Raw genomic sequence first — 57,671 nt, 5'->3', positions numbered from 1 at the left:
ATGCCTCTTCGCCGAAAGCTGATCCTTCATTCAGCTCAGCCAACATTACAGAAGGCTGGCTAACATCAACCACTCTACTCACCATAGCGGAGCCTCTTTGAATCAGGTAATAGTAGTCGCCAACTCCGCCCTGCTGAATAATCACCTGCCCTGCGGTAACGGAAATGCTCGTCATGCGTTTAAACATTTCTTCAACATTAGCCACTGGTAAGCGACTAAATACACCACTTTGCAGATTGAATGCACTGAAAATATCAGTGTCTTGCATCCAGTCAGCAGTGTTGCGGGCGGGCTTTTCAGCAGCGCTTACTTGTGTGTTTTTGGGCAGATTTGCAGAATGTGATAGCTGATCCCATGTCATCATAATATCGAGCAAATCCATATCTATTCTAAGAATCTCGATATCAGTCAGGGCTATCGTCTCTATAATTTTAGAGTCTGCACTGATTGGGTGTCTGGAAGACTGAGTTCCACTGTGTAATATGGCTTTTTTATTACCTTTATAGCGTAGCTCTAAATCACCTTTAACTAAATAAATTGCTTGCGCTGCCTTAGCCACATTCATTCGCATAGGGTCTGTTCCCTTATTTACTTTCTCAATAAAACATAATGCAGAAAGTTCTTTTTTGCGGCCCGTTGATAATTTGGCGATGGGTTCTAAATAATCTAATAGTGATTGGTCAGTTATTGCCATCATTAAAACCTAAACTTTGCATAATTAAGAAATTGTAAACTCAAAATTTTCAACTTATCACTTTATAAAACAAAGAGTTGCTGTTGATTCAGCGCTTGTATTGAATGCGCTAAATTACTGACTGCAATTTCATGCATGATGCTTTCACCCTCGCCGGGTTTTAGGTGGGTAATATAAATCTCAATAGGCTTTTGAATGTTATCCAGCATTAGTTTACCCAATTCATCAACCAGCATAGATGGGCAAAGATGCTTGGATAACTTGGCAAGTTTAAGCTCAGCGTTGCTGAATGCCGTTTCAATAATGAGATATTTAAGATTTTGTATTTTATTCACTTCAACCCAAAGCGCATCACACACCGTGGTATCACCGGTAAAAACTAAACTAGCATCTCCACTATCCAAATGGTAGCCCACGGCTGACACCACGTGATTCGCAGGTAGTGGGGTAAATTTTCTGCCATTAAAATCTATAGTTTCACCCAGCTTCACTTCGTTGTAACGTAAAAATGGGGCATGCGCATTTGGAATCGCGTTAAAATCTGGCCACACTTTCCAATTGAATATATGGTGACACAAGGTATCCAGCGTTTCTTGATTTGCATGTACGGTAATCGGTTCAGCGCGAATCCCCATCACGGTATCAAGTAAAAGCGGGATAAACGCAATGTGATCTAAATGGGAATGGGTAACGAAAATGTGGTCTATCGCCAACAGCTCATCCATGGATAAATCACCCACGCCAGTGCCTGCGTCAATTAAAATATCATTATCCACAAGCATTGATGTAGTGCGCTGTTTACCACCTATTCCGCCACTGCACCCTAGTATTTTTATTTGCATCATTGAGGCTTCTTATTCTACTGACATGTTTTTTATTGTTAATTTTAATATAATGCTATGATTTCATTACTTTTTAATAGCATATCGCATATCTAATTTATTTAATAGCGATGATGCGCTCACAGCAACACACTTTACATTTTTTACATTTTAACGATTGCATTCATGAACTACCAACCACCCTTAGAGTTAGTTAGCGACAACTCAAATAATAATAACACCATTAATGCCAGCATCATCTGGCTGCATGGATTAGGCGCAGATGGATATGATTTTGAGCCAATTGTGCAAAAGCTCAACTTACCCAATATACGCTTTATTTTGCCGCATGCCCCAGACATGGCCGTTAGCCGGAATAGCGGTTACATTATGCCTGCCTGGTATGATTTATATGGGGCACCAAATAGCAAAACTGGCCATAGTAAAGAAGATGAAGATGGTATAACAAACAGTCAGAATTACGTTAATTCACTTATTCAAAATGAGTTAAATCGAGGTATTTCAGCAGGGCGCATTGTCATTGCCGGTTTTTCACAAGGTGGCGCTATCGCTCTGCATACAGCCTTGCGTTACCCGCAAAAGTTGGGCGGCATATTGGCCTTGTCAACGTATTTGCCAGTTAAAACCAAACTCGCCAGCGAAATGAATCCTGCAAATGCCAGCATTCCAATCTTTATGGCACATGGTGTTTTTGATGATGTGATTAGCTTGGATATGTGTAAGATTTCACTGCAAATATTACAGAGCAATCATTATTCTGTCAGTTGGCATGAATATAATATGGCGCATTCTGTATGCGTTGAAGAGATTGGCGATATTCGTGAGTTTTTAAAACAAGTTTTGCCATAAGATTTGGTAGAATAGCAACTTAACGCCATTTAAATTATGCTATGACAACAACTAAAACCAAGTCAGCTACAAAATCATTAGCAGAACATCCTGAAAATTTCGAGCATGCTTTTACAGAGCTTGAAAGTATCGTCGCGCAAATGGAATCGGGCCAAATGACATTAGAAGCATCACTTGCTGCGTATCAACGCGGCAATTCGCTACTGCAGTTCTGTCAAAAATCACTTGCTGATGTAGAACAGCAAGTACAAATTCTGAACGAGAAAAATCAGCTGGTGCAATTTAAACCTAATGATGAGTAATCTACACGTGGCTAATTTAGAATTAGCTGGAGCGGCCGCGCTAGATTTTTCAGCTTGGGCTCTTGCAAAACAGGCGCGTATCGAACAAGTGCTTGGGCTAGTGCTACCACCAGAAAATTCAGCTCCGCACAAATTACACAGCGCGATGCGTTACAGCGCATTAGGCGGCGGCAAACGTGTACGTGCCCTACTTTGCTATGCTGCCTCTGAGTTATGTGAAACTGAAATGTCTGTTGCTGACGCAATAGCCGGCGCAGTTGAACTGATTCATGCTTATTCTCTGGTGCATGATGACATGCCCTGTATGGATGATGATGACTTACGCCGCGGCAAACCAAGCTGCCATAAACAATATGACGATGCTACTGCACTATTGGTAGGTGATGCATTGCAAAGCCTCGCTTTTGAGATGCTGGCTCAGCCTGATTTATGCGCTGAAGCAGCACATCAAATCAGCATGTTAAATATGCTGGCTAAAGCCTCCGGCTCGACTGGCATGGCAGGCGGGCAAGCCATTGATTTAGATTCGGTTGGCAAAATGCTCACACAAACGGAACTGGAAACCATGCACCATTTAAAAACTGGCGCGCTGATAAAAGCGGCGGTGTTGTTGGGCGCCGTAGCCAGTTCGGCTGAAAAAATAACGGCACTGCGCATCTATGCAAGTAATATCGGGTTGGCATTTCAGGTAATCGATGACATTCTGGATGTTGAAGCCGACACGAGCATATTGGGTAAAACTGCAGGTAAAGATGCAGACAGCAATAAACCGACTTTCGTCTCACTATTGGGTTTACAGCCAGCCAAGCAATATGCACAGCAACTATATGAAAACGCGATTAGCGCACTGGCTCCGTTTGGAGATAGCGCTTTGCGCTTGCGTGAGTTAGCAGGATTCATTACGCAGCGCAATTTTTGAACGCAATTTTAGATTGCACACTAATATCACGTTTTAATATTTTATAACTTTTAATCATTTCAATTTGCGACATTCTTACTCGTGACTTCATTACTCAATAGCATAGATTCACCACTGCAGCTGCGTCAGCTTGAGCGTAAACAGCTCGTCCAGCTTGCTCAAGAATTGCGGACGTTTTTAATCGACAGTGTCGCAAAAACAGGCGGTCATTTAGCTTCAAATTTAGGCGTGGTTGAACTCACAATTGCGCTGCATTATGTGTTCAACACCCCTGATGACAGATTGGTTTGGGACGTAGGCCACCAAACCTATCCACATAAAATCCTCACAGGTCGCCGCAATCAAATGCAATCACTGCGCACACCTCTTGGAATTGCAGGCTTTCCACGTCGATCTGAAAGCGAATACGATACTTTTGGCACAGGACATTCCAGCACCTCTATCTCTGCAGCCCTTGGTATGGCTGTTGCCGCACAAAAAGCAGGGCTGGAGAGACGCGCGGTAGCGATTATCGGTGATGGTGCGATGACTGCCGGCATGGCGTTTGAGGCATTAAACAACGCTGGCGATATGGATGCGAACTTGTTGGTGATACTTAACGACAATGACATGAGCATCTCAAACAATGTCGGCGCTTTGAATAACTACCTCACCAAACTATTATCTAGCCGCTTTTACAATAAAGTCCGATCATCTGGCAAAAAAGTACTGTCAGCCATGCCACCTATGATGGAGTTTGCCAAGCGCGCTGAAGAGCATGTAAAAGGCATGGTAATGCCGGGTACATTGTTTGAAGAATTTGGCTTTAACTATATAGGCCCGATTGATGGGCATGATATGGATGCGCTCATTGATACCTTGCAGAATATTAAACAACTTAATGGCCCACAGTTTTTACATATTGTGACGCAAAAAGGTAAGGGATTCGAACCAGCAGAAGATAACCCTAATAAATTCCATGGCGTAGGGAAGTTTGACCCTTACAATGGTGACGCCATTTCAAATAGCAGTAAAAAAACCTACACCCAAGTGTTTGGCGACTGGTTAGTGGATATGGCCGCGCTTGATAACCGCCTGATTGGCATCACTCCCGCCATGTGTGATGGCTCAGGTTTAAATGCCTTTGCTGAACAATATCCTGACCGCTATTTTGATGTAGGCATTGCGGAACAACATGCGCTTACCTTTGCAGCTGGCATGGCTTGTGATGGCTTAAAACCTGTTGTTGCCATCTACAGTACTTTTTTACAGCGCGCCTACGACCAACTAATACACGATATTGCCTTGCAAAATTTGCCTGTATTGTTAGCGATAGATCGTGCAGGCTTAGTCGGCGCGGATGGGCCTACCCACGCTGGGGCTTTTGATTTAAGCTATTTAAGATGCATTCCTAATATCGTGATTATGGCACCCAGCAACGAAAATGAATGTAGACAAATGCTTTACACAGGCTTTCAATACAATGGCGTTTCTGCAGTGCGTTACCCGCGTGGAGGTGGCGCAGGGGCGGTTATTGAGCAAAAAATGCAGGCCATTCCTATTGGCACGGCGGAAGTCAAGCGTAATGCAGCCACAACTAAAGCTAAACAAAAAATCGCCATTTTGAGCTTTGGCAGTATGCTAAATGCCAGTTTAGAAGCTGGCGAAAAACTAGATGCCACCGTCGTCAACATGCGTTTTGTAAAACCAATTGACCACTCTCTTATTGAAAAACTAACCAATGACCACACGCTAATCGTAACAGTTGAAGAAAACAGTGTAATGGGCGGTGCCGGTTCTGCAGTGATGGAAGCATTGCAAGTGATGCAGCATCCGAATAAACCGCCGATCAAAACATTATGTTTAGGCCTGCCTGATCGATTCATTGAACACGGTGTGCATGAAACTATGCTGGCAGAATGCGGTCTAGATGCTGAAGGAATTATAGCCGCAATTGCGAAGCAAATAACCTAGTGATATACTCAACTATAGACAACTGAGCGATAAACCGAGTAATTGCCTAACTGGAAATAAAATGAATCAACCAATAACTAGCAGCACTCCAAGCCCTATTGAAGACGTACAAAACACGGTAGATACACGTCATATCGCCATTGATAAAGTTGGCATCAAAGCTATTCGGCATCCGGTAATAGTCAAAGACAAGTCTGGCGGCGAGCAGCACACTGTTGCTATGTTCAATATGTATGTGCATTTACCACAGCAATTTAAAGGTACACACATGTCACGTTTTGTTGAGATACTCAACATGAATGAGCATGCTATTTCTGTGGAATCATTTGAAACAATTTTGCATGAAATGATTAAGCGTTTAGAAGCGGAGTCTGGTCATGTTGAAATGACTTTCCCTTACTTTGTGAACAAAGCAGCACCCGTTTCAGGCGTTAAAAGTTTGCTTGATTATGAAGTGACTTTTATTGGTGCAATTAGCCACGGTAAAATCGACATCACTGTGAAAGTATTAGTGCCGGTGACTAGCTTGTGTCCTTGCAGTAAAAAAATCTCTGATTATGGTGCTCACAACCAGCGCAGTCATGTGACTGTTACCGCGCTCATTAATGATTTTATCTGGATTGAAGATATTATCGACCTGGTTGAAAAACAAGCGTCGTGCGAGCTTTACGGTTTATTAAAACGCCCCGATGAAAAATTTGTTACCGAGCGCGCTTACGATAATCCAAAATTTGTTGAAGACATGGTACGCGACGTAGCAGCTCAACTTAGCGCTGAAAAACGCATTGTGGCCTACACTGTAGAAAGTGAGAATTTTGAATCTATTCACAATCATTCAGCTTATGCCTTGATTGAGTACGACAAACGGTGAAATAAGTCCGCATTTAAATAAAATAAAGGGGCCAAGCTTTAGAGTCAGTTCAATACGGCCCTTTTTATTTTGCGCATTCGATACACTAATATTTTTTAATCAGCGTAAGGGCAATGTCTTGCCGTTTCATCTCCAATCTATTTAGCGCACTCATACCTAATAACACAATGGGAGGTGAACCGCCTTCCAGCACACTAGCTTCTACTTGGCTAAGTGTAATGCCACCAATCTTAAGATTAGCAATCGTCACACGGTAGGCTGTGACTATGCCGTTAGCAGTGCTGATTTGTATAGGTTCACCACGCTTGTAATCAATATTTGCAAACTTTGCATCGCCACTGTTAAGCGCAACGGTCGTGGCGCCAGTGTCGACTAAAAACTTAAGCGAGGCTCCGTTAATTTGGCAATCAGAAATAAAATGGCCTTGCACATTTGCATACAAGGTTGTGCTTGAAACTGCGTTAGATGAGCTACCAACAACCGAGGCGGCTTGTCCCATCCCTAATTGCCTGGTTTTACCCTCAATTCGCAAGGTTGCAATTTTACTGTCTGCGGCAAGTAATTTAACACCTTCAATGGTCTGGCCAACACTTAAGGTTTTTGGTTTGCCGCCATTGATGATGACCACTGCCTTGTTGCTAAAAAGCCCAACGATATTCACTTGGGTATCGGCCATACAAACGTTTGAAACCAACAAAGTAATGACTATCAGTGTAAATTTTCTTACTCTAGCAATTACTTTCAATTTGTATGCGAAGGAAGACAAGGCGCCAGTCCGCAGACAGAACAAACAGTACGGCAAGAACAGACAACGCAGTATTTGTTTGCATACAAATTGAAAGGATTTCATCTAAACATTCCTTGTGAATTTTGTTGAGTATTACTTAACTTCAAACCTAATCCTATCACCAACAACCCTAACAGCGGGAAAATTGCCGCAAGCATGAATGTCTGCTGCCCTCCCAAATACTGCAATGCATAACCACCCGCCACCCCGCCTACGGTACCGCCTATGCCATAAGCAACACTGTTGTAAATTGCTTGGCCTTTTGCTTGATGACGCCCATTAAAAAATTGCGTAATCACTTCAACAGAAGCTGCGTGAAAACTACCAAAGGTAGCTGCATGTAAAGTTTGGGCAATGATTAACAGCACGATGTTATCAACAGCAATGCCTATCATGCCAAATCGGAGCACAGCAAGCGCCAAACTTATCTGTAGAATAACCTTTAAGCTAAAGCGTGCCATAATTTTTGGCATCCACATGAAAATACCTATTTCGCAGATAACGCCTACCGACCACAACAAGCCTATCATGCCTTTACTATAGCCATGGTCACTTAAATAAATTGAATAAAAATTGTACAGCACACCATGCGCTGTCACCATGAGCGCGCAGCCTATTAACAAAGCAAGTACATTGGGTTGCTTAATCACTTGCCAGATAGAAAAATGGTCATGCGGATGTGCCTTTACTTTTGCGTCTGGCAATGTGTACGTTAGCGCAAACAATGTTATCTGCACAAAAAGCAAAAACCACAACAAACTATTTATACCTGCAAAATCAATTAAAAAGCCTAATGTCACAGCCGCCACAATAAAACCAAGCGAACCCCACATGCGGATACGGCTGTAATGCCCGTTAGTGGTGGCGAGGTGTGCTAGTGTGAGTGACTCTGCCAGCGGCAAAGTTGAGCTGGTAAACAGACTTAAAGCGGCCATCACAAAAAATAGCCAAAAAAAGCCATGCGCCCAAAATACTGCAGTAAACCCACACAGACCCAAAAAGGCAGTAAGCTTAATCCACTGTGCACGCTTGCCAGTGTGGTCGGCCAACCATCCCCAAAAATTAGGCGCAAAAATTCTGCTGATTTGGAATAAAGACATCAAAATTCCAATATCAGCCGGGCTAAATTGTTCAGACTTTAAATACAACCCCCAGTAAGGCACAAACGCCCCGACAAAGAAATAATAAATGAAATAAAAACGGGAAAGTTTAAAGTGAAGATTTGAATGCATGCTAAATTATATAGAATGAGGAGATAAAAAAAGTCGGCATATGCCGACTTTTTTATCAGAAAACCACTAAGCGATTAGCATTGAATAAAGCTGATCTTTTAGCTGAACACGTTCTTTTTTCTGGTTTTCCAGCACTTCATCTGACACAGGAACACCTTCCCCCTCCAAACGCTCCACATCTTTTGTAACCACATGATATGCGTCAAAAAGCTTGGCAAAATGCGCATTGCTCATTTTTAAAGCGTGAATTTTTTCGCGATGCTCCGGAAATTCATGAACTAAATCGTGATGCTCAATACCCATACATAATTCCTTAAATTAAATAAACAAAATAAACAAAATAAACAAAATAAACCAAATATCCCTAAAGCATCCAGATCAACAAGTTACGTTTTCATTATCAAACTGCTTGGCTAAATTCGCCATGATATACATCAATCATAGTTGGTAAAGTTAAATAATTCTTGGGGTTGCAGAAACTACATCTGCATTTTGCGCGCGATGACGCAACGCATGATCCATCAATACTAAGGCCAACATTGCCTCTGCAATCGGCGTAGCGCGCACACCTACGCACGGGTCATGACGGCCTGTTGTTTGCATAGTCACTGCTTTACCATCTTTATCAATAGAACGACGCTCTTGCGGGATGCTGGAAGTCGGCTTCAAAGCTACATTCACACGAACCGCCTGGCCTGTAGATATGCCCCCCAAAATGCCCCCTGCATGATTAGTGACAAAACCTTGTGGCGTCATTTCATCACTATGCACACTGCCGCGCTGGGCAATTGAATTAAATCCTGCACCAATTTCCACACCTTTTACCGCGTTAATGCTCATCATGGCATAGGCAATTTCAGCATCCAGTCTATCGAATACAGGCTCACCCCAACCGACAGGCACACCTTCTGCCACCACAGTGATGCGCGCACCAACCGAATCGCGCTCAGCGCGGACTTTATCCAGATACTCTTCTAATTGAGGTAGCACCTTTATATTCGGTGAAAAAAACGGGTTGTTATTCACGTAATCCCAAGATTCAAACGGAATTTCAATTTCGCCCATTTGGCTCATATAACCACGCACAGTCACACCAAAACGCTCCTTTAACCACTTTTTAGCAATTGCACCTGCCGCCACGCGCACAGCCGTTTCACGCGCGCTAGAACGGCCACCGCCACGGTAGTCACGTACTCCGTATTTTTGCGTGTAAGTGTAATCTGCATGGCCTGGACGGAAGGTATCCATGATTTTGCTGTAGTCGTGGCTACGCTGGTCGGTATTGCGAATCAGTAAACCAATGGGTGCTCCTGTAGTTTTACCTTCAAACACGCCAGAAAGAATCTCAACGCTATCCGCTTCTTGGCGTTGCGTTACATGACGCGACGTGCCGGGCTTGCGTCTATCCAAATCAATCTGCAAATCCTCTGCACACAACGCCAAACCGGGCGGGCAGCCATCAACCACACCGCCTATTGCTGCGCCATGCGACTCCCCAAATGAGGTAAACGTGAATAAAGTACCGATAGTGTTACCCGACATAATGCTGTTCTCTTGTAAGTTTTAATAATTTTAACATATTGATAACCTATCTATGCACCAGCCCTTTAATCCATTGCCCATACACCTGTTTTGCTACTTTATTGAGAAAGAAACAATGTAATAGCAAGTTTTGCTGCATGTCTTCAGCCTGTTGCACTGCTGGACTCATGGCTAATTGTGTGAGCTCCTCTACTCCAAGCTCACACCAGCTTTTCACCATCTCTGCAGTCACTTCAATATGGCTTTGAAGCGCCAAATGCTTGCCTATAGAATAAGCCTGATTTTTACAATGCGTACTTGCTAATAGATGCGTCGCGCCTTGCGGCAAGCTAAACGTCTCGCCGTGCCAATGAAAACTATTGAAACTTTCAATTTCACCGAACCAATATTCAGCCACTTCATTTTGACTTACATTGACTTCACCCCAACCTATTTCTTTCACGGGATTTTCTACTACTTCCCCACCTAATGCCTTGCTAATAAGTTGACCACCTAAGCAGTGCCCCAGTAATGGAATGTCTGCATTTTTTGCCTCACGAATTAAATCTAGCAAAGGTGCAATCCAAGGCAAATCATCATTCACACTCATTGGACCACCCATAATCACAACACCGCTATAGCCGAGTATTGATGGGGGTAGCGAATTAATTTCGCCAGTATTAACGGTTTGCCAGAGTATATTTTGCTGCGTTAAAAAATCACCCAAATAACCGGGGCCTTCATGGGCAACATTTTTAAAAACAATCACAGGCTTCATACTTGCAATGTTCATAGCTTAACCACCTTGTGCTGGCCAATTTCAATGCCATCAATCGTATACTGCCCAATGGCATAGCGAATTAACCTTAACGTAGGAAAACCTATTTTAGCGGTCATGCGTCTTACCTGACGATTCTTACCCTCACTGATTTTAATTTCCAGCCAACTAGTAGGTATCGCTCTACGCTCACGTATAGGCGGGTTTCTTGTCCATAATTCGTCTGGCTCTGCTATCAAGCGCACCTGGGCGGGTTTTGCTACAAAATCAGTTAAATCTACTCCCTGCCTTAATGGCTCTAAATCCTCATAAGTAGGCAAGCCCTCCACCTGCACCCAATAAGTTTTAATTTCTTTGTGTTTAGGATCACTTAAACGGTGTTGCAACATGCCATCATCAGTTAAAATAAGCAATCCTTCACTATCAGTATCAAGCCGTCCTGCGGCGTATACATCTGGCGTTTGGATAAAGTCTTTTAACGTAGCGTGCCCGATTTTTCCATTAGGAAGCTCATGTGCACTGAACTGGCATACCACGTTAAAGGGTTTATTGAATAAAATAATCATTAGATAAGCTTACATTATTAGAAACGTAACATTGGGAAATACTTTAGGGGCATAAACATGACGGAAAAAAATAATATTTCAGGGAAGATTGTAATTCCAGCTACTGGCAAAAAAATTACCGTAAACGCGGACAACACGCTTAATGTACCTAACCACCCCATTATCCCATTTATTGAGGGTGATGGCATAGGTGCAGATATTACGCCACCAATGATTAAAGTAGTGGATGCAGCGGTAAATAAGGCCTACGGTGGGGCACGAAAAATTTCATGGATGGAAGTTTACGCAGGCGAGAAAGCCACCAAAGTATACGGTGCCAACGATTGGTTGCCAGCCGAAACGATGCATGCAGTCCGTGACTACGTCGTGTCCATTAAAGGTCCGCTCACCACACCAGTCGGCGGCGGCATTCGCTCACTGAATGTATCATTACGCCAAGAACTAGATTTATATGTATGTTTACGCCCAGTGCAATACTTTACCGGCGTGCCTAGCCCTGTTAAACATCCAGAAAAAACCGATATGGTCATCTTCCGCGAAAACACTGAAGATATTTATGCGGGAATTGAATGGGCAGCAGGCACAGATGAAGTTGAAAAAGTCATCCAGTTTTTAAGTGATATGGGCATGCGTAAAAAAATTCGCTTCCCGGAATCTTCAGCAATCGGCATCAAGCCCGTGTCAAAAGAAGGTAGCCAACGCCTAGTACGCAAAGCCATTCAATATGCGATTGATAATAATCGCAAATCGGTCACTATTGCCCATAAAGGCAATATTATGAAATTTACTGAAGGCGGCTTTAGAGATTGGGGTTATGAAGTAGCCAAGCAAGAATTTGGTGCAGTTGAAATAGACGGGGGCCCATGGTGCAAATTGCCAAACGGCATGATTATTAAAGACTGTATTGCGGATGCTTTTTTACAAGAGATTTTATTACATCCGCAAGATTATGACGTAGTTGCTACACTAAACCTAAACGGCGATTACATGAGCGATGCGCTCGCCGCGCAAGTAGGCGGCATTGGTATTGCGCCAGGCGCTAATTTAAGCGACACGGTAGCCATGTTTGAGGCTACTCATGGTACAGCGCCTAAAATTGCAGGCAAAGACCTAGCCAATCCAAGCTCCATCATTCTTTCAGCTGAAATGATGCTACGTCATTTAGGCTGGGTTGAAGCGGCTGACTTAGTCATTCAAGGAGTTGCAAAAGCGATTCTTGCCAAACGTGTGACTGGCGACTTTTCAAGTGAAATGGAAGGCGCTACACAAGTAGGCACCGCTCAGTTTGGTGAAGAGATTATCGCCAATATGTAGTTCTGAGATTTTAACCATAAAAAAACGGCTCGTAATTGTTACGAGCCGCCAGAGACTGTAATACTAAAAGGCTTGTACAATTAAGTACTTAGTCAATAAAAGAGTTAAGCCTTTTGAATATTTGAAGCTTGTTTGCCTTTTGGACCATCGGTCACTTCAAAACTTACGCGTTGACCTTCTTTAAGACTTTTATAGCCAGCTTCTACAATCGCAGAGAAGTGCGCGAATAAATCGTCACCACCATCATCCGGTGTAATAAAGCCGAAACCTTTTGAATCGTTAAACCATTTTACGGTACCTGTTGCCATTTCTACATCCTTACATAATACAATGGGGGGCGCCCCAAAAAGTTTATCTCAAGAACATTGAGTCGCCTTAAAGAACTGTGATTCAAAATTAAAGCAGGCTACACAAAACTCGAACTCAAACACCTGGCCATATTTATAATTTGGAAGACGTGAAATGTCAAGATATTTTAGGCTGGGTTAAATCACAAGGCAAATTAGTGCGACCGCAAATGCATAAAATGTAAATTCTGTAGCATTTTTATACCCAAATATACGTAAAGTCTTTACAAAAAAAAGTCTTAAGGGCATTATTGGCTTGATAAAAATAATTGGGAAAGCTCTCACGCTAGTTAAATTTAATATTTATGGCCAACGCAACTCCATCAATCAAACTGAGCGGTCTCGCGCGCACCTTAATCCAGGAGAAATTACTTTCCGAAGATGAGGCTAACGCAATACAAGCACAAGCAAACACGGTTAAAAGCCCGTTTATTACACAACTTATTCTAAGCAAAAAGCTGAATGCGCAAGTGATTGCAGAAACCTCGGCAAAAGCATTCGGATTCCCCTACTTTAATCTGGATGCTTTTAACCCCGATTATTTACCAAGCAAAAAAATTGACGAAAAATTGATGCAATCCAACCGAGTGTTGGCATTGCAAGTGCGCAACAACATCCTTTATGTTGCGATTTCCGACCCTACTAATTTACATGCACTTGATAGCGTTCAGTTTCAAATGGGTATGGCTTTGTCACCAGTGGTCGTGGAAGACGACAAACTTAGCCGCTGGATAGATAAAATTGTAGAGGCTAGTGACACAAACATGAGGTCATTGAATTTAGATGATGACTATGACTTAGGTGGCGAAGAAGGCCAGCCACAGGAAGAAGTGCAAACACAGGAAGTGGATGACGCTCCTGTCGTGAAATTTCTAAATAAAATGCTATTAGATGCCATTAATATGGGCGCATCAGACTTACATTTTGAGCCTTATGAAAAATTCTACCGTGTTCGTTATCGTGTAGATGGCATATTGCGTGAGATCACTCAGCCGCCCCTGGCAATCAAAGAAAAATTAGCCTCACGTATTAAAGTAATCTCCAGCATGGACATCTCTGAGAAGCGTATTCCGCAAGATGGCCGTATGAAGCTGGTGTTATCTAAAACACGGACCATTGATTTTCGCGTAAGTACTTTACCGCTCATTAATGGCGAAAAAATTGTAATGCGAATTTTAGACCCTTCGAGCGCAACTCTTGGAATTGAGGCTTTAGGTTACGAACCCGTTCAGAAAGAACTTTTACTCAGTGCGGTAAGCCGTCCTTATGGATTGGTACTTGTTACGGGACCAACCGGGTCCGGAAAAACGGTGTCTCTTTATACCTGTCTTAACATATTAAATAAACCTGATGTCAACATTTCCACTGCAGAAGACCCATGCGAGATTCCCCTAGCAGGGATTAATCAAGTAAACGTAAATGATAAGCAGGGGCTGACATTTGCTGCGGCTTTAAAGTCATTTTTACGGCAGGATCCAGACGTCATTATGATTGGTGAGATTCGCGACTTAGAAACTGCTGATATGGCAATCAAGGCAGCGTCTACTGGTCACATGGTGTTATCTACCTTACACACCAATGATGCCCCTTCCACGCTGACACGCTTACTCAACATGGGCGTGGCACCCTTCAATATTGCCTCTGCTGTTTCACTCATTACCGCCCAGCGTTTAGCAAGACGTTTATGCAAAAACTGTAAGGTGCCTTTGGATGTTCCAAAAGAGGCGCTACTTGGCGTAGGTTTCACTGAAGAAGATTTAGATGGCAGTTGGCAACTTTACGGCCCTAAAGAAGGTGGATGTGAAATGTGCAACAATGGCTATAAAGGTCGAGTGGGCATTTATCAAGTCATGCCGATTACAGACGAAATTAGCCGCATTATCATGAAAAGTGGCAATGCTCATGATATTGCCGACCAGGCAAAAATAGAAGGTGTTAAAGACTTACGTCAATCTGGCTTATTAAAAGTAATGCAAGGCTTAACTTCTATTGAAGAAGTTGAAGCTTGTACCAATGAATAATATAGGGAATCATCATGGCAGCAAATGTTAAGGCCACAAAAGAGGTTACATATTCTTGGGAAGGTAAAGATAAAAAAGGCAAATCCGTCAAAGGAGAAATACGTGCTTCTGGCGAATCGTTTGTCAACGCTACCTTAAGACGTCAGGGCATTACTGTTACTAAAGTAAAAAAACAGAGCAGCTTTGCTAGTAAGGGTAGTGTTTCAGACAAAGACATTACCTTATTTACACGCCAGTTAGCCACCATGATGAAAGCAGGTGTACCTCTACTGCAATCATTTGACATCGTGGGTAAAGGTCACAGCAATCCAGCGGTAGCAAAACTATTACTGGATATTAAATCCGATGTGGAAACAGGCAGTAGCATGAGTGCGGCATTTCGCAAATATCCACTTTACTTTGACGCACTCTTTTGCAACTTGATAGGCGCTGGCGAACAAGCGGGTATTTTAGATACTTTGCTCGACCGCCTAGCCACCTATAAAGAAAAAATTCAAGCTATTAAATCTAAGATTAAATCTGCGTTATTTTACCCAATCTCAATTATTGTCGTTGCTTTTGTCATTGTTGCCGTCATCATGATTTTTGTAATTCCTGCTTTTAAAGAGTTATTTGATGGTTTTGGCGCAGAACTACCTGCGCCTACGCTCATTGTTATGGCCATCTCTGAAGTGTTCGTAGAATGGTGGTGGGCCATATTTGGCTCTATTGGATTTGGCATATGGTTTTTCTTTTACACATGGAAGCGTTCTTTGAGTATGCAAGCCACCATGGATAGATTAATCCTAAAAGTCCCTGTTTTTGGCCCGCTTATTCGAAAAGCAACTATTGCCCGATGGGCGCGTACTTTAGCCACCATGTTCTCTGCTGGCGTACCGCTGGTAGAGGCTTTAGATTCCGTTGCAGGTGCTGCTGGAAACCGCGTGTATTATGATGCAACAAAAAAAGTACAGAGTGAAATTAGTACGGGTACCAGCCTGACTGTTGCCATGCAAAATACCAATGTATTTCCTAACATGGTTTTACAAATGACCGCCATTGGTGAAGAGTCTGGTGCATTAGATTCGATGCTAAGTAAAGTCGCAGATTTTTTTGAGGCTGAAGTTGATGATGCGGTTGATGCGTTAGCTAGTTTAATGGAGCCAGTCATCATGGTAGTATTAGGCACCTTAATTGGCGGCCTAGTAATTGCAATGTACCTACCTATCTTTAAAATGGGATCTGTTGTTTAGCTATAATGTAAGTAAATTTACTTAATCAGCCCACTTTAAACACATCTAGTATAAAACTAAAAAGCGACCAATTTGATCGCTTTTTAGTTTTAATTGCCCATTCTCAAATAAGCTGAGATGAACCTACTTTTTGGCAGCCGCAGCCAAAGCTCGTTCTATCTCTTTGTAAGGTTGCGCTCCCAACATACGTTTGCCATCAGAAAAAATCAATGTAGGCGTACTAGTTACACCAATTTTTCTTGCTAACTGACCTACTTTTTCTAATGGCACGTCGCAATTTCCAGTGGTTTTGGGTAATTGATTATTAAAAATCCAATCCTCCCAAGCTTTTACGCGGTTGCTTGCACACCAAATGGATTTAGATTTATTAGCGGCATCAGGATGCAACTGCTCAATAGGATATAAAAACGTGTAAACAGTTACATCGGTAATATTACTAAGTTCGTTCTGTTCTAAGCGCTTGCAATAAGGGCAATCTACGTCAGAGAAAACTACCAACTTACGGCTACCATTACCTTTAACCACTTTAATCGCCTGATCTAGCGGCAGGCTTGAAAAATCAATTTTAGTCAATTCTTCCAACCTTTCACCGGTAATGTCTTTTTTAGTTTTTGGATCAACCAGACGGCCTTCTGCTATTAAGAAAGTTAGCTTTTCATCGGTGTAGACGATTTGCCCACCCATAAATACTTCATACAAGCCTGCGTATGGCGTTTTGGTGACGCTTTCCACCTTAAACTTCGGGTAAGCCGCTTCTACGGCTTTTTTGACACTTGCTTCATCAGCGATGGCAAACGTTGCAACTGCACTTAATACAGCGCCTAATACAGTAAAGCTCACTATTTTTTTTAACATGCAATTTCCTTGTTTGGATTCATTTTATTTACAACATCTAGATTTAATTTCAATTGCCTACAACGCAATCGCATTTTCAACCAACAATTTACTTATGACATGATGCTTAGTCGCGGACAGCCCCCAATTCCTTACAATTCTCACCGCTGTATTCTGACTTTTAAACAACTGGTAAAGTCCATCTGTCAGTAATATCATCTTTAAAATATCCGCTTTTCTGATACGTGAATATTGTTTCAGCAAAGTACTGTCATTCAAAGCTTGGTATTGACTTTTATTTTTCAAAATTTCAACTAAATCAATCACATCTCTAAAACCTAAATTCACGCCTTGGCCCGCCATCGGGTGAACCTGATGTGCCGCATCGCCTACTAGCACCACACAATTTTGGACTAGCGTATTCGTTTTTTGCAGCGTTAATGGAAATGCTACAGGAGAACTAATTAACTTCAGTTCACCCAACATTTCACATCCTGCCGCCTTAACTTGCTGAGTGAATTCATCTCTGTTTAACCTTAACAATGAATCTGCAAACTTGGTTGACACCGACCAGACAATAGAAATTGTATTGTCTGGCAGTGGCAACCACGCCAAAATACTATTACTACCGTCTGCATCTTGCGAAAACCATTGTCTGGCAATGTTACCATGCGACTTTTCAACTTTAAAATTAGCAACTAATGCCGCCTGTTCATACGAGCTCTGCTTTATCGGCATATTTAGTTGTTGGCGCACCCAGGAGTGACTGCCATCTGCGGCCAATAACAGTTTACTTTCAATCATCAGGTGGTTGGGTAAACGTAATAATGCATTATTTGCCGAATTAATCACTGCCTCACATGGGCTATCAAATAAAGTAGTTATCCCCAAGGCCTTAACCTGTTTTAGCAATGCATGCATCAGGGCTTTAGACTCGACCACAAAGCCCAAATTATCTGCATTTACATCACTGGCCAATAAGTTCAGGGGCAGCTCTGTATCATCACCAAATATTTCCATAGACTGCATTTGACCAATACGCGCCTGGTTCAGTAATGGCCATACACCTAAATTATTAAGCCACTGAGCATTTTTGGGGCTAAGTGCGTAAATCCGCACATCCCAGGTTGCATCAAAAGTTGTATCTAAAAGATCGGCTTTTGTTGGGTCTTTACTATCAATGATTACCACTGAAAAACCTGCTTGATGCAACGCTACTGCCGCCGCAAGGCCGACTAAGCCCGCACCTACGATTGCAACATCTACACACACAGAACTTTCTGAATTACTCATTTTCCAAAACTCATTTTACGAACCAAATGCTGTTTAACCGGTTTAATCAAATCAAACAAACCTAGGCCGACACTTCTTAACCCGCTAACACCGGCAATATCATTAGAGAAAATATTCACCAAAAAATCCGTAAATAACAACCCGTTCTTGGTGTCCGATTGACGACTTGCGCGGTAATCAGCCAGCATTTGATTGCTGCCCAAAGTGTCTGACGTTGCACTCGCTATAAATTTTGCAAGGGACTCAGCATCACGCAAGCCTACATTAAACCCCTGCCCTGCGACTGGGTGCATGGTTTGTGCTGCGTTACCAATGACTGCCAAATGCGGCGTATCTGTAGTTTTTAATTGTGATAGTTTTAACGGAAACGCCATACGATTTTCTACACTTAAAAAACGCCCCACCCTATCACCAAATTCCGCATGAAATTGTGCTAAAAATTCAGCATCGCCCAATGTGAGTAATGCTGCGATATATTCTTTTTTACCTGTCCAAACTAAAGAGAAATCCCGCTCTCCGTTGGGCAGTAACGCCATCGGCCCATTAGCCGTAAATCGCTCATAAGCTATATTATTGTGCGGCAATTCTGCACTCACCTTAGAAATAAGCGCATCATGCCCGTATTCTTTAGTTTGTTTAGTTAAACCCGCGATTTCATCTAAGCTACGGCCACCATCTGCCAGCACAACTAATTGACAATTGAGGATGTCTGACTTGTTGTTATGTAAATAGGTAACGCTACTGTGAGTGCTTGTGTGTTCAATTGCTTCAGCACTTGCTTCAAATATAAAATTGACTACAGATTCTTTTGCCAGCGCATCATCTAACGCCGCACTTAATGCGCCGTAAGACAGAACATAACCCAGCGCCTCTTGTTTGTAATCGTTGGCCCTTAATAGAGACCGGCCTAGGCTACCTTTTTGCGACACATGAATAGTATTGATGGCCGTAGCATATTGCACCAAACCAGCCCAAACGCCCAGTTTCTCAAGTATTCGTTTACTGCCATAAGACAGCGCCAGCGCACGGCTTTCACTATATGCGGCGCCTTGTTTCCGCGCTTCAAGCACAGTCGTGGCAATACCCTGCTTCGCCAATAACAATGCCAGGGTTGCGCCTACTGGCCCACCGCCCACAATAATAACAGGTTCACTCATTTAGCTTTTAAGCTCATCGGTTTGCCATTATGGCTTCAATATCAGCCACGGTTTTAACTGCGTTTTTGGTCAAAATCTCGCAACCATTTTGCGTCACCAACACGTCATCTTCAATACGAATACCAATATTCCAAAACGCTTTCGGTACATTTTCTGCGGGGCGAATATAGCAACCCGGCTCTACGGTAAGTGTCATATAGGGCTCTAGCATGCGCCAGTTGTCTAGCTTGTCTTTAGATTTGGACTCTTTATATTCTCCTGCATCATGCACATCTAAACCCAGCCAATGCCCAGTGCGGTGCATGTAAAACTGCCGATAGTCGCCACTTTCCAGCACTGCGTCTTTGCTGCCTTTACATAATTTCATATCAATAAAACCTTGCACCAAAACATCCAGCGCTGCTTCATGGGGTGCATTCCAATGACTTTGCGGCTTAACTTGAGAAATTGCCGCAGCCTGGGCAGCCAAGACCAAATCATAAACATCTTTTTGCACAGGCGTAAATTTTCCATTGACTGGAAAAGTGCGTGTAATGTCAGAGGCGTAACCCTCCAACTCACAACCCGCATCAATCAATAACAAATCGCCATTGTTAAGCTTCGCGTTATTTGCGGTGTAGTGCAGAGTGCAAGCGTTGGCGCCACTTGCAACAATGCTGGTATAAGCAGGCGCTTGTGCACCTTTTCGATAAAATTCATGCAAAAACTCTGCTTCAATTTCATATTCCATCATATTTGGCCTAGTAAAGTTAGACCCAATATACTGCATCGCGCGGTTATGTGCGCTCGCAGCGATATTGGCTGACTGCCGCATCAAGTCAATCTCAAAAGGGGATTTAAACAAGCGCATTTCATCCATTAATTTACGAACGTCGCTTATATTATCAGGCGCACTTACACCACTTCTGGCCTGCGCGCGCAAGGTATTCATCCAGCCCATTACCCGTGCGTCCCAGCTGGTATTTTCGCCTAAGCTGCAATATAACTTTGGCTGATTCGCCAGCAGCTTCAAGACTATGGCATCAAGTTCATTGATTGAATAGGCCTCATCAAAACCAAAAGTTTCTCGTGCAGCATCTGCTCCAAAACGAAAACCATCCCAAATTTCGCGTTCAATATCTTTATCGCGACAAAAAAGAATACTTTTTGGATTGTCACCCGCAACCAATAACAATACTGATTCAGGTTCTTTAAATCCGGTTAAGTAATAAAAATAACTATCGAAACGGTACGGGTAATGGCTATCTCGGTTTCGAATAGCTTCCAGTGCGGTAGGAATAATGGCGATGCCCACGCTCACGCTGGCAAGCAATTGCTCTCTGCGTTGCTGAAATTCTTTTAGGTCAAACATCAGGCACTTTCAAAATGGATATTCCATTGACCGCAATTTTACACCCTACTGCCGTTTGATAGTGGCGTTTATATAGTGCAGTTTGGTGGTATGAAAAAAGCTCGCACGCATTACTGCAGTATGAGCTTTGGCGTTACTTCACGCTATTTATTTTTTCATTTCGCTGTTATAAAAAGCTGTTGCTTTTTTAATGATTGTTTTTGGTTGTTGCATATACATCTCTTTTGCTTCTTCATTACCGAAACAATACACTTTACCACCACGACTGACCTGAATTGAGCAATCTGTCGCAATCAATTTACCCATTGATAAACCTGTGGTGCAATGACCACCAAACTGTACTTTTGAGTAGAATTTTGTGGCTTTATCCACCACGCCTTGCGGGTCTTTCATATACATTTCTTTAGCTTCTTCGTTACCAAAGCAATAAGTTTTGCCGTCAAGCTCGGCATTGATAGAGCAATCTGTGGCAATGGTTTTACCCATCGACAAACCCGTGGTACAAAAATCACCCAACTCGCCCGCATAAGCGAAGTTGGCAGTAAGTGCAAAAGCTGAAGCAATAATTAATTGAGCTATTTTCATGGTAGTTACCTTTTCAAAATGGATGAATAAACTGTGCTGCTACAAAATGCATTTAGCACAGATGGTGCCAGTATCATGACAAATTGAATGTTACTCAGTGATAAATATCACAAAGGAAATAGAATGTTTTTATGATAAGCCTTTTGAATTGAAGGCTAACTGCGCATCTAACATACTCAGGCGCTCTGGCGTACCAACATCATGCCACACCCCTTGATAATGCTCGGCAGTGGCTTTGTTTTGTGCAATCGCCAGCCTGAGTAACGGAGCGAGTTTTGCAGGCTCACCACGCGCGATACTGGCGAACAACTCTGGGTGATATACGCCAACGCCTGAAAACGTGAGCTTTTGTGTGCCTTCGTTTTTCAGCATGCCGTCTTGAATTGCAAAGTCGCCTTGTGGGTGTTGCGGCGGATTATCCACTAACACCAAATGTGCAAGGTTATTAGGATTTAATTTAAGTTGCGCAAAATCCATTTCAGTAAAAGTATCTCCGTTCACTACTAAAAAAGGTTCGTCTCCCAATAATGGCAAGGCGTTAGCGATACCGCCTGCAGTTTCCAGCGCAATCTTTTCGGGACTATATTGAATAGTTAAACCCCATTGACTGCCATTCCCTAAAGCAGCTTCAATCAGCCCACCTAAATGCGCGTGATTAATAACAATTTCTTTAAATCCAGCTTTTGCTAAACGCTCTAAATGCCAAACAATGAGTGGCTTTCCACCTACTTTCAACAAAGGTTTGGGCGTATGGTCTGTTAGTGGGCGCATACGCTCCCCACGCCCTGCGGCTAGAATCATGGCTTTCATCGTTATAATTTCAGCAACATTTTGTAATTAGCATCGGGGTGTTTATCTTGCCCACTTAATGCATCTAATAATCGCAACATCGGCCGCAATTCCACATACCGCTCACACACTTTTCGTAAATAACCCATCACTAACGGCATGTCTTTTAGGTAACCGTTTTTACCATCGCGATGACTTAAGCGCGCAAAAATACCCAGTATTTTAATATGCCGTTGCGCACCCATCCATTCGAAGTCACGATAAAACTCACTGAAATCATCTGGCACAGGCAAGCCTGCTTTTTTGGCAGGTTGCCAATAACGTACGGCCCAATCAATGATTTGCTCTTCTTCCCAACTAATATAGGCATCTTTTAACAATGACACTAAATCATAGCTAATTGCGCCATATACGGCATCCTGAAAATCCAAAACCCCTGGGTTGTTTTCTTGAGTAATCATGAGGTTACGCGAATGAAAATCTCGATGCACGTAAACCTGACCTTGTGCGAGAATATTTTTATTCAAAATTTCAAAAGTGTTTTTCAAGACTATTTGCTGTTCGTTATTCAGGTTAACATTCAAGTGTTTAGCCACGTACCAGTCTGGGAACAGCTGCATCTCACGTGTAAGCATGGCCGCATCATAAGCAGGCAACTTATCAGGTTTACCGGCAAGCTGCAGCTTAATGAGTGTATTAGTGGCGTCTTGATATAGCTTAGGTGCGCTTTGTGTATTTAATTGTGTTAAATAAGTATCGTCTCCCAAATCACTTAAAAGCAAAAAGCCATGCGTTAAGTCTTGGGCGAGTACTTGTGGCACATTAAGTCCGGCATCCAGAAAAAGCTTAGCGATGTTAACAAATGGCGCGCAGTCCTCTTGTGGCGGCGGCGCATCCATGGCAATCAGTGTTTGATGACCCAAATACGAGTTAGCCAAATGTACTCTAAAATAACGCCTGAAGCTGGCATCAGCTGAAGCTGTTGTCAGCGTAAAACTCGCTTGTTGCAAAATGGTGTTCAACCAAATGACTAGTTGTTGTTGTCTATCATCCACGACTATCTATCCAATGTTATATAATGTTGTATTGTGCCGTTTTCAGCCTGAAATACACGACGTGTAAAGCGGTGAATACGATTTATTGATTGCCAAAAAACCCAATTTATGAGATTTTATCACTGATAAAATAAAACAGCCTGTCTATATACCCGTGCCTTCTATTTCTCAACTCTTCAATGTGTTAATTTCATGCTAAAAAGCCGTTTTTTTAGCGTCATTACCATGGTTTTATTACTTTGCAGCTTGCGCACGCAAGCGGAAGGTGAGATTACGCCACTTGGCACTGCATCACCTGAAACCCAATCAATTAGCCTTTCAACTGCCGAAGTAGCAGATGACGCTCTTGTGATTGATGGTGATAAACTTGAATTGCAGCTTGACAGAAAAATGCGGGCGACTGGCAATGCCTCCATTAGCCGCGGTAAACAAAGCATAACGGGCGATGTGATTGACTACGATGTGCAAAATGATGAGTTGAATGTTAAAGGCAATGCAACCATTAACATGGGAAATGCCAAGCTCACGGGCCCTGAGCTGCACATGCGCTTATCTGAAAACATAGGTGAAATTAAAGATGCTTCAATCAGCATGGTTGAAGCGGCTGAAACTAAAAAAAATCAGCCCGTTACTGGTAGCTCGGAGCAATTTTCTAAAAGTTTAGGTAACCTGCAAAGCCCGCAAATTGGCGGAATGAGCAGTTACTCTATCGCCTCGGATATTAATCAGGCTAAAGGCTCTTTAGGTGCTGAATCTGACCTGAAATCACAACTTCCAAGGTCGAGTTCGCGCGGCGATGCCGACGCTATTATTTTTGAAGGTCAGGATAAAAAGCGCCTGAAAAATGCGCGCTATACCACTTGCGAAGTGGGTGTGGATGATTGGTATATTAAAGCCAAAGAATTAGAACTTAATGATTACACCGAATCAGGGGTTGCTAAAAATGCCTACATCGAATTTAAAGGCGTGCCGCTCATTTACACGCCATGGATAAGCTTCTCATTTAACAATCAGCGTAAAAGCGGCTTACTTGCGCCTACCTATGGCACTACGTCCAAAAGTGGCTTTGAGCTATCTGTACCATTTTACTGGAATATATCACCCAATATGGACGCCACCCTTGCAACACGTGTTTTAAGTAAGCGCGGCGTTCAATTGCAAGGCGAGTTTAGATATTTAGAGGACACATTTTCTGGTATTGATAACCTTGAATACCTGCCAAGCGATAACCAAAATGGTCTAAATCGTTATTATGCAAACTTAAAACATCAGCACAATCTGGGCAACGGCTGGTCTGCTGGCTATAGCTTAGAAAAGGTATCGGATGACCAATATTTTTCTGACTTATCAACGCGAATAGTCACCACCAGCCGAGTGAATTTACCGCAACAATTTAATTTGAATTACGGAGATGATACATGGAGCTTTAATGCGCTTGCTCAAAAATTTCAAACCTTGGATAACGTGTCGTATCCTTACGAACGTTTGCCGCAAATGACATTGAACGGCAACAAATATTTTGGCGATGTGAATGCAAATTTATACACGCAGCTTGTCGCGTTCGATACGAATAAGAATGCGCCAACTACAGTAACTGGGACAAGATTTAGCTTTTATCCAAGCATTAGCTTGCCGATGAATAAATCCTACGGCTACATTACCCCTAAATTAGGCATTCATCACACCAGTTACAGCCTTAGCAATGATCCCAACAACCAAAGTTCTGCTGAACGCACCCTGCCTATAGTGAGCGTAGATAGCGGCTTATTTTTTGATCGGGACTTCAAATTTAATGACCAAGGTTATTCGCAAACGATAGAGCCTAGAATGTATTATGTATATATTCCATATTCAAAACAGTCCAATATTCCAATTTTTGATACCAGCGAATATGACTTGAACTTTAGTAGCCTTTTCAGTGAAAACCAGTTTACCGGCAATGACCGTATCAATAACGCAAATCAGCTTAGTTTGGCGCTCACCACTCGACTCATTGAGTCTGATACTGGCGCTCAGCGTCTTTCAGCTTCGATTGGGCAGCGTTATTACTTTGCCGATCAAAAAGTAGGGCTGCCTGGCGCAACGTTACGCGAAAGCAATAGTTCGGATATTATTGCGGGCTTGAGTACCAATTTACAAAATCATTGGGATATTAATGCGATTTGGCAATACAACACTGACGATTCACGCTCAGTTCACACGACGCTGACAAGCCGTTATAATCCAGAACCAGGAAAAACACTTAATCTAAGCTATAGTTACAGACGTGACGGATCAGGCACCGCTTCAGCAGCAGGTCTTGACCAGTTTGACATATCGGCCCAATGGCCATTGGGTAAAGGCTGGTATGGCATAGGCCGCGCCAACTACTCATTACGTGAAAGCCAAATTATCGAAACACTTGCAGGCTTAGAGTATGATGCTGGTTGTTGGCAAACAAGAACGGTTATTCAGCGCGTCAGCACCGCCACTGCGAATGCCAACTATGCGCTGTTTTTTCAACTTGAACTCGGCGGCTTAGCTTCAATTGGCGCTAACCCATTATCAACAATCAAACGTAACATTCCAGGCTATGTGAACACAGGGCTTATCCCTGACACCTACCAACAACCTTATTACGAGTAACTATTTTGAGCGCTTTTATTAAACATACCCTTCACCTTCTGTTACTTTCCAGTGCGTTACTTATGGCTGGTCAATTTAACGCCCACGCTGCGGGCGTTGTTAAGTTAGACCGCATCGTGGCCGTTGTCGACCAAACCGTTATCACGGAGCAAGAACTGGAGAGCCGCATTGCCACTGTGACTGCACAACTGAAGAAACAAGGTACTGAATTACCTGAAGAAAGTATTTTACGTAAACAAATTTTAGAACGCTTAATTTCAGACACCCTGCAAATTCAATATGCGGCGCAAATCGGCCTTAAGGTGGATGACAATCAATTAGATAAAACCATTGAGCGCATTGCCGAGCAAAACCAATTAAGCCTGACTGAGTTTAGTGAAGCCCTTGCTAAAGACGGTATTAGCATGCGTAAATTTAGAGCTGACATCCGTAACGAAATCACCATTGCGCGTCTGAGAGAACGTGAAGTTGATGGCCGAGTCAACGTAAGCGAGTCGGAAATTGATAATTATTTAACTTCACAAGCCTCCAGAAATGAAAATCAGGACGAATTTGAAATATCTCATATTCTAATTCGTACGCCAGAAGAAGGCGCTACTGAAGATATTCAAAAAGCTAAAGCCAAAGTAGACAAGGCGGTTAATGAGCTTAAATCAGGCACAAGCTTTGCCAAAGTTTCTGTGAGCTTCTCAGATGCGCCCAATGCCCTGGAAGGCGGTAATTTGGGCTGGAAAAGCGGAGCACAAATGCCCGCCCTGTTTTTAGACGCCCTGAAAAATATGCAAAGTGGTGAAATTTCACCAGTACTACGAAGCCCAAATGGTTTTCACATATTGAAGCTTACCAACAAACGCGGCGGTAATTCGCCACTAGTGATTCAACAAACGCATGCGCGTCACATTCTCATCAAACTATCTGAAGTCATGTCTGACAATGAAGCCAAACAAAAAATGGATGTCATTAAAGAGCGTTTGGATAACAACGAAAAATTTGAAGCACTCGCGCGCCAATACTCTGAAGACAGCACAGCTTCAAACGGCGGCGACTTGGGCTGGGTGAATCCAGGCGATACAGTACCGCAATTTGAAAAAGCCATGAACGACCTTAAAGACAACCAAATCAGTCAGCCTGTTCGCAGTCAATTTGGCTGGCACATTATTCAGGTGATTGAGCGCCGCTCGCAAGATATGAGTAAAGAGTCTGCCCGAATGAAAGCACGCCAGGAAATTCGCGGCCGCAAGGCGGATGAAGCCTATCAAGACTGGATTCGCGAGTTGCGCGACCGTGCTTATGTCGAACTAAGACTTGAAGATAAGTTTTAACCGACTTAGTTCCAGACGCGCTATTTTCAAACACCCCGCATTCAGACACCTGTTAATCTCGTGAGCCGCTCATTACCCACTATTGCTATCACAGCAGGTGAGCCCGCTGGCATAGGGCCTGATTTGTGCGTAATGCTAGCGCACAAATCACTCAATGCCAGCGTCGTAGTAGTTGCTGACGCAGAAATGCTTAAGGCGCGCGCAGTACAGCTTAAGTTAAGCCTAAAAATCACTCCCTACACTCCAAATAATATCCAAAAACACGTTGGCGACGGGGCATTAACAGTATTACATGAGCCGATAAGCACCCCCGTAATTGCTGGCAGTTTAGATGCACGAAACAGTCAATATGTATTAGAAACGCTAAAAAGAGCAGCACTAGGGTGTTTGGAAAATGTATTTGATGCTATGGTCACCGCACCCGTTCACAAGGGCATTATTAACGATGCTGGCATTGCCTTTAGCGGTCACACCGAGTTTTTAGCAGAACTTACAAAAGAATCTCAAACCAATACTCCCCAAGTAGTCATGATGCTGGTCGGCAGTGGCTTGCGAGTTGCACTTGCCACAACGCACTTAGCGCTTAAAGATGTGCCCGCCGCCATTACGCAAAACAGTTTAGAAGCGACCATTCGTATTCTGCACCACGATTTAGTGCATAAATTTGGCTTAGACAACCCACGTATTTTAGTCGCAGGCTTAAACCCTCACGCAGGTGAAGATGGCTATTTAGGCCGTGAGGAAATCGAAGTGATTAACCCTGTGCTAGAAAAACTGCGCGCTGAAGGTATGCAACTCATAGGCGCGCTTCCAGCGGACACCTTATTTGCGAAGCATCATTTAAGTAAAGCCGATGCTGTACTCGCCATGTATCACGACCAAGGCTTGCCTGTGCTTAAGCATGCCAGTTTTGGTGAAGGCGTAAATGTCACGCTCGGCTTGCCCATCATCCGCACTTCAGTTGACCATGGCACCGCACTGGGCTTAGCTGGAAAAAACAGTGCCGGTACAGGCAATATCGAAATTGGCAGCATGCTGGCAGCTATTGAATTGGCCATTACACTAGCGAATAATAAATCTAAAAGCGCAATCAACTCATGAAACACATTGCAAAAAAACGCTTCGGGCAAAACTTTCTCACTGACCAAAGCGTGATTGCAAGCTTGGTAGAAGCTATTTCACCCAAAGCGGATGATTTAATGGTCGAGATTGGCCCAGGCTTAGGCGCGCTCACAAAGCCTTTATTAAAGAAGTTGAATCATCTGCATGTGGTCGAGGTTGATCGCGACATCATCGCATGGATGCAAAAAGAATACGCACCATCAAATAGCAAACTCGGCAACATCACAATCCACAATGCCGATGCGCTTAAGTTTGATTTTACTAGCTTGGGAAACAACCTTCGAGTAACGGGCAACCTACCCTATAACATTTCAACGCCAATTTTATTTCATCTGCTAGATAACGTGTCCAGCATTACCGACATGCATTTTATGCTGCAAAAAGAAGTGGTTGAGCGTATGGTCGCAGAGCCATCCACACCAGCATACGGGCGTTTAAGCGTCATGTTGCAATATCGCTTAAAGATGGATTACTTAATCACAGTGCCACCAGAAGCTTTCGTGCCTGCACCAAAAGTCGAATCAGCTTTTGTGCGCTGCGTGCCTCACGCTAATTTGCCGTTTGTTGCAAATGACGAAACTATGTTTGCCAAAGTGGTGCTAGCTGCATTCGGACAGCGACGTAAAACCTTGCGCAACACGCTAAAGGGCTTGCTTGAAGACGATGGATTTACCGCACTCAATATCAACTCACAACTTCGCGCAGAAAATTTGAGCGTGGCCGATTTTGTCGCCATCGCAAATTACTTACACAAACTCTAGTAGCGACGGGGCGTCGCTACTACATTAAATTTTGGCAGTCAACGAATCTTAGCCACATAAAGTGCTGTTATAATTTAAACAAATAAAATTTAAATAAACTAACTATTCATTGGGAGCAATTTTGCGAATCATCCTCTTAGGCGCACCGGGCGCAGGCAAAGGTACACAGGCCACTTACTTACGTGAAAAATTCAATATCCCACAAATTTCTACAGGCGATATGCTACGCGCTGCGGTTAAGGCAGGCACACCATTAGGCTTAGAAGCAAAAAGTTTTATGGACAGCGGTGGTTTAGTGCCAGATGCGGTGATAATCGGCCTGGTAAGCGAACGTATTAAAGAAGCAGATTGCGCCAACGGCTTTTTATTCGACGGCTTTCCACGCACCATTCCACAAGCTGAAGCCATGAAAAATGCAGGCGTAGGTATTGACTACGTAGTTGAAATCGACGTCCCAGACGAAGCAATTGTTGAACGTATGAGTGGTCGCCGTAGCCACCCTGCAAGCGGTCGTACTTACCACGTAAAATTCAACCCGCCAAAAGTAGCTGGCAAAGACGATGTAACAGGTGAGGACTTAGTTCAGCGCGAAGATGATAAAGAAGAAACCGTTAAAACGCGTCTAAATGTATATCACAGCCAGACTAAACCATTAGTTAAATACTATGCAGATTGGGCTAATAGCGGCTTAAATGGCGCACCTAAACATGTCTTTGTGAATGGTTTAGGTGAAATGAATGTAATTCGGGATAATATTTTTTCGGCATTAAAATAAACACGATAGGTGTGCAAAATAAATTAATTTGCACACCCTACGTTTGCTATATTGCCCCCCAATAGCGTGCAGCCTTAAATAAGCTACTGGCCGAAATGAGTAACCATTAAACTTACAAAGGGTTAATCCATGAGCAAAAGCGATAGTCTAGACACTGAATACCCTCTTAATGGTTGCCCAGAAATTCGCCGTGTTAATGCTGGTGCCGTCATCGACTGGCTTCATGCTGGCGTGACAGACACTCATCGAGGAGGCCGAGCCAGCCTCTTCTATGGCGTTGTTTTTACTGTCACTGGTCTGCTAATACATACTTTTTTCGCAGAAAACTATTGGCTCTTGGCGGGGCTAACCACAGGATTTCTCCTGCTCGGGCCTTTTCTTGCGATGGGGCTCTACGACCTGAGTCGCCGAATGGAACTAGGCGAACCACCGAAACTTATCCCGACCCTAACTGCCTGGCGCCCTAACCTTATCAACGTCAGTTTGTTCGCTGGGTTATTAGTGGTTGTTCTGCTAGTATGGACACGGGCATCTCTCGTTATTTTTGCTTACTTTTTTAATAATGATTTTCCAACTTTTACCGATGTTGTACTTAATGTAATCACGTTCAAACAGCCCAACTTTACACTCCTCTATTTTGCTGCAGGCGGGCTTTTTGCGACCTTCATCTTTGCTATTAGCGTTATTGCCGTACCACTGATGATGGATCGCAAGACCAGTGCGGCCACCGCGGTCATGGCCAGCCTGATTGCCTGCCGACGCAACCCTGTTCCAATGCTACTATGGGCATTTTGCATTGTAGTGCTTGTCGGCTTTGGTTTAGCAACGAGTTTTCTTGGTTTGATTGTGACTATGCCAGTGGTTGGGCACGCAAGTTGGCACGTCTATCGGAGCCTAGTCGAAACAAATAATCACAAAGACGACAACGCATAGCCAGCGTAAGGCGGGAAAGACGGTTTTAATTTCCCACCACTTCGGCAGGCTCAACGCAGGCATTGCATTGGTTCGTAAGCTTTGTCTACAAACTCCACAATATCGACCTCTGGAAATCGTTACTGATGAAACGCTTATACCAATATTTTTTTCGCGGTTTAATTACAGCATTGCCGCTTGGCCTAACGGTATATTTTCTCTACCTATTTTTGACCTGGGCAGAAAAGTTTGCCATGTGGTGGATTCGCCCTTTTATAGGCGAATTTTACTTACCAGGCTTAGGTCTTGTACTCGGTATTGCCAGTATTATTCTGCTCGGCTTCCTGATTTCTCACCGGCACGTAGGAAAACTACTTTCACTGGTGGAATTGCCTTTTACCAATCTACCCGTTGTCAAAAGCATTTATACTTCTCTTAAGAATTTTGCCGATTACTTTTCTCCACATAAAGACACGCCTCCGCAACAGGTGGTCACGCTAAAAATGCCTGGAAATGATTTGGAAATGGTGGGTTTGATTACCCGCCAAAACCTTGCCGACCTACCCAAGGGCTTCTTGCAAGGCGATCGCGTAGCGGTCTATTTGCCAATGGGTTATATGATTGGCGGCTATACGGTATTTGTGCCACGCGACTGGCTACAGCCTATTGATATGTCGGTAGAAGAAGCAATGCGATCATCGTTATTCGCGTGGATGGCTACTCACAATAACGTCAATAGCAAGTAGCGTATCCAAAATAGTTTCTTTCTCCCTCTATTGTAATGGCTCACCAACTTTGTTTGGATACCAAGCAGCACGCCTCTATCTTTGCAAACACATCTACTGACAATCCAACATAAAAAAACGCTTCACGGTATAATTTCGTGATTCATTTAATACTCAAGAATAGTTAAATTATGCAACAGCAGTACCCTTTCAAAGACATTGAACAATCCGCCCAAACCTACTGGGACGCTAATCAAACTTTTGCCGCATCTGAAACCTCAGATAAACCTAAGTATTACTGCTTATCCATGTTCCCCTACCCCAGCGGACGCCTGCACATGGGGCATGTGCGCAACTACACGATTGGTGACGTACTCAGCCGCTTTCACAAGATGAAGGGCTATAACGTCATGCAGCCGATGGGTTGGGATGCGTTTGGCCTGCCAGCTGAAAATGCGGCGATTAAAAATAATACCGCGCCTGCAAAATGGACCTATGAAAATATTGAACACATGAAAACCCAGCTTAAACAGTTGGGTTTAGGCGTGGATTGGAACCGTGAAATCGCCACTTGCAAACCTGAGTACTACAAATGGGAGCAATGGTTATTCACGGAGCTTTTCAAAAAAGGCTTAATCTACAAAAAAACTTCTACCGTCAATTGGGATCCTGTTGATGGCACCGTGCTTGCCAACGAGCAGGTAATTGATGGTCGCGGATGGCGTAGTGGCGCACTGGTTGAAAAGCGCGATATTCCGCAGTATTTTATGAAAATCACTGCTTATGCAGAAGAGTTACTGAACGATTTAGACAAGCTAGACGGCTGGCCTGAGCAGGTAAAAACCATGCAACGCAACTGGATAGGCAAAAGCTACGGTTGTGAGGTGGAGTTTCCCATCACATACCCTGAACTGGTTGGTGAGCTTGTCGAACCAGTCGAAGGGCAAGCAGACAACCTCAAAGTCTATACCACACGCCCGGATACTTTAATGGGTGCGACTTATGTGGCTGTTGCAGCAGAACATGCCTTGGCGACGCATGCAGCACAAAACAACCCGGCATTAGCTGACTTTATTGCTGAATGTAAGCGTGGTAGCGTGGCTGAGGCGGACGTAGCAACTGCTGAGAAAAAAGGCATGGCTACTGGTTTATTTGTGAAGCATCCACTTAATGGCGAACAATTGCCAGTGTGGGTTGCAAACTACGTGTTAGCGAGCTATGGTGAAGGCGCAGTGATGGCTGTGCCAGCGCATGATGAACGTGATTTTGAATTTGCAGGTAAATACAACTTGCCAATTAAAGCGGTTATTAAAAATACTGATGCTGATACATTGCCGATGACTGAACACGGTGTTTTGTTTGATTCTGGCGATTTTAACGGCTTAGATTTTGATGGTGCGAGCGCTACAATTGCAGCTGCATTATCAGCTAAAAATTTAGGTAAACGCCGCACTCAATTTCGCTTGCGTGATTGGGGCGTTTCACGTCAACGCTACTGGGGTTGTCCAATCCCTATCATTCACTGCGAAAAATGCGGTGAAGTGCCAGTGCCGGCAGAGCAATTGCCAGTGGTATTGCCAGAAGATGTAATAATGGATGGCGTAGGCTCGCCAATTAAAAAAGACCCTAGTTTTTACGAAACCACATGCCCGACATGCGGCGGTAAAGCCACACGCGAAACTGATACTCTAGACACCTTCTTTGAATCGTCTTGGTACTTTGCACGCTATGCCAGTTTTGATAGCAACACAGCCATGGCGGACGAACGCGCAAACTACTGGTTACCTGTTGACCAATACGTGGGCGGCATTGAGCATGCTATTTTGCATTTACTCTATGCACGCTTTTTTAACAAACTGATGCGCGATGTAGGTTTAATTAAAAATGATGAGCCGTTTACCAATTTGCTCACGCAAGGCATGGTGCTGAAAGATGGCAGTAAAATGAGTAAATCGAAAGGCAACACGGTTGATCCACAGGAGTTGATTGATACTTATGGTGCAGATACCGCACGTCTATTCATGATGTTCGCAGCGCCACCAGAGCAAAGTCTAGAGTGGGCTGACAGCGGTGTTGAAGGCGCAAATCGCTTTTTGCGCAGACTATGGAAAGCCACTTATGACCACGTTGAGTTAGGCCAAACGTCTGCCTACACAGAAGGTGAACTCAATGCAGAGCTTAAAGCAATAAGATTACAACTTCATCTCACCATAGAAAAAGTAGCAGATGATTATGGCCGCCGCCATAGTTTTAACACCGCAATTTCTTCGGTAATGGAGATGATGAATGCGCTGGCAAAAGTGGAAGGCGCAGACGAAACTACCCGTAGCGTTCGCCAGGAAGTTTTGCAAAATGTAGCTTTATTACTCTCACCAATTGTGCCGCATATTTGCCAGGCCATTTGGGCTGAGCTATGTCCGCAAAGCCATATTCTGGATGCAGGCTGGCCTGTCGCGGATAAATCTGCCATGGTGCAAGACAGCGTAGAATATGTCATTCAGGTAAATGGTAAATTGCGCGGTAGCATTACCGTGGCAAAAACTGAAACTAAAGAAGCGTTAGAAAAACTGGCTTTACAACAGCCTTTTGTGCAAAAATTCATTGAAGACAATATGTCTGTGCGCAAAGTGATAGTTGTACCAAATAAACTCATTAACGTAGTTGTGGGGTAAATTATGCAAAACATCGTGCGCCGTATCAGCCTGACACTTTTATTCACACTCATGCTTTCTGCCTGCGGATTTCAGTTGCGTGGTATTGCTGAGTTATCTTTCAAACACTTGTATATTCAAGGGAGTCCACTCAGCATTTCCAGGGATTTAAAACAATCTTTCAAAATCAATGGCATACAAGTAGTTGAGAACGTTGAGCAAGCTGAACTATTACTTGAATTGCTAAGTGAAACTAATGAAAAGAGAATTTTATCTTTGAGCGGAAGTGGTGTGGTGCGTGAATACGAACTTAACTATCGAGTAAGTTTTAGAACGCGCGAGCCTGCAAGCCCAACTTGGAGTGCCCCGCAAACAGTGCAATCACGCCGAGATTTTTCATATAACGATGTTGCCTTGCTGGGTAAAGCGGAAGAAGAAGTAATGTTGAATAACGATATGCGCAAAGATGCTGTTCGCGAAGTAATGCGCCGTTTAACCGCAGTCAAGCTAACAGCTAAATAGCTCAAAACCCCACGTATGCAACTAGCTCAAGCGCAACTTGAAAAGCACCTCAGCCAAGGCTTAAAACCACTTTATGTGTTGGTGGGCGATGAACCTCTGGCGCAACGTGAAAGCTTGGATACGATTCGCGCCGCCGCCCGACTACAAGGCTTTGATGAACGCACAAGTTTAATTGTTGAACGCTACTTTAACTGGCAACAGATTCAATCATACGGCCAATCAATCTCGCTATTTGCCAGTCAGCGCTTATTAGAGATCAACATTCCCTCAGGTAAACCTGGAGTTGATGGAAGTAAAGCACTTCAAGCGTTAGCCGCCAAAGCAATACCAGACACGACCGTTGTAATTATTCTGCCGACATTAGAGCGTGAAGCTAAAAATAGTGGTTGGTTTAGCACACTTGAAAACAATGCAATGACGATTGCATTAAATGAAGTGGATGCAGTCAACCTGCCAAAATGGATCGCTGGCAGACTGGCATTGCAAGGCCAGTCTGCCAGTTCGCAAACGTTAGAGTTTCTAGCACATCAGGTGGAAGGTAATTTACTTGCTGCTAATCAAGAAGTACAAAAACTTGGGCTTTTGTACCCGCAAGGCGAACTTGCCGATGCAACGGTGCGCGAGGCGGTGCTTAATGTATCGCGATACGATGCCTTTCAGCTTGGCGAAGCGGTGCTGATGGGCGATGCCGCACGCACTGTACGAATATTGCAAGGTCTGCAAGATGAAGGCGAAAATGCGGTCGCAGTTATGAATCCGTTGATGTGGGTGTTACGGCCATTGGTACGCATCAAACAGGCTGAATTACGTGGTGAAAACATCATGAATGCGATGACTAGCGCGCGCATTTATGGCGATAAACAAGTGCCGGTGAAGCGCGCGCTGGCAAGATTAAGCCTGAAGCAGTTAGAAGCAGCTCTGCAAAAGCTGGCGGATATCGATAAAACCGCCAAAGGCGTAATGCTTGGCAATGCCTGGCTTGAAATCTCAAGGCTCTGTTTTGGGCTGGCGAAAGTGCGTGGGCGGTGAATATTATCCGTGTGATTGCCATATAGTGCTGACATAAAGCGTAATACGCTTTTTGCAAACAAATCTGCCAATGAAATGCTTACAGATACTCTGTAAAAATCTATGCGAGCCTGATCCGATCCTATTGATGATATTGATGCCGAACTAAACTCCACCATAAGAATTCTTGCACAAAATAAAAATGACAACTAAAATTACCCCCCCCCCCCCCGCAATCTGAGCATTTAACTCACCCAAAATATCGCCCAGACATAGACGGACTGCGTGCAGTAGCAGTGCTTTCTGTTGTCATTTATCACGCATTTCCTAAATTCATTAGGGGCGGTTTTATTGGTGTAGATATTTTCTTCGTCATCTCTGGCTTTCTAATTTCAACCATTATTTTTGGCAGTTTGGAGCGAAACAGTTTTAATTTTATTGAGTTTTATAGTCGCCGTATCAAACGGATTTTCCCTGCGCTACTTTTAGTGCTCACGGCTAGTTTTGTATTTGGCTGGTTTGCACTACTCGCTGACGAATACAAACAATTAGGTAAGCACATTGCGGGTGGTGCTGGGTTTATTTCCAACTTTTTGTTTTGGAAAGAAAGTGGCTATTTTGATAATGCCGCAGAAACCAAACCGTTATTACACCTCTGGTCGCTGGGTATTGAAGAACAATTTTACATTGTCTGGCCATTGCTGTTGTGGCTGGCTTGGAAAAAACGATTTAATCTACTAACCATTACGATACTGGTTGCGGTCATTTCTTTTGCATTGAACATTAGCAAAGTACATAGTGATGCCGTTGCCGCATTTTACTCACCACAAACCCGATTTTGGGAATTGCTAGTAGGTTCTGTTTTAGCTTATATGACAATGCATAGACGAAGCCTATCACCCAAGTTCAAACACAAACTTGATATGTGGCTTGGTCAAATAATCTATGCACAAGCACCAGAAGCCAACGGCAAAACCTTGCACAATGTTCAATCATTGCTTGGTGCTTTTTTAATTTTAGCGGGCCTGCTTATCATTACCAAAGAACGACATTTTCCAGGTTGGTGGGCAGTTGTGCCGACCTTGGGAGCCTTGCTGATTATTTCGGCAGGTGTGCATTCTTGGTTTAATCGAGTAGTGCTATCAAATCGTGTGCTGGTGTGGTTTGGACTGATTAGTTTTCCACTATATTTGTGGCATTGGCCTTTATTGTCATTTGTCAGAATCATTGAAAGCGGAACCCCTTCTCGTCAGATACGAATTGCTGCAGTTCTAATTTCTATTGCTCTCGCGTGGCTGACATACAAATTTATTGAAAAACCTATTCGGTTTGGTAAGCACGGTAAAGCAAAAACAATCACATTATTTTTGCTAATGATTGCTGTTAGCTGTGCGGCTTATAACGGCTTCAAAAATGATGGCTTTTCTCAATCTCACACATATCAAAAAATAATTAAGAGGAAAGGTTTTGAGCACGCATTTGGCCCTTCATTGTCTTGGTATGAAGGAAAACAAGATTGGTTGTTTCTAGGTAATTCATACGACAATACAGTGGCTAAACTTAAACTTGCTATTGTTCCAAGCGATAGCGAAATAGAAGCCACTAAGGAAATTTTTTCAAACATTTCCAAGGTAGGAGCTCAATCCAATACAAAAGTTATTTTAATTGTTGGTCCGAATAAATCTAGTATCTATTCGGAATACTTACCAGATGAACTTCTGCCATCAACAAAAAAATACAGCAGTTTCTTTTTAGGCAATCTAAAAGATGTTCCAAATCTTACTGTTTACAACCCAACAGATGATTTGCTTAATTCAAAAAAGAACGAGGGAATACTTTATTGGATGACTGACACACACTGGAATAACAAAGGTGCTTTCTTAGCCTATTCAGGCTTCTCAAAACTACTTGGCTTGCCTGTGCCACAGGTTGAATTTCAACATAGTTCAACTCATAGTGGAGACCTTATCGGCATATCTAAACTAAAAGATTTTCCACTACACGCAGAGGATAATTGGGATGTTGTATGGAAAAATAAGCCAGTTTGGACTGAAAACGAAATTCCAGATGAGCAAAAAACAGCGTTCGGGTCTGCTACAGTTGTGTCTAATCAGAATCCGCTTTCAACTAAGTATGTCTGGGTTGTTGGTGATTCATTCACAGGTGCTTTAAAACAATACTTCAACGCGACCTTCAAGGAGGTTCGCTATGTTGGTCAATGGGGTGACAAACTTAAAAATTTACCTGCGGATTTGGCGAAGGCTGACAAGAAACCAGATATGATAATAATTGTCAGAGTAGAGCGGTCATTCTAATTACAACCTCTGGCTGCTCCCCTGAAATAAATTCTGAAAAGCCTTCGGCAACGAGCCAGCCAGGGTAGGGCGTGCAAAACGATTCATCTTGCACACCTTATTTGATATTGATATGACTTTGGTGGGCAAATAACTTCATTTTGCCCACCCTACAAAACTTCAACCCAAGACCATTAGCATGACTGGCTTGTTTCTCACTCAACTGCTGATTGAGCATAATAACTTACAAACTCGTCATCCTCGCGAAAGCGGGGATCCATCTAAGTGTTTTATTAAAATGGATTTCCGCTTTCGCGAGAATGACGAATTTTGGCGTGTTTGTTAAAAACTGAGCCCCATTTCATTTCGTACAAAGCGCTCAGTTAAATGTTTTTATATTCTATTGATAAAAAGTATAATCTCACCATGAACATTCAAATCTACATGCATAACATCGGCATTGAAGCCCGTAAAGCTTCACGCACTATGGCCAGTGCTGATACCATTCAAAAAAACAATGCGCTAAACGCGATTGCCAAGGCGATTTTGCGTGAAAAAGATGTGCTGCTTGCGGCCAATAAACTTGATTTAGACGCAGCTTGTGCCAACGGCCTAGAGCCTGCCATGCTTGACCGTTTGGCGATTAGCGAAAAAACCATTGCCAGCATGGCTGAAGGTTTAATGCAAATTGCCAACCTTGCAGACCCTATTGGCGAAATGACGGATTTTAAATATATGCCAAGCGGTATTCAAATTGGCAAAATGCGCGTACCACTTGGCGTGATTGGTATCATTTATGAAGCACGGCCAAATGTGACGGTAGATGCGGCTGGGCTTTGCATTAAGTCTGGCAATGCAGCCATTTTACGTGGCGGTAGCGAGGCAATCCATTGCAATCAAGCGCTGGCCAAGCTCGTACATGAAGGCTTAAAAGAGGCTGGCTTACCAACCACGGCAGTACAAGTGGTAGAAACCACAGACCGCGCAGCGGTGGGCGAGCTGATTACCATGAAACAGTATGTGGATGTAATCGTGCCACGCGGTGGCAAGGGATTAATTGAGCGCATTTCTAACGATGCGCGCATTCCTGTTATCAAACATTTAGATGGTAATTGCCATGTATATATAGATGACGATGCGGATTTTGATAAAGCCTTACGCATTCTTGAAAACAGCAAAACGCAGCGCTTAGGCACGTGTAATACAGCCGAGTCATTATTGATTGCACGTTCTGTGGCAAAAGAAATGCTACCGAAACTAGCGGATATGCTGACATCACACGGTATTGAAATTCGCGGTTGTGCAGAAACCTGTGCGCTTGTAAAACAGGCAGGCTTTACAGATGTAAAACTAGCTACTGAAGAAGATTTTTACACCGAATATTTAGCGGCGATTATCTCATGCAAAGTAGTCAGCGGGCTTGATGAAGCTATTGCGCATATCAACCAGCATTCATCGCAACACACCGAAGCGATTGTGACAGAAAACTACACTAAAGCACGTAGATTCTTGCGCGAAATCGATTCCAGCAGTGTGATGGTGAATGCCTCAACACGATTTGCTGATGGTTTTGAATATGGCTTAGGTGCTGAAATTGGCATCTCAACTGATAAGTTGCATGCACGAGGACCTGTGGGTTTAGAAGGCCTAACTTCGCTTAAATATATTGTATTGGGCGATGGCCAAGTAAGGGCATAAATGTACACTAACGGGCAAGCTGCCATTGGCATTCTTGGCGGCACATTCAACCCCATCCATTTTGGCCATTTACGCATGGCGCAAGAGCTGGCTGAATCACTCAGCTTAAATGAAGTACGCTTTATCCCATCGGCTAATCCTCCACACAAATCACTGCCTTTAGTAACCGCAGATCACCGCGCAGCTATGGTGCAATTAGCGATTGCCGACAATCCATTATTTTCATTTGATGACCGTGAGTTACGCAGAACTGATACGACGAATACACCATCCTATACCATAGACACATTAGTAAGCCTGCGCACAGAACTGGGTGAGAAAGTGAGTCTGGTTTTGATTATGGGGAGCGATGCATTTACCAAATTCGATACATGGCATCGCTGGCAAGAAATAATCAGTTTGTGCCATATCGCGCTTGTACAAAGGCCTGATAAAAAGCCAAGTAAGCCTTTAGCAAAATCACTGGAAACCTTTTTACACAATCATTACACCGAACATTTTGATGATTTACATGAATCGAATGCTGGCTTTGTGACCATGCAAGCCATTACGCCTTTAGAAATTTCATCCACGGCTATTCGCAGCATCCTGCAACAAAAACATTCTGCACGCTATCTAACGCCACAAAGCGTGCTTGATTTTATTGAAATCAATAAACTGTATGCTTCTATTTAAGCTTAACTATATTTTACTTATAGGCTGACAATTGCTATTAACTCACTAGCACTTTTGCGCTATGCTTTGAATATCGTTAAAGGAATGCCATCATGTTGAATCAAAATTACGCCAGAAACCTGACTTTAGTTTTAAGCATTGCATCCACTCTTTTCATCTCAGCTTGCGGCACGAACCCAGTGACTCATAAAAGAGAAATCCAGTTCGTTTCAGAATCGCAGGAGATCTCCATTGGCAAACAGAATTATGCGCCTACACGCCAAGCTCAGGGCGGAGATTATGTGATTGACCCGGAACTCACCGCTTATGTGCAAAGCGTGGGAGATAAATTAGCCGCAGTTGCAGATCGTAAACTGCCTTATGAATATGCCGTCATCAACGATTCAACACCCAATGCCTGGGCGATGCCTGGCGGTAAAATAGCCTTCAACCGAGGCCTGCTTTATGAATTAAATAGCGAGGCTGAGTTAGCCGCTGTGATGGGACATGAAATGGTACATGCCGCTGCTCGCCATGGCGCAAAAAGCATGGAGCGCGGCGTATTGCTGCAAGGAGCGATGATTGCAGTTGGAATCGGTGCACAAAATAGCGATTATGCGAACCTCATTGTGGGTGGCGCTCAGGTTGGTGCGCAACTTACTTCCAAAAAATATGGGCGTGATGCTGAAAGTGAATCTGATTTATATGGCATGCAATATATGAAAAAAGCCGGCTATGACCCAACCGCAGCAGTCACCCTTCAAGAGACATTTGTGCGTTTAAGTGCAGACCGTAAAAGCAATTTCATTGAAGGGTTGTTCGCCAGTCATCCACCATCACCTGAGCGTGTTGCCGCCAATAAAGTAACACTTACTCAAGTAGGTGCAGGTGGGGAATTAGGTAAAGAAATTTACGCGCAAAAAGTCAGTAAGCTTAAATCCACACAAGCGGCCTATAAATCTTATGACGAAGGTGTAAAAGCGCTTGCTGCAAAAGACACGGTGAAAGCCACGACATTGGCTAAACAGGCAATTGCCGGTGAACCACGCGAAGCGCGTTTTCAAGAGCTATTAGGTGACATTGCACTTACGCAGAAAAAACCGCAAGAAGCATTAGCGTTTTATGATAAAGCCATCAAAATGCAGCCTGATTACTTTAAGCCTCACATTCAAAGTGGTATTGCGCTATTTAACATGGGCAAAAAAACCGAAGCAGAGCCATACCTTAAACGCGCTAATGAACTTCTGCCTACCGCTCCTGGTCATGCGCTGCTTGGTCAAATAGCTGAAGAACGAGGACAAACAGATATAGCTTTACAACATTATCAAGTGGCAGCTGGTTCAAATTCAGAGATCGGCAAAGAAGCCACCGCGCGTGGCGTACGGTTAGATTTACCACGTAATCCTGCAAAATATATCCAAGCTGGCGCGCAAGCGGATAATGCAGGAAATCTATATGCGGTTGTACAAAACAGCACAGCAGTGCCTGTAGGCCGCGTACAAGTGCGCGTAATTAAATATGATGCGCAAACAGGACGGGCAGTGTCGCAAAGTGCATCGATGACCATTACTGGTGGCGTAGCACCTGGTAAACGCAACCAAATTGCAGTGGGTACAAAGGTATCAACGGCACAAGAGGCACAGTTATATAAAGTTGTCGTTGAGGCCGCCGAGCTTGCGCAATAGAAAAACGTTGCACAATAGATAACGGCGCGCAATAAAACCGATACACAATAATATTTATTGATTTATTATCAAGTGATTGTCAATCTAAGTTGGCAGTGTAAATTTCGCTTTTCCCTGCCAACGAACCACGCTTAGACAAGGCGCAGCAATACGTTGTTGCAAGCTGCTTAAGTTGCCCTCAAACATACTCATGTTGGGGTCAATCTCATTAGCAACCCAACCTGCAAGGGTTAGTCCGCGGGCTTCTATCGCTTCTATAGTAAGAAGCGTATGGTTGATGCAGCCTAAGCGCATGCCTACTACTAAAACAATTGGGATATTAAGTTGTACGGCTAAATCTGCCAGTGTTTCAGTCGGATTAAGTGGCACAAGCAAGCCACCAGCGCCTTCAACAATCACCACATCCGCCAAAGTCTTTAGCTGCTGATATGCCCGTTTAATCACGTCCAAGTTCATTGAAATGCCAGCTTGTTCAGCGGCAATATGTGGGGCAATGGCAGGTGTAAATCGATACGGGTTGATTAAATCTAATGACACAGTTACGTTGCTTGCACTAATTAAAGCTGTTACATCTTCATTGATTAGCTCGTTTTTTGAATTGAGCTCACAGCCTGATGCTATCGGCTTCATACCTACAGCTTTTAAACCGGACTTAACAAAGTGCTGCACTAACGCGCTGGCAACATAGGTTTTACCTACGTTAGTATCAGTGCCGAGAACAAAATAGGACTGCACCATATGGCTATTTACCTCTGGGTTTAAATGTAACAGGAGAAACACCATCACTAAGATTAAATGACCCTTTGGGCTTATCTGGGCCACGCCAGGCATGGCCATACACCACTTCAAAAGTAGTTGGAAGTTTACCGTTTAGTCTAAACTGCTCATAACTCGCTTCTAACCTTGCAAAAAAGCCACGGCCTAACAAACCACGTGCACGGCCATCTGTGGCGTTATGCGCCCCTATGCTTTTCAGGTCACGCATCACACTTTTAACATCATCGTAAGTGAGGGTAAATCGCTCTACATCCAGCACTGGCGCGCTAAATCCGGCACGAACCAAAGCATCACCAATGTCATGCATATCAATGAATCTACTTACGCTGGTTACGCCGGCTTGCCCACTGGTAGCAACCCGTAATTCTTTCAGCGTATCCGGGCCAAAGGTACTAAACATCAGCAACCCTTCCGGTTGCAACACGCGGTGAAATTCCTGCAACGCTGCGTCTAAATCATTACACCATTGAATGGCCAAATTAGACCACACCAAACCAACACTTGCGTTTGCCAATGGCAGTGACTCAATATCAGCACACAATAAATTTTGCCTGGTGCCACCCAATAAGCTTTTCACTTGATTTACTAAACCAGCATTATCGCGAGTACTTCGCGTTTTTTGCAGCATTGGCAATGCAAAATCTAACGACACCACTTGTGACTTTGCAAAACGCTTTTGCAGAGCATGGCTGGCAATGCCTGTGCCACAACCCGCATCCAGTATGGCCTGTGGGTTTAACTTTACTAAATCTAGACGGCTGAGCATTTCATCACGCACTTGCTTCTGCAATATTGCGGCAGCATCATAAGTATCGGCTGCACGCCCAAACGAGGCGCGTGCGCGCGCTTTATCAATGTAATAAATATCTTGCATGATGAGACCTTTGCAAAAGTGTTTAGTGTGGATAAAGTACAAGGCGCACGGAACACAGAAACCGAGATAGTACGCGGTGTACAGCGAGGTTGCGAGTACCGCGCAACGCAGTAATTTGCCGCAATAAATACTTTTGCAAAGGCCTCATAATGATTATATGGGTTCCAAAAACTGAATCAGAGCGTCTACAAACTGTTCTTGATGCGACAAGAAGGGGGCGTGCGAAGCGCCAGCCATTACGCGTAAAAAACCTACCGGCAGGTTTTGCATCATCCAGTGCGCAGCCTGCACCGGCGCTAGCGTATCTCGGTCACCATGAATGAGTAAAGTCGGTTTTCTTAATCGTTCCACCTCTGAACGTAAGTCAGTTTCCAACAATATATTCAGTGCTTTTTGCAAGGTTTGTGTCGTCGGCGCTGGCCGCTCTTCAAGTTTTTTGCGTAGCAGTCTTACTGTCATTCTTGCACTCTTATCACCCATGCATTGCAGCGTTAAGAACTGCGTTAACGTTTTGTGATAATCCGTATCCATACTTTCAGCGAACCGCCTAAAAACATCAGGCGCGATACCAGAGCTCCACTCTTGTTGAGTCATAAAGTTTTCTTTATTGACAAAGCAAGGTGTTGATCCGACTAAAACCAGCCGACGAACCGCATCGGGCTGATCTATTGCGATACGCATAGCAACTTGTCCACCCCAAGACCAGCCGACAATGTCAGCGTGTGCAGGCAGCATCTCAGCAACTTTTTCTGCAATGATATGAAGGTGATACGGCTCTGTCGGACGGCTTAAACCCATACCAGGTATGTCTACAATATGTAGAGAAAATATTTTACTGAGACTTTTTATAATTGGCTGCCACACCGCACCGCTCATGCCCCAGCCATGCAGCAGCACTAGATTAGGGCCGTTTCCTGTAGTTTCAATATGAATATTGGCTGGAATGATATTCATAATGCTAGCTCGGCTTGATGTATCGCTGTGATGAGATTTTTAATATCGTCTAATGAATGTGCGGCAGATATTGAAATACGTAGTCTAGCTGTTCCTACAGGCACAGTTGGCGGCCGTATAGCTGGCACCAAGATACCGCGCGTTTGTAAATATTCACTTAATGCCAGTGCTTCTAGATTGTCACCCACTAGCAAAGGTTGTACAGAGGTTTCTGACGGCATTAACTGCCATTTTTTGCAATTTAAATTGTCTTTGAAATAGGAAATCAAGCTACGTAAATGCGCACGTAAGTCATCGCCCTGCTCAATCAAACTGACTGACGCAGATAAGGTTGCAGAAAGCGCTGGTGGCGCGGGTGTTGAATACACATAACTTTTTGCAGTTTGTATCAAATAATCAATCACCACTTTTTCGCCTGCCACAAATGCGCCTGCCACACCGGCGGCTTTACCTAGAGTCGCCATCATAATAATGCGTGGTGACTGCAAGTTGAGATGATTTAACAAACCTTCGCCATGCTTACCTAGCACACCAAAGCCATGTGCATCATCCACATAAAGGTAGGCGTCATATTTTTCGCATAGTGCAAGATATTCAGCTAACGGTGCAATGTCGCCATCCATACTAAATACTGCATCTACGGCTATCAATTTGTGCTTAGCGGCACTGGCTTTGAGCAAGATTTCAAGGGCAGCTACATCGTTATGCGCAAAGCGGTTAAATTCTGCCAGTGAATAATAACCCCCGTCATTTAAACAAGCATGGTTCAATTTATCTGCAAAAATAGCATCACCGCGCCCTACCAACGCCCCCAACACACCAATATTGGCCATATAGCCTGTAGAAAACAGTAAAGCCGCTGGCAGCCCCACAAATTTCGCCAGTTGCTTCTCTAAATCATCGTGGTAGCGATGATGCCCCGTAATCAAATTGGATGCGCCACTGCCCACACCAGAATCGCCAGCCGCTTTCTGCATAGCGGCAATCAACTTGGGATGATTGGCTAAACCTAAATAATCATTACTGCAAAACGAGAGATAAGGTTGGTTGTTTGCAACGATATGTTCAGCCTGAGGTGAATCTAACAATCGCCTTTGCCGCAACAATCCTTCGTCTTTGCGCTTATCTAACGCGAGTTGTAAGGAAGCCAGCATGTTATATTTTATTAATACCTAATTTTTCAAATAATTTTTTATCGGTAGAAGCTTCAGGATTAGCTGTTGTCAGTAATTTCTCCCCATAAAAAATACTATTCGCACCAGCTAAAAAGCACATGGCTTGTATGCCTTCGCTCATGCTTTGGCGCCCTGCCGACAAACGCACAAAGCTATTTGGCATCGTGATGCGCGCTGCCGCAATAGTACGCACAAATTCAAGCGGATCCAACTCTTCTGTACCATGCAATGGCGTACCTTCGACCTGCGTCAGCAGATTGATTGGCACACTTTCAGGCGGGCGTTCCATATTCGCCAATTGCGCTAACAAGCCAGCACGCTGATTGCGCGATTCGCCCATACCAATAATGCCGCCGCTACATACATGAATATCCTGACTACGCACACGTTCCAACGTATCTAATCGGTCTTGATAAGTACGCGTGGTAATCACATCACCGTAAAATTCTGGCGCGGTATCCAAGTTGTGGTTGTAATAATCCAAACCCGCTTCTTTTAATTGCTCGGCTTGACCGTCTTTCAGCATACCTAAGGTTGCACATGTTTCTAAGCCCATTGCTTTTACTTCGGCAATCATTTTCAACACAGGCTCTAAATCTCGCTGTTTAGGACCACGCCATGCAGCGCCCATACAGAAACGACTGGCACCATTATCTTTAGCTTCCTGCGCAGCAGCGACGACATCTTCGAGCTTCATTAAAGGCTCATTTTCCACCTCTGTGTGGTAACGTGCAGCTTGTGGGCAATAGCCGCAATCCTCTGAACAACCGCCAGTTTTAATCGATAACAGCGTACTCACTTGCACTGCGTTCGGGTCAAAATTTGCACGATGCACAGTTTGCGCCTGATACATTAAATCGCTGAAAGGCAGCTCAAATAATGCGACAATATTGGCAACGCTCCAACGGTTAACAGTATTAGCATCACATGACTTAGCTAAACCAGCCATCATGTTACTTGTATCAATAATCGCTTCTGAATTTGAAGCTTTGTTTAACAACCCAATTGCAGATTCAATCATTTGCAGTTCCTTTTTAGTAGCTTGATTTATATGAACATTATACCTTGTCAATGAAAAGTGGCGCAAACTTTGAACATTAGCTTAAAATTTAATCATCTGCTGTTTAATAGCTTATTAAAGCAACGTTGTTTATTATGCAGCGCACAGGATGGCGGCGAGCACGGCTTGTGCAATGGCTGCTTAAATGACTTACCTTGGCACACTGCACCACAATGCCCGCAATGTGGCCTGCTCTCTAATGGCCTGGTCTGTGGCAGCTGCCTAAACACCCAGCCGCATTTTGATGCCACCCATAGCTTATTTACTTATGACTTCCCTGTAGACGCCATGATGCAGCGCTATAAGTATGGCAGCATGCTCAATCTAAGCCACATTTTTGGGCAATTACTGGGTAAAAAAACTAATTTAGAAACTGTAGATTTAGTCATCCCCATGCCCATGCATCCCACGCGCCTAAAAGAGCGCGGCTTTAATCAGGCATTGGAAATTGCAAAAATTTTAGTTGAAAATCATGCTGAAAAGCTAGACTACAAATCAGCGCAACGGCAAAAACTCACGCCTCCACAAGCCAGCCTGCCTTTAAAAGAACGTGTAAAAAACATTAAAGGCGTATTCAAAGTCAGTGAGAATTTAACAGGTCATTTTAAAGATAAGTGCATCGCCATTGTAGACGACGTAATGACCACAGGCGCAAGTTTGAATGAGTTAGCCAAAACATTAAAACAAGCAGGGGCTACCCATGTAGAATGCTGGGTAATTGCAAGAACCCTTCCCAAATAATCTATCTGAAAATATGTTTACAATCGTTTTATTCGAACCTGAAATTCCGCCAAACACAGGCAATATCATTCGCCTATGTGCCAATACTGGTGCAGCTTTACACTTGGTAAAGCCTTTGGGTTTTAGCTTGGACGACAAGCAGCTTAAACGTGCAGGGTTAGATTACCACGAATACTCCACCTTGCAAGTACATGAAAATTGGCAAGCCTGCAAAGCGGCCCTTGCTGGCAAACGCATGTTCGCAATCACCACCAAAGGCAGTACTCGGCATAGCGATATTCAATTTAAAGCGGGTGATGTATTTGTATTTGGTCCAGAAACGCGCGGCTTGCCTGAAGAAATTCGCAACGAGTTCACAGCAGAACATCGCGTACGTTTACCTATGTTACCTGACAGCCGCAGCTTGAATTTATCCAACTCCGCTGCGGTATTGTTGTATGAAGCTTGGCGGCAGATTGGGTTTGAGGGCGGCGTGTAGTGGTGCAGTTTTTGTATTGCGGTCGATGACCGCTACTACAATGCCTCTGGTTTTTGTTCACGCCCTAATAAGTCATTCACCGCGTCTTTAGCACTTTTACCATTTGATAGTGCCTGATTGACTTCGTAAGTAATCGGCATATCTACGCCTATGGTATTGGCGCGGCGCATCACTTCACGGGCAGTGTTCACTCCTTCAGCCACATGGCCTAAACCTTGCAGGATATCCGCTAATGACTTGCCGCTGGCCAACTGCAAACCGACTTCTCTATTTCTGGAGTATTGGCCTGTGCAGGTTAAAATTAAATCACCCGCACCTGCTAAACCCATAAAGGTTTCTGTTGAAGCGCCTAATGCTAGGCCAAAACGCGTCATTTCAGCTAAACCACGGGTGATTAATGCAGCACGGGCATTATTGCCAAAACCCATACCATCACTAATGCCTGCGGCTATCGCCATTACATTTTTAACCGCGCCACCGACTGAAACACCAATCACATCCGTAGTGTGATATACGCGCAAGTTTGCACCATGTATGAGCAAGGCCGCTTCACTTGCAAAACTTTCATCATTTGCGGCTAATGTAACGGCAGTCGGCAATCCTCGCACGAGTTCGGCCGCAAAACTGGGGCCCGACAGCGCGCCCCAGTGCTGTCCTGTGACTTTTGGGTCGCCTAATTCCTCTAAAGCAACTTCATAAGGTAATTTTGCAGTTAGCGGCTCCAAACCTTTATGCGCCCAAATGATGGGCAGTTTGCAACCTAGCGCTTTGATGTCTTTGAGGATAGCTCTAAAGCCTGCAGTCGGAACTACTGAAAGGATTAAATCCGCGCCATTGAGTGCAGTTTGCAAATCATCTTCAACTTGCAGTTGGTCGTTAAATTTAAAATCACCCAAGTACATTGGGTTGGCTCGCGCCTTACGCATGCCTGAAACATGCCCTGCGTTGCGTGCCCATAGCGACACTTGATGGCGTTGGCTAATATTCATGGCAAGCGCCGTACCCCAAGCACCTGCTCCAAGAACGGCTATTTTAGAGCCGCTAAGTTTAAGGTTTGTAGCTTCAGCCATTCAATTAAAAGCCGCCATTCAATTAAATCCCCAGGTGGATGATATTAAAATATAGCCCGCTGCACCATCGCGATGCTTGACTTTAAGCCAACCATTGTTCAGCTTTACATCTGCAACTTCTAACACCACATCTTTTTCAACAGTCGCAACTAAACTTGAAGACACAGCCGCACCTTGTCTGATTTCGGCGCTATTAGCAGTCACCATCACGAAATTTTTATTCGACAACTGCCTTGCTTCAACCCAATTGAGACCGCCTTGTGCATCGCGTACTTTAAGCCAATCGCCTAAGTTAACAACGACTTCAACAGGATAATTTTGACTGAGCAGCAATACTTTTTTTGCGGCATTAGAAGGCGCATCATAAAGCACAGCTTTTGGCACGGACACTGAACGAAAATCTAGCGCGAATGCTGCAACTGGCGTCAGTGCTAAAAGATAGAGAGCAACAAGAAGCTTTCCGCCACTCTTAATCATTGAGGCTCTCTAATCATTAAAAACAATTGCTCATTAAATACCAGCACTTAAAAACTAGTGTTTAGCTGCGGCTTCAGCAGCTTCTGCTTGCTGTTGTTTTTGTTGTGCAAATAATGCTTCAAAATTGATTGGGTTTAACAACACTGGCATAAAACCAGCGCGTACCACTAAATCTGAAACCGCTTCACGTGCGTAAGGAAACAGAATATTGGGGCAGGTAATACCTATAATCATATCCAGATTTTCTTCTGGCACATTGCGGATTTGGAAAATACCAGCTTGTGTCACCTCAACCAAAAATACGGTTTTATCTTCAATTTTTGAAGTGACGGTCACTTTAATTGCCACCTCAAATACACCAGCTTCAAGCGCTTGCGCAAAATTACCTAACTCAATACTTACTTGCGGTTGTGTACGATCAGTAAAGATTTGTGGCGCATTAGGGATTTCTAATGATGCGTCTTTAATATAGATTTTTTCAATACTGAAGCCAGGTTGTGCTTGTTCTTGTACTGCGTTATCTTCTTGAGCCATGATGTTTTCTTTAGTTTCTAATTAAATAAAAGGTTAATTGAATAAGTTGCTACTTTAAATAAGGCGCTATTTTAACAGAGATTAGCCAGCTAATCTTTACTTAGCGAGAAGTGGATCTAGTCCACCAGCCATATCAAGTGCGCGCAAATCATCAAAGCCGCCTATGTGGCGCTCATCAATATAAATTTGCGGCACCGTACGACGACCAGTTCTCTTCACCATTTCTTCGCGCAACTCTGGTTGCAAATCGATACGGATTTTGTTGATTTCAGTAACGCCTTTGCTGGTTAGCAAACGTTCGGCATTGATGCAATAAGGGCATACCGCGCTGGAATACATGGTAACTTTAGGCATTAACTTACCTCATTTTCTGCATCATCATTGGCAGCCTTTTTACTGCCAACGCTTTTCTTGGCGGTAGTTTTGGCTACCCCAGCTTTACTTGCCGCTGTTTTGCTCACAACAGGCAATTTAGCTTCTACCCATGCATTTAAGCCACCTTGCAAATTATGCAACTGCGTAAACTCAGCTTTACGTAAAATATCGCACGCCTTGGCTGAACGCATACCGCGCTGGCAATTGACCAAAATTGTTTTATTTTGATATTTTTTAAGTTCGCCAAGCCGTGTTGCCAAGCTGCCAACCGGAATATGCGTTGCATCCGCGATATGGCCACTTGCAAACTCCGCGTCATCACGCACATCCAGCACAAAAGCATTAGAGCGGTTAATCAGCGTAACGGCTTCTGTTGGGCTTAAGTTTGGCACACCGCCTGCGCTCTTTTTAAAATAGGGCAACAACAACATAAAGCCTGAACCTATTGCCAACCCGATTAACCAGATATTACTTTTAATAAATTCCACGTACTTCCTCTCAAATATTTATCTATTGAACATGGCGTCATGCCTGTCCAAATTCAACACTAGCTGAATAGTTATTTCATACACAAATTTTTACTCACATTTATAAGCGGATTTTACGTGTAAATGAGCTAAAATGGTGACATTACTGTCACATTTTTTACGCAGGGTAACTGAGCGAATTATCATGTCTACACCAATAAACACCACCCCCGTTTGCCTACTCATTTTAGATGGCTTTGGCTATCGCGAAGATGCCTCTGACAACGCTATTGTGCAAGCAAAAAAACCGAATTGGGACAACTTATGGGATAACTTTCCACATGCGCTAATCAATGCCTCTGAGCATTACGTGGGTTTGCCAGATGGTCAAATGGGCAACTCCGAAGTTGGTCATCTCAATATCGGTGCTGGTCGTGTGGTGTTTCAGGATTTTGAACGCATCAATAACAGTATTGCGAGTGGCGAGTTCTTTAATCACCCAGAACTCTCCCCCGCACTTAAAAACATCAAACAGCAGGACAAGGCCCTGCATATTTTTGGCTTGCTTTCTAATGGCGGTGTACACAGTCATCAAGATCATATCCATGCAATGATTGAAATGGCAGCCAAGCATGGACTAACCAAAGTATATATTCATGCATTTTTAGATGGCCGGGATACGCCGCCAATCAGTGCAACGCCTTTTATCGAAGCACTGGAAAAGAAATGTGCTGAACTTGGCGTAGGTAAAATCGCCTCTATCAGCGGTCGTTTTTACGGAATGGACCGCGACAAACGCTGGCCTCGCGTTGAAGTGGCTTACAAACTCTTCACTGAAGGAATCGGCGAATTTACTGCCGAAACTGCGATAGCAGGCTTAAATGATGCCTATGCGCGTGGTGAAAACGATGAGTTCGTCAAAACTACCGCAATCCGTAAATCTGGTGAAGTACCTGCTCACTTGGAAGATGGCGATTTGGTAGTCTTTATGAATTTCCGCTCTGACCGGGCTCGCCAACTGACACACGCGCTATTGGCTGAAGATTTTGATGGATTTCATCGCCGCCACGTAGCTAAGCTGGCGGGCTACTTCACGCTGACGATGTACGATAAAAAGGAAACTAAAGCCACCGTAATTTTTCCACCAGTTGATGTGCGTAACACCTTTGGAGAATATCTCTCAACACTTGGATTGACGCAATTAAGAATCGCCGAAACTGAGAAATATCCGCACGTTACCTTTTTCTTTAACGGCGGCGAAGAAAAAGTATTTGCAGGAGAAGATAGGATATTGGTACCTTCACCTCAGGTAGAAACCTATGACATGCAACCTGAAATGAGCGCATTCGAAGTCACAGACAGGCTTGAAGAGGCCATCTTAAGCAAAAAATACAATGCAATTGTTTGTAATTATGCCAATGGCGATATGGTGGGACATACCGGTAGCCTAAAGGCAGCTATTGCCGCGATAGAAACCTTAGACAACTGCATCGGCCGCATTGTTAATGCCATGCAAAGTATAGGTGGTGAAGTCATTATCACAGCTGATCACGGCAATGCGGAAACCATGTTTGATACTGAAAACAATCAGCCACACACTCAACATACCACCAACAAAGTACCGCTTATTTATATTGGGCGTGATGCGACGCTAGCAACGGATGGTGCATTATCGGATTTAGCGCCGACTTTGTTAAAAATGATGGGGGTTGCTCAACCCAGTGAAATGACTGGTAATAATATTATTCACTTTAAAGAATGATCGACTGGTTACGCACTGTTTAAATTAGCCAATTTCAAAAGAATGAATCACTCACATTTTAAGCTGGATATTGCTTGTATTTCATTACTAGCCATCTTAATGTCATACGCACCTTTGGCGAATGCCATTAAAAATCCAGAGCAGCCTAAGCAAAGTTTAAATGATGTAAAACAGCGTTTAGAAGCGCTTAAAAAAGAATTGGATGACTCAAAAGAAGCACACAAAGACGCAGCAGATGCACTAAAAGAGAGTGAAGTGGCAATTAGCGAAGCCAATAAAAAACTCTTCGAAATCAATCAACAGCAACAAAAAAACAAAAAAGCACTCACACAGTTAAAGTCTGACTCTATTAGTACCAATCAGGCACTTTCGCAGCAGCAAAAACTGCTAAGTGATCAGTTATATCAGCAATATATTCATGGTCAACAAAGCTATCTCCAAATGATTTTGCAAAGCGAAAATCCAAGTGAAATTGCGCGCGATCTACATTATTTTTCATACGTTGCAAAAGCTCGTGCCGCACTAATCAACAAAATGCAAGGCAGCCTGAACAAAATCAGCAAGCTAAATGATGAAACGGCCTCTGCGTTAAAAGAAGTTGCTGAACTAAAACAAAAACAAATCGATGAGAAAAAAACTTTAGAAAACCAAAAACAAGCCAAATCTAAAGTGGTCAGTTCGCTATCACAACAAATCGCCGCGCAGCGTAGCGAAATTAAAAAACTAAGTCGTGACGAAAAGCGGCTTTCTCAATTGGTAGAGCGTTTAGCGAAAATTATTCCACCTACTCCAAAAAAAGTTCGCCCTAAACAAGATGCCACGACAAAAACTGACGCATCTAACCAAGCTGAAATCACGAAACCCCCTAAAGAGAACGCAGTAAGTAGCGATAAGCAAACAAATAAAGATGTGACCAATAGTGTTGAACCGAGCGCAGAGTTTGCTAGCGCAAACTTCTCTGGTCTTAAAGGTAAGCTGCGTCTACCAGTGCGCGGCGATTTAACCAATCGGTTTGGTTCTAGTCGTGCAGATAGCGGCATTTCCTGGAAAGGTTTATTCATTAAGGCTCATGAAGGTGCTGAAGTTAAATCTGTAGCTACTGGCCGTGTAGTGTTCGCCGATTGGTTGCGTGGTTTTGGCAACTTGATTATTTTAGATCACGGTGATGGCTACATGAGTTTATATGGCAACAATCAGGCGGTATTAAAACAAGTGGGCGATAATGTTAAGGCAGGAGATACGATTGCATCAGTAGGCAATAGCGGTGGCAATGAAACGAATGGATTGTATTATGAGCTAAGACGTCAAAGCCGTCCGTTTGACCCGCTGAGTTGGAGTAAATTGAACTAGCTTAAATTTCAACACTAGCATATATTGATTTCGAAAAGGACATAAAAAAGCACGCTCATGCGTGCTTTTTTATTAAGCTAGTTCCACAGAACTAAATTTTCAAGACAGTCTAATCCAACACTTACTCTGCCGCTGGCACGGTCTCAGCAGGAGCTACTTCTACCGCTGCCGCATCTAAAGTAATACCAGGAACGCGCTCTTCGGCTGTTGGCTCATAACCACCTGGAGTTGCCGCCGCCGGCGCAGCCTCTACAGGTGCAGGCGCAACCTCTGCAGGCACTGGAGCGGCCTCAACTGGTGGCGCTGCTTTTTCGCCACAACCCACGATAAATAAACTTGTTACACTTAACACCAACAAAGAACGTAAAAGTACTGACATTTCAATCTCCTTAATATTATTTATAAAATTAAAAAATCCCTGAACAGAACAATCTTCAAGGATTTATTTAGCCTGCTAAAATCTCAATCCACTATTCTAGCTTAACTTTAATACAATGTAATTAAATACTTAACTACATGTCGTTAAGCCAGAAAGCCTATAAATACAGTTAAGCTGGGATACGCAAAGACTGACCTGGGTAAATTTTATCCGGATGACTTAACATAGGCTTATTTGCTTCAAAAATTTTCATATATAGATTAGCATTTCCATACTGTTGTTTAGCTATTTTGGACAGCGTATCACCGCTCACCACCGTGTAAAACACAGGTTCCGCAGCGGCTTCCACCACACCTAACTGATCTTGCACATTTTCTACGCCGGCAACATTACCGCAGCATAGCAAGATTTTTTCTTTGTCCTCTTGCGTTGCCGCCATGCCCTGCACAATCACCGTGGCAGTTGCCCCATCAAAACCTATCGTTAAATCTTGTGCGGTTAAATTCATTTTCGCAACGTAATCTGCAATCGCTTTTGCTGCAGCTTTGTTGGCAGCCTCTACATTTACCGGTGTTGGGTCTGCCTTTGCGACTGCTTCCGTTGCTTTTGCTTCGCCTATACCAAATAATTTTTCACCTGCGCTTTTAATAAATGAAAACATGCCCATTTTGATTCTCCTAAATGATGAACTTAACTAAATTAACCGCAAAAACTAACGAAAAAAACTAACGAAAAAAACTAGGCTTCCAATCTATAGCCTAACACAGGCATGGTCAACGTTACCACTATGAATTCACACTTTTTTACAATTGAAATTATGTTCGCTGAGTGAATAATAGCTGTGTGAATGATATATGTTCGTACACATATACGCCTTTGGCATAAGCTTCAATTTCATATGGATTTTTTCGGTACCCACGTCGCGATGCCCACAGGTACTTCAACACAGTCATTCCAGATAAATACTGTTCCACATGGGTAAGCTCATGCGCTAATAACTCTATGCCATTTCTCGTGTTGAATTGATACACGCCTTCACGAAAATAAATACGAGCTCCCAATACTACCGCACACATGTTCTTATGTAGCCAAAAAGGTGTGTGGCCCTCAACAATTCTTACTTTATGCAAGGTGCGCGGCTGAAAATAAATTTGAAACATCTCCCGCTCTGCTGCATGTAATGGGCGACCTTGATCAAACACAAGACTACTCACCGATTAAATGCAGAATCACTCTACGCATACTTGCAACATGTCGATGTTCATACAAAAAAATACCTTGCCATTGTCCTAATGCCGCTTTGCCGTCTATCAGCGGAATAGATAAATGTGTTTGTGTCAGCGCCGTGCGAACGTGAGCAGGCATATCATCCGGACCTTCTACAGTATGGGTAAACAAGGAATCACCATCTGGCACCAGGCGATTAAAAAACGCCTCCATATCGACCAGCACATCATGATCATAATTTTCGTTTATCAATAAACTCGCGGATGTATGCTGTATATACAGTGTGATTAGACCTGTATGAAACCCGCTGTGCTTGACCCATGAAACCACTTCCGGCGTGATGTCGTATAGTTTTCGACCTTGCGTACTGACGTTGATTTGATGTGTTATTTGCCGCACCTTAACCTCTATTAAGTATTGAGTAATAAAAATTGCCATTAAAAAAAGCGGGCTCTATCTGCAAGCGCCTTAAACGACTACCAACATAACGGCATGCCAAAACCTATGCCTCCTCCGAAACGACTGCCAAATCGAGAACCATAAGCGCCATACCCGTAAGGATAGAACCCATAGCGGCCAAATCTGCAAAACGGATCATATGGATATCGTTGCAACCGCTGCTCACGCTTTAGCTTATCTAATTCTAATTGTTTGATTTTCTCACGTTTATTGATTTCCTCTGCGATGCTATTTCTCAATGCCAGCTCACGGCTTGTATGAATATAATCAAGCACTTTGCTATCAACGCCCTGCTTATTCAATTCAACCGTTTGGCTAGGCGTTAAATCATAAGAAGAATTGCTCGTTTTAATTTTTTCTATGATTTGATCCGCAGCAACACCCTCTTTAGTTAACCTGACTAAATCATCCAAGCTAACTGTCGCTACTGGCTTAGGCATAATGCGCAATAACTCTTCTTCAGAGATCCGGTCTATTTTTTGCGAACCAACCTCCTTTAGTGCCCCACTGCTAGCACAGCCCGAAACAACCAGCGAGATCAAAACCATGAATACCACTTTGATGTTAGACATTATTAAACTCCTTTAAATTGTCAGGCACGCACTTTAAATTTACCTGATTTAAACACAGGTGAAGGTTCGGTGATATTGGAATCATAAGCATGGGTTTTGAAAGGATAGCGCGCCTGCACCTTTTTAACATATTGCTTAGTTTCAGGGTAAGGTGGAATACCTTTGTATTTGTTCACCGCGCCCTCTCCAGCATTGTAAGCCGCCACAGCGAGTGTTACATCGCCTTTAAAATAAGCTAACAGCCAACGTAGGTATGCCACGCCACCTTTAATGTTCTGGGTGGCGTTATAAGCGTTTTTAACATTAAAACGCTCTGCGGTATCTGGTATCAGTTGCATTAGCCCTTGTGCATTTTTATTGGATGTAGCGACATTCTCAAAGTTAGACTCCACCGAAATAATCGACAAGACTAGTTTCTCATCCACTTTGTACCACTTTGAAATACTATTTACCAAGCGCAATACCCAACGTTTGTTTTTTGGCAAATTAGCAATGTATTGATCAATTTCAGGGGCAACTTCTACAAGGGTAGTGATTGGCATTAATGCTTTTTCTGGCATCACATCGCCTACAACACACGGCGGTGTTGCTGAGGTTTTGATTTGAATGGTTTCAAGCATTTGTTGTGCCTCGTAATGCCCATGGCTTGAGGCTATACCAAACAAATTTGCAGCATAATCACGGTTTTCCGGCACACCGCGTCCAAACGCATACAACATACCTAACCTGTATACTGCCTCTGCACTACCATAGCGAGCCGCTTGGCAATACATATTGGCAGCATTCCAAGCAGCATCTATATCATCCTCATTACTCACTAATACATTCGCACGCATCAGCAAGTCTTTAGTCACAGGCGGCTCATTGTCAAAAACCTCTGATTGCTGAACGTTA

58 protein-coding genes (2 of these 58 only partly in view) are annotated in these 57,671 nt (G+C 43.5%); 26 read left to right on the top strand and 32 right to left on the bottom strand.

Annotation, left to right across the window (positions count from 1 at the left end; genetic code table 11):
- Together Q8J82_RS06295 and Q8J82_RS06290 are read right to left on the bottom strand one after the other, a co-directional pair.
- Positions 1 to 697, bottom strand: the 5' portion of a protein-coding gene (locus tag Q8J82_RS06295) for a cyclic nucleotide-binding domain-containing protein (protein ID WP_305327945.1). 386 nt of this gene lie to the left of the window's left edge; the window shows 697 of its 1,083 coding nt (coding positions 1-697); its start codon is at positions 695 to 697; the stop codon falls past the left edge of the window.
- A gap of 59 nt (positions 698 to 756) precedes the next feature.
- Positions 757 to 1,536: a 3',5'-cyclic-nucleotide phosphodiesterase gene (locus Q8J82_RS06290; RefSeq protein ID WP_305327970.1), complete on the bottom strand. Its 780-nt coding sequence runs from the start codon at positions 1,534 to 1,536 to the stop codon at positions 757 to 759.
- 165 nt (positions 1,537 to 1,701) lie between these two features.
- Here Q8J82_RS06290 and Q8J82_RS06285 point away from each other — a divergent pair, with 165 nt between their 5' ends.
- From Q8J82_RS06285 to folE2, 5 genes are all read left to right on the top strand, one after another.
- A complete protein-coding gene (locus Q8J82_RS06285) occupies positions 1,702 to 2,385 on the top strand; it encodes an alpha/beta hydrolase (RefSeq protein WP_304891880.1) in 684 nt (227 codons plus the stop codon).
- A 41-nt stretch (positions 2,386 to 2,426) separates the two neighbouring features.
- A complete protein-coding gene (locus tag Q8J82_RS06280) occupies positions 2,427 to 2,687 on the top strand; it encodes an exodeoxyribonuclease VII small subunit (protein WP_305252065.1) in 261 nt (86 codons plus the stop codon).
- On the top strand, positions 2,677 to 3,606 hold the full coding sequence (locus Q8J82_RS06275) for a polyprenyl synthetase family protein (RefSeq protein ID WP_305252064.1): 930 nt from the start codon (positions 2,677 to 2,679) through the stop codon (positions 3,604 to 3,606). The genes Q8J82_RS06280 and Q8J82_RS06275 overlap by 11 nt, the downstream gene beginning before the upstream one ends.
- An 81-nt stretch (positions 3,607 to 3,687) precedes the next feature.
- On the top strand, positions 3,688 to 5,559 hold the full coding sequence (gene dxs, locus Q8J82_RS06270; RefSeq protein ID WP_304891883.1) for a 1-deoxy-D-xylulose-5-phosphate synthase: 1,872 nt from the start codon (positions 3,688 to 3,690) through the stop codon (positions 5,557 to 5,559).
- Between the two features lie 61 nt (positions 5,560 to 5,620).
- Positions 5,621 to 6,430: a GTP cyclohydrolase FolE2 gene (gene folE2, locus Q8J82_RS06265; protein ID WP_305252063.1), complete on the top strand. Its 810-nt coding sequence runs from the start codon at positions 5,621 to 5,623 to the stop codon at positions 6,428 to 6,430.
- Between the two features lie 85 nt (positions 6,431 to 6,515).
- Here the strand turns inward: folE2 and Q8J82_RS06260 are convergent, their stop codons facing one another.
- From Q8J82_RS06260 to Q8J82_RS06235, 6 genes are all read right to left on the bottom strand, one after another.
- Positions 6,516 to 7,106, bottom strand: coding sequence for a TIGR02281 family clan AA aspartic protease (locus tag Q8J82_RS06260; RefSeq protein ID WP_304891872.1), 591 nt, complete (start codon positions 7,104 to 7,106; stop codon positions 6,516 to 6,518).
- 170 nt (positions 7,107 to 7,276) lie between these two features.
- The gene (locus Q8J82_RS06255) at positions 7,277 to 8,449 is read right to left on the bottom strand and encodes an MFS transporter (RefSeq protein ID WP_305327944.1); all 1,173 of its coding nucleotides are present in this window, start codon (positions 8,447 to 8,449) and stop codon (positions 7,277 to 7,279) included.
- Between the two features lie 66 nt (positions 8,450 to 8,515).
- Positions 8,516 to 8,752, bottom strand: a complete 237-nt coding sequence (locus Q8J82_RS06250) for a YdcH family protein (RefSeq protein ID WP_304909444.1) — start codon at positions 8,750 to 8,752, stop codon at positions 8,516 to 8,518.
- A 150-nt stretch (positions 8,753 to 8,902) separates the two neighbouring features.
- Positions 8,903 to 9,991 carry a chorismate synthase gene (gene aroC, locus Q8J82_RS06245; RefSeq protein ID WP_305326594.1) on the bottom strand — a complete coding sequence of 363 codons (1,089 nt, stop codon included), beginning with the start codon at positions 9,989 to 9,991 and terminating at the stop codon, positions 8,903 to 8,905.
- Between the two features lie 46 nt (positions 9,992 to 10,037).
- Positions 10,038 to 10,748, bottom strand: a complete 711-nt coding sequence (locus Q8J82_RS06240) for a type 1 glutamine amidotransferase (RefSeq protein ID WP_305327969.1) — start codon at positions 10,746 to 10,748, stop codon at positions 10,038 to 10,040.
- Between the two features lie 11 nt (positions 10,749 to 10,759).
- Positions 10,760 to 11,314, bottom strand: coding sequence for a pseudouridine synthase (locus tag Q8J82_RS06235; RefSeq protein WP_304890169.1), 555 nt, complete (start codon positions 11,312 to 11,314; stop codon positions 10,760 to 10,762).
- A gap of 57 nt (positions 11,315 to 11,371) precedes the next feature.
- Here Q8J82_RS06235 and icd point away from each other — a divergent pair, with 57 nt between their 5' ends.
- The gene (gene icd / locus Q8J82_RS06230; protein ID WP_304890168.1) at positions 11,372 to 12,628 is read left to right on the top strand and encodes an NADP-dependent isocitrate dehydrogenase; all 1,257 of its coding nucleotides are present in this window, start codon (positions 11,372 to 11,374) and stop codon (positions 12,626 to 12,628) included.
- A gap of 104 nt (positions 12,629 to 12,732) precedes the next feature.
- Here icd and Q8J82_RS06225 read toward each other — a convergent pair whose 3' ends face one another.
- The gene (locus Q8J82_RS06225; RefSeq protein WP_013147304.1) at positions 12,733 to 12,936 is read right to left on the bottom strand and encodes a cold-shock protein; all 204 of its coding nucleotides are present in this window, start codon (positions 12,934 to 12,936) and stop codon (positions 12,733 to 12,735) included.
- A 344-nt stretch (positions 12,937 to 13,280) separates the two neighbouring features.
- On the opposite strand from Q8J82_RS06225, the gene pilB reads away from it, so the two are divergent.
- Together pilB and Q8J82_RS06215 are read left to right on the top strand one after the other, a co-directional pair.
- The gene (gene pilB, locus Q8J82_RS06220; RefSeq protein ID WP_304909441.1) at positions 13,281 to 14,996 is read left to right on the top strand and encodes a type IV-A pilus assembly ATPase PilB; all 1,716 of its coding nucleotides are present in this window, start codon (positions 13,281 to 13,283) and stop codon (positions 14,994 to 14,996) included.
- Between the two features lie 14 nt (positions 14,997 to 15,010).
- Positions 15,011 to 16,228: a type II secretion system F family protein gene (locus Q8J82_RS06215; RefSeq protein ID WP_305252062.1), complete on the top strand. Its 1,218-nt coding sequence runs from the start codon at positions 15,011 to 15,013 to the stop codon at positions 16,226 to 16,228.
- A 123-nt stretch (positions 16,229 to 16,351) separates the two neighbouring features.
- Here Q8J82_RS06215 and Q8J82_RS06210 read toward each other — a convergent pair whose 3' ends face one another.
- From Q8J82_RS06210 to Q8J82_RS06180, 7 genes are all read right to left on the bottom strand, one after another.
- The gene (locus Q8J82_RS06210; protein WP_305327943.1) at positions 16,352 to 17,083 is read right to left on the bottom strand and encodes a DsbC family protein; all 732 of its coding nucleotides are present in this window, start codon (positions 17,081 to 17,083) and stop codon (positions 16,352 to 16,354) included.
- A gap of 57 nt (positions 17,084 to 17,140) precedes the next feature.
- Positions 17,141 to 18,355 (bottom strand): FAD-dependent monooxygenase, encoded by a 1,215-nt coding sequence (locus Q8J82_RS06205; RefSeq protein WP_305327942.1) that lies wholly within the window; start codon positions 18,353 to 18,355, stop codon positions 17,141 to 17,143.
- Positions 18,352 to 19,512, bottom strand: coding sequence for an FAD-dependent monooxygenase (locus Q8J82_RS06200; RefSeq protein ID WP_305327941.1), 1,161 nt, complete (start codon positions 19,510 to 19,512; stop codon positions 18,352 to 18,354). Before Q8J82_RS06200 ends, Q8J82_RS06205 begins: the two co-directional genes overlap by 4 nt.
- Positions 19,513 to 19,525: 13 nt before the next feature.
- Positions 19,526 to 20,863, bottom strand: a complete 1,338-nt coding sequence (locus tag Q8J82_RS06195; protein ID WP_305327940.1) for an aminopeptidase P N-terminal domain-containing protein — start codon at positions 20,861 to 20,863, stop codon at positions 19,526 to 19,528.
- Positions 20,864 to 21,010: 147 nt separating this feature from the next.
- Positions 21,011 to 21,448 (bottom strand): hypothetical protein, encoded by a 438-nt coding sequence (locus tag Q8J82_RS06190; protein ID WP_304909539.1) that lies wholly within the window; start codon positions 21,446 to 21,448, stop codon positions 21,011 to 21,013.
- A 129-nt stretch (positions 21,449 to 21,577) separates the two neighbouring features.
- Entirely contained in the window at positions 21,578 to 22,258 is a 681-nt protein-coding gene (gene murU, locus Q8J82_RS06185) for an N-acetylmuramate alpha-1-phosphate uridylyltransferase MurU (RefSeq protein WP_304909540.1), read from the bottom strand.
- Positions 22,259 to 22,260: 2 nt separating this feature from the next.
- Positions 22,261 to 23,292 (bottom strand): aminoglycoside phosphotransferase family protein, encoded by a 1,032-nt coding sequence (locus Q8J82_RS06180; RefSeq protein WP_304909542.1) that lies wholly within the window; start codon positions 23,290 to 23,292, stop codon positions 22,261 to 22,263.
- Positions 23,293 to 23,484: 192 nt separating this feature from the next.
- Here Q8J82_RS06180 and Q8J82_RS06175 point away from each other — a divergent pair, with 192 nt between their 5' ends.
- From Q8J82_RS06175 to Q8J82_RS06110, 14 genes are all read left to right on the top strand, one after another.
- Complete coding sequence (locus Q8J82_RS06175; RefSeq protein ID WP_305327939.1) at positions 23,485 to 25,917, top strand: LPS-assembly protein LptD; 2,433 nt, start codon at positions 23,485 to 23,487, stop codon at positions 25,915 to 25,917.
- Between the two features lie 17 nt (positions 25,918 to 25,934).
- Positions 25,935 to 27,239 (top strand): peptidylprolyl isomerase, encoded by a 1,305-nt coding sequence (locus Q8J82_RS06170; protein ID WP_370653523.1) that lies wholly within the window; start codon positions 25,935 to 25,937, stop codon positions 27,237 to 27,239.
- A 60-nt stretch (positions 27,240 to 27,299) separates the two neighbouring features.
- Positions 27,300 to 28,340, top strand: coding sequence for a 4-hydroxythreonine-4-phosphate dehydrogenase PdxA (gene pdxA / locus Q8J82_RS06165; protein WP_305327938.1), 1,041 nt, complete (start codon positions 27,300 to 27,302; stop codon positions 28,338 to 28,340).
- Positions 28,337 to 29,122, top strand: coding sequence for a 16S rRNA (adenine(1518)-N(6)/adenine(1519)-N(6))-dimethyltransferase RsmA (gene rsmA, locus Q8J82_RS06160; protein ID WP_304908648.1), 786 nt, complete (start codon positions 28,337 to 28,339; stop codon positions 29,120 to 29,122). Before pdxA ends, rsmA begins: the two co-directional genes overlap by 4 nt.
- 121 nt (positions 29,123 to 29,243) lie before the next feature.
- A complete protein-coding gene (adk, locus tag Q8J82_RS06155; RefSeq protein ID WP_304890156.1) occupies positions 29,244 to 29,897 on the top strand; it encodes an adenylate kinase in 654 nt (217 codons plus the stop codon).
- A 129-nt stretch (positions 29,898 to 30,026) separates the two neighbouring features.
- Positions 30,027 to 30,830 (top strand): DUF2189 domain-containing protein, encoded by an 804-nt coding sequence (locus Q8J82_RS06150; protein ID WP_304908646.1) that lies wholly within the window; start codon positions 30,027 to 30,029, stop codon positions 30,828 to 30,830.
- A gap of 125 nt (positions 30,831 to 30,955) precedes the next feature.
- Positions 30,956 to 31,555, top strand: coding sequence for a DUF502 domain-containing protein (locus Q8J82_RS06145; RefSeq protein WP_304890154.1), 600 nt, complete (start codon positions 30,956 to 30,958; stop codon positions 31,553 to 31,555).
- Between the two features lie 170 nt (positions 31,556 to 31,725).
- Positions 31,726 to 34,206 (top strand): leucine--tRNA ligase, encoded by a 2,481-nt coding sequence (gene leuS, locus Q8J82_RS06140; protein ID WP_304890153.1) that lies wholly within the window; start codon positions 31,726 to 31,728, stop codon positions 34,204 to 34,206.
- Positions 34,207 to 34,209: 3 nt separating this feature from the next.
- On the top strand, positions 34,210 to 34,707 hold the full coding sequence (lptE, locus tag Q8J82_RS06135; protein WP_304890152.1) for an LPS assembly lipoprotein LptE: 498 nt from the start codon (positions 34,210 to 34,212) through the stop codon (positions 34,705 to 34,707).
- 15 nt (positions 34,708 to 34,722) lie between these two features.
- The gene (gene holA / locus Q8J82_RS06130; protein WP_304890151.1) at positions 34,723 to 35,736 is read left to right on the top strand and encodes a DNA polymerase III subunit delta; all 1,014 of its coding nucleotides are present in this window, start codon (positions 34,723 to 34,725) and stop codon (positions 35,734 to 35,736) included.
- A gap of 251 nt (positions 35,737 to 35,987) precedes the next feature.
- Entirely contained in the window at positions 35,988 to 38,030 is a 2,043-nt protein-coding gene (locus tag Q8J82_RS06125) for an acyltransferase family protein (RefSeq protein WP_305327968.1), read from the top strand.
- Positions 38,031 to 38,435: 405 nt separating this feature from the next.
- Entirely contained in the window at positions 38,436 to 39,707 is a 1,272-nt protein-coding gene (locus Q8J82_RS06120; RefSeq protein ID WP_304908645.1) for a glutamate-5-semialdehyde dehydrogenase, read from the top strand.
- Positions 39,708 to 40,382: a nicotinate-nucleotide adenylyltransferase gene (gene nadD / locus Q8J82_RS06115; protein ID WP_305327937.1), complete on the top strand. Its 675-nt coding sequence runs from the start codon at positions 39,708 to 39,710 to the stop codon at positions 40,380 to 40,382.
- A gap of 92 nt (positions 40,383 to 40,474) precedes the next feature.
- Positions 40,475 to 42,046, top strand: a complete 1,572-nt coding sequence (locus Q8J82_RS06110; protein ID WP_305326584.1) for a M48 family metalloprotease — start codon at positions 40,475 to 40,477, stop codon at positions 42,044 to 42,046.
- Between the two features lie 84 nt (positions 42,047 to 42,130).
- Here the strand turns inward: Q8J82_RS06110 and bioD are convergent, their stop codons facing one another.
- From bioD to bioB, 5 genes are all read right to left on the bottom strand, one after another.
- On the bottom strand, positions 42,131 to 42,784 hold the full coding sequence (gene bioD, locus Q8J82_RS06105; protein ID WP_304889928.1) for a dethiobiotin synthase: 654 nt from the start codon (positions 42,782 to 42,784) through the stop codon (positions 42,131 to 42,133).
- 4 nt (positions 42,785 to 42,788) lie between these two features.
- The gene (gene bioC, locus Q8J82_RS06100; protein ID WP_305327936.1) at positions 42,789 to 43,697 is read right to left on the bottom strand and encodes a malonyl-ACP O-methyltransferase BioC; all 909 of its coding nucleotides are present in this window, start codon (positions 43,695 to 43,697) and stop codon (positions 42,789 to 42,791) included.
- Between the two features lie 153 nt (positions 43,698 to 43,850).
- A complete protein-coding gene (gene bioH / locus Q8J82_RS06095) occupies positions 43,851 to 44,651 on the bottom strand; it encodes a pimeloyl-ACP methyl ester esterase BioH (RefSeq protein ID WP_305252733.1) in 801 nt (266 codons plus the stop codon).
- The gene (gene bioF / locus Q8J82_RS06090) at positions 44,648 to 45,805 is read right to left on the bottom strand and encodes an 8-amino-7-oxononanoate synthase (protein ID WP_305252732.1); all 1,158 of its coding nucleotides are present in this window, start codon (positions 45,803 to 45,805) and stop codon (positions 44,648 to 44,650) included. Before bioF ends, bioH begins: the two co-directional genes overlap by 4 nt.
- A gap of 1 nt (position 45,806) precedes the next feature.
- Positions 45,807 to 46,847: a biotin synthase BioB gene (gene bioB / locus Q8J82_RS06085; protein WP_304891501.1), complete on the bottom strand. Its 1,041-nt coding sequence runs from the start codon at positions 46,845 to 46,847 to the stop codon at positions 45,807 to 45,809.
- A gap of 69 nt (positions 46,848 to 46,916) precedes the next feature.
- Between bioB and Q8J82_RS06080 the strand changes: the two genes are divergently transcribed.
- Both Q8J82_RS06080 and trmL read left to right on the top strand, forming a co-directional pair.
- Entirely contained in the window at positions 46,917 to 47,627 is a 711-nt protein-coding gene (locus Q8J82_RS06080) for a ComF family protein (protein WP_304891500.1), read from the top strand.
- Positions 47,628 to 47,640: 13 nt separating this feature from the next.
- A complete protein-coding gene (trmL, locus tag Q8J82_RS06075; RefSeq protein WP_304891499.1) occupies positions 47,641 to 48,105 on the top strand; it encodes a tRNA (uridine(34)/cytosine(34)/5-carboxymethylaminomethyluridine(34)-2'-O)-methyltransferase TrmL in 465 nt (154 codons plus the stop codon).
- Between the two features lie 35 nt (positions 48,106 to 48,140).
- Here trmL and Q8J82_RS06070 read toward each other — a convergent pair whose 3' ends face one another.
- The 5 genes from Q8J82_RS06070 to Q8J82_RS06050 all read right to left on the bottom strand — a co-directional run bounded on the left by Q8J82_RS06070 (position 48,141) and on the right by Q8J82_RS06050 (position 51,049).
- Entirely contained in the window at positions 48,141 to 49,175 is a 1,035-nt protein-coding gene (locus tag Q8J82_RS06070) for an NAD(P)H-dependent glycerol-3-phosphate dehydrogenase (RefSeq protein WP_304908644.1), read from the bottom strand.
- 18 nt (positions 49,176 to 49,193) lie between these two features.
- A complete protein-coding gene (locus tag Q8J82_RS06065; RefSeq protein ID WP_304891817.1) occupies positions 49,194 to 49,652 on the bottom strand; it encodes an SH3 domain-containing protein in 459 nt (152 codons plus the stop codon).
- A 54-nt stretch (positions 49,653 to 49,706) separates the two neighbouring features.
- A complete protein-coding gene (gene secB / locus Q8J82_RS06060; RefSeq protein WP_304891818.1) occupies positions 49,707 to 50,186 on the bottom strand; it encodes a protein-export chaperone SecB in 480 nt (159 codons plus the stop codon).
- 96 nt (positions 50,187 to 50,282) lie between these two features.
- The gene (gene grxC / locus Q8J82_RS06055) at positions 50,283 to 50,540 is read right to left on the bottom strand and encodes a glutaredoxin 3 (RefSeq protein WP_305327935.1); all 258 of its coding nucleotides are present in this window, start codon (positions 50,538 to 50,540) and stop codon (positions 50,283 to 50,285) included.
- Positions 50,540 to 51,049 carry a rhodanese-like domain-containing protein gene (locus Q8J82_RS06050; protein ID WP_304891820.1) on the bottom strand — a complete coding sequence of 170 codons (510 nt, stop codon included), beginning with the start codon at positions 51,047 to 51,049 and terminating at the stop codon, positions 50,540 to 50,542. The genes grxC and Q8J82_RS06050 overlap by 1 nt, the downstream gene beginning before the upstream one ends.
- Positions 51,050 to 51,233: 184 nt before the next feature.
- On the opposite strand from Q8J82_RS06050, the gene gpmI reads away from it, so the two are divergent.
- Both gpmI and Q8J82_RS06040 read left to right on the top strand, forming a co-directional pair.
- Positions 51,234 to 52,790, top strand: a complete 1,557-nt coding sequence (gpmI, locus tag Q8J82_RS06045; protein WP_304891821.1) for a 2,3-bisphosphoglycerate-independent phosphoglycerate mutase — start codon at positions 51,234 to 51,236, stop codon at positions 52,788 to 52,790.
- A 42-nt stretch (positions 52,791 to 52,832) separates the two neighbouring features.
- Positions 52,833 to 54,140, top strand: coding sequence for a murein hydrolase activator EnvC (locus Q8J82_RS06040; RefSeq protein WP_305326577.1), 1,308 nt, complete (start codon positions 52,833 to 52,835; stop codon positions 54,138 to 54,140).
- Positions 54,141 to 54,261: 121 nt separating this feature from the next.
- Here Q8J82_RS06040 and Q8J82_RS06035 read toward each other — a convergent pair whose 3' ends face one another.
- The 6 genes from Q8J82_RS06035 to Q8J82_RS06010 form a co-directional block, all read right to left on the bottom strand.
- Positions 54,262 to 54,519 (bottom strand): hypothetical protein, encoded by a 258-nt coding sequence (locus Q8J82_RS06035; protein WP_304891823.1) that lies wholly within the window; start codon positions 54,517 to 54,519, stop codon positions 54,262 to 54,264.
- Positions 54,520 to 54,688: 169 nt separating this feature from the next.
- The gene (gene lysM / locus Q8J82_RS06030) at positions 54,689 to 55,186 is read right to left on the bottom strand and encodes a peptidoglycan-binding protein LysM (protein WP_304891824.1); all 498 of its coding nucleotides are present in this window, start codon (positions 55,184 to 55,186) and stop codon (positions 54,689 to 54,691) included.
- A 148-nt stretch (positions 55,187 to 55,334) separates the two neighbouring features.
- A complete protein-coding gene (locus Q8J82_RS06025; RefSeq protein ID WP_304891825.1) occupies positions 55,335 to 55,733 on the bottom strand; it encodes a DUF4157 domain-containing protein in 399 nt (132 codons plus the stop codon).
- Positions 55,726 to 56,184 (bottom strand): secondary thiamine-phosphate synthase enzyme YjbQ, encoded by a 459-nt coding sequence (locus tag Q8J82_RS06020; RefSeq protein ID WP_370653576.1) that lies wholly within the window; start codon positions 56,182 to 56,184, stop codon positions 55,726 to 55,728. The genes Q8J82_RS06025 and Q8J82_RS06020 overlap by 8 nt, the downstream gene beginning before the upstream one ends.
- A 38-nt stretch (positions 56,185 to 56,222) precedes the next feature.
- On the bottom strand, positions 56,223 to 56,777 hold the full coding sequence (locus Q8J82_RS06015; protein WP_304891826.1) for a hypothetical protein: 555 nt from the start codon (positions 56,775 to 56,777) through the stop codon (positions 56,223 to 56,225).
- Between the two features lie 20 nt (positions 56,778 to 56,797).
- A protein-coding gene (locus Q8J82_RS06010) for a transglycosylase SLT domain-containing protein (RefSeq protein WP_304908641.1) crosses the window boundary here: on the bottom strand, positions 56,798 to 57,671 show its 3' portion. It continues 95 nt past the right edge of the window; 874 of the gene's 969 nt are visible here — the last part of the coding sequence; the start codon falls outside the window, past its right edge — the gene reads right to left on this strand; its stop codon occupies positions 56,798 to 56,800.

This window comes from Methylotenera sp., assembly GCF_030684185.1.
In the GTDB taxonomy this organism is placed as follows: Bacteria; Pseudomonadota; Gammaproteobacteria; order Burkholderiales; family Methylophilaceae; genus Methylotenera.
This window is presented reverse-complemented; position numbering and strand designations above follow the sequence as displayed.

Coding starts and splice junctions, on each gene's coding strand:
- Q8J82_RS06145 (WP_304890154.1), top strand. CDS start 30,956: ATGAAACGCTTATACCAATATTTTTTTCGCGGTTTAATTACAGCATTG.
- Q8J82_RS06215 (WP_305252062.1), top strand. CDS start 15,011: ATGGCAGCAAATGTTAAGGCCACAAAAGAGGTTACATATTCTTGGGAA.
- nadD (WP_305327937.1), top strand. CDS start 39,708: ATGTACACTAACGGGCAAGCTGCCATTGGCATTCTTGGCGGCACATTC.
- bioF (WP_305252732.1), bottom strand. CDS start 45,805: ATGCTGGCTTCCTTACAACTCGCGTTAGATAAGCGCAAAGACGAAGGA.
- Q8J82_RS06250 (WP_304909444.1), bottom strand. CDS start 8,752: ATGGGTATTGAGCATCACGATTTAGTTCATGAATTTCCGGAGCATCGC.
- Q8J82_RS06195 (WP_305327940.1), bottom strand. CDS start 20,863: ATGTTTGACCTAAAAGAATTTCAGCAACGCAGAGAGCAATTGCTTGCC.
- icd (WP_304890168.1), top strand. CDS start 11,372: ATGACGGAAAAAAATAATATTTCAGGGAAGATTGTAATTCCAGCTACT.
- Q8J82_RS06225 (WP_013147304.1), bottom strand. CDS start 12,936: ATGGCAACAGGTACCGTAAAATGGTTTAACGATTCAAAAGGTTTCGGC.
- Q8J82_RS06205 (WP_305327942.1), bottom strand. CDS start 18,355: ATGAGTAATTCAGAAAGTTCTGTGTGTGTAGATGTTGCAATCGTAGGT.
- Q8J82_RS06255 (WP_305327944.1), bottom strand. CDS start 8,449: ATGCATTCAAATCTTCACTTTAAACTTTCCCGTTTTTATTTCATTTAT.
- secB (WP_304891818.1), bottom strand. CDS start 50,186: ATGGCTCAAGAAGATAACGCAGTACAAGAACAAGCACAACCTGGCTTC.
- Q8J82_RS06190 (WP_304909539.1), bottom strand. CDS start 21,448: ATGAAAATAGCTCAATTAATTATTGCTTCAGCTTTTGCACTTACTGCC.
- Q8J82_RS06240 (WP_305327969.1), bottom strand. CDS start 10,748: ATGAAGCCTGTGATTGTTTTTAAAAATGTTGCCCATGAAGGCCCCGGT.
- Q8J82_RS06070 (WP_304908644.1), bottom strand. CDS start 49,175: ATGGCTGAAGCTACAAACCTTAAACTTAGCGGCTCTAAAATAGCCGTT.
- Q8J82_RS06280 (WP_305252065.1), top strand. CDS start 2,427: ATGACAACAACTAAAACCAAGTCAGCTACAAAATCATTAGCAGAACAT.
- Q8J82_RS06260 (WP_304891872.1), bottom strand. CDS start 7,106: ATGGCCGATACCCAAGTGAATATCGTTGGGCTTTTTAGCAACAAGGCA.
- Q8J82_RS06175 (WP_305327939.1), top strand. CDS start 23,485: ATGCTAAAAAGCCGTTTTTTTAGCGTCATTACCATGGTTTTATTACTT.
- Q8J82_RS06015 (WP_304891826.1), bottom strand. CDS start 56,777: ATGTCTAACATCAAAGTGGTATTCATGGTTTTGATCTCGCTGGTTGTT.
- folE2 (WP_305252063.1), top strand. CDS start 5,621: ATGAATCAACCAATAACTAGCAGCACTCCAAGCCCTATTGAAGACGTA.
- trmL (WP_304891499.1), top strand. CDS start 47,641: ATGTTTACAATCGTTTTATTCGAACCTGAAATTCCGCCAAACACAGGC.
- lptE (WP_304890152.1), top strand. CDS start 34,210: ATGCAAAACATCGTGCGCCGTATCAGCCTGACACTTTTATTCACACTC.
- Q8J82_RS06035 (WP_304891823.1), bottom strand. CDS start 54,519: ATGTCAGTACTTTTACGTTCTTTGTTGGTGTTAAGTGTAACAAGTTTA.
- bioC (WP_305327936.1), bottom strand. CDS start 43,697: ATGCAAGATATTTATTACATTGATAAAGCGCGCGCACGCGCCTCGTTT.
- murU (WP_304909540.1), bottom strand. CDS start 22,258: ATGAAAGCCATGATTCTAGCCGCAGGGCGTGGGGAGCGTATGCGCCCA.
- grxC (WP_305327935.1), bottom strand. CDS start 50,540: ATGCCTAAAGTTACCATGTATTCCAGCGCGGTATGCCCTTATTGCATC.
- Q8J82_RS06120 (WP_304908645.1), top strand. CDS start 38,436: ATGAACATTCAAATCTACATGCATAACATCGGCATTGAAGCCCGTAAA.
- pilB (WP_304909441.1), top strand. CDS start 13,281: ATGGCCAACGCAACTCCATCAATCAAACTGAGCGGTCTCGCGCGCACC.
- Q8J82_RS06150 (WP_304908646.1), top strand. CDS start 30,027: ATGAGCAAAAGCGATAGTCTAGACACTGAATACCCTCTTAATGGTTGC.
- aroC (WP_305326594.1), bottom strand. CDS start 9,991: ATGTCGGGTAACACTATCGGTACTTTATTCACGTTTACCTCATTTGGG.
- Q8J82_RS06275 (WP_305252064.1), top strand. CDS start 2,677: ATGATGAGTAATCTACACGTGGCTAATTTAGAATTAGCTGGAGCGGCC.
- Q8J82_RS06285 (WP_304891880.1), top strand. CDS start 1,702: ATGAACTACCAACCACCCTTAGAGTTAGTTAGCGACAACTCAAATAAT.
- bioD (WP_304889928.1), bottom strand. CDS start 42,784: ATGGTGCAGTCCTATTTTGTTCTCGGCACTGATACTAACGTAGGTAAA.
- bioH (WP_305252733.1), bottom strand. CDS start 44,651: ATGAATATCATTCCAGCCAATATTCATATTGAAACTACAGGAAACGGC.
- bioB (WP_304891501.1), bottom strand. CDS start 46,847: ATGATTGAATCTGCAATTGGGTTGTTAAACAAAGCTTCAAATTCAGAA.
- Q8J82_RS06290 (WP_305327970.1), bottom strand. CDS start 1,536: ATGCAAATAAAAATACTAGGGTGCAGTGGCGGAATAGGTGGTAAACAG.
- Q8J82_RS06040 (WP_305326577.1), top strand. CDS start 52,833: ATGAATCACTCACATTTTAAGCTGGATATTGCTTGTATTTCATTACTA.
- gpmI (WP_304891821.1), top strand. CDS start 51,234: ATGTCTACACCAATAAACACCACCCCCGTTTGCCTACTCATTTTAGAT.
- Q8J82_RS06200 (WP_305327941.1), bottom strand. CDS start 19,512: ATGAGTGAACCTGTTATTATTGTGGGCGGTGGGCCAGTAGGCGCAACC.
- Q8J82_RS06065 (WP_304891817.1), bottom strand. CDS start 49,652: ATGATTAAGAGTGGCGGAAAGCTTCTTGTTGCTCTCTATCTTTTAGCA.
- Q8J82_RS06210 (WP_305327943.1), bottom strand. CDS start 17,083: ATGTTAAAAAAAATAGTGAGCTTTACTGTATTAGGCGCTGTATTAAGT.
- holA (WP_304890151.1), top strand. CDS start 34,723: ATGCAACTAGCTCAAGCGCAACTTGAAAAGCACCTCAGCCAAGGCTTA.
- Q8J82_RS06110 (WP_305326584.1), top strand. CDS start 40,475: ATGTTGAATCAAAATTACGCCAGAAACCTGACTTTAGTTTTAAGCATT.
- rsmA (WP_304908648.1), top strand. CDS start 28,337: ATGAAACACATTGCAAAAAAACGCTTCGGGCAAAACTTTCTCACTGAC.
- Q8J82_RS06020 (WP_370653576.1), bottom strand. CDS start 56,184: ATGGCAATTTTTATTACTCAATACTTAATAGAGGTTAAGGTGCGGCAA.
- lysM (WP_304891824.1), bottom strand. CDS start 55,186: ATGGGCATGTTTTCATTTATTAAAAGCGCAGGTGAAAAATTATTTGGT.
- leuS (WP_304890153.1), top strand. CDS start 31,726: ATGCAACAGCAGTACCCTTTCAAAGACATTGAACAATCCGCCCAAACC.
- Q8J82_RS06235 (WP_304890169.1), bottom strand. CDS start 11,314: ATGATTATTTTATTCAATAAACCCTTTAACGTGGTATGCCAGTTCAGT.